The sequence below is a fragment of the Pseudoalteromonas sp. SG41-1 genome, assembly GCF_014164575.1.
In the GTDB taxonomy this organism is placed as follows: Bacteria; Pseudomonadota; Gammaproteobacteria; order Enterobacterales; family Alteromonadaceae; genus Pseudoalteromonas; species Pseudoalteromonas rhizosphaerae.
Genome location: NZ_JACJFL010000035.1, coordinates 1 through 47,803 on the forward strand (window position 1 = coordinate 1; position 47,803 = coordinate 47,803).

Genomic DNA, 47,803 nt, shown 5'->3' on the forward strand with positions numbered 1-47,803 from the left:
TTTGCGGATTAATATTTGTTCAAACTAGGGGCAATTTAATCGCGGCGCGAGGTTTGTAACCTAGTGGGCTAAGTAAAAACCGAGCAAAGCTTCCGCGTCCTGCTCACGCCCCTTACTTACATCCAAAGTAACAAAGAGTTAATTGCCCCTAGGCAGAACCCTTCGGGCAGCGCCTGTTTGGCATTGATGCTGCGTTATCACCTATTTATGGGGAATGACCACATCACATAGGTTCTGCCTTGCCTAAATACCAAACAGACTGCTGAAAATTCAACCTTGATAAGTCAACAGACCCTAGTAACTCACTAAGATAAAAACGCAAATTTGATCACAAACATCGCAGTCAATATCCACACACTGATGCTTACTTGTTCTCGTTTACCACACAATACTTTAACGACTGTATAAGAAATAAAGCCCAGTGCAATGCCATGAGCAATGGAGAATGTTAGCGGTGTCATCAGTAATACCACACTCACTGGAATGGCATCTGTCATGTCATCCCAATTTACAAACTTAAGGTTTTGTAGCATTAGCACCGACACATATAAAATAGCTCCCGCAGTTGCATAAGCTGGCACCATTTTCGCCAAGGGTGCAAAAAACATCATCAATAAAAAGCACATTCCTACAACCACAGCTGTAAGTCCGGTTCTGCCACCCACAGATACTCCTGCAACTGACTCTATATATGAGGTTGTGGTCGAAGTGCCCAATACTGAACCGGCAATGGTTGCGGCGCTATCAGCACTTAATGCTCGTCCTAAACGAGGCATATTACCTTGTTCATCAGCAAGACCTGCTTTTTGAGTTACCGCAACTAAGGTGCCTGATGTATCAAATAAATCAACGAACAACAATGCAAAAATGACGCTAAGCATTGACAACTCAAACGCCGCTGAAAAATCAAGTTGCATAAAAGTAGGCGCAATTGAAGGAGGCATAGATATCACGCCTTGATACTCTACCAAACCCAGACTTAGCGCGATCACAGTTACTAATAAAATGCTGATCAAAACACCACTTTTAAAATCACGATAAAGTAGCGCTGCAATAACAAAAAAGCTAAAAATAGCCAACAATGGACCGGCAGCCGTTATATCACCCAGTTGCACTAATGTTGCAGGGCTGGCCACAATGATCCCGGCATTTTTAAGCGCAATTAACGCTAAGAACGCTCCAATTCCTGTTGCAATGGCTTGCTTTAACACCAATGGAATAGCATTAATTATCCACTCCCTGACTTTGAACAAACTCAGGAACAAGAAAATACAGCCCGACATAAACACAGCCCCTAATGCTGCTTGCCAGGTATAGCCCATGCCTAACACAACACCATAAGTAAAAAAGGCATTAAGCCCCATACCAGGAGCCAAAGCTAACGGATAATTTGCCCAAAAGCCCATGATAAAACAGCCAATAGCCGCAGCAATACAAGTTGCCACAAACGCAGCACCTTGATCCATACCAGCTTCAGCCAACATAGCAGGGTTGACAAACACAATATAAACCATAGTAATAAAGGTAGTGAGGCCGGCAATACATTCGCGGCGCACAGTCGAGTTGTGGTCGCTAATTTTAAATAACGCGTCGAGCATAAGTGAGTTTCATTTTAGATGACAATAATTGCGTGATTTTATCATATATTTCAAGAATAACAGGACAATTAACCTGATATTAGACTAAACTGAGCAGGTAAATGACAACAATAATATGTGTGGCACTATGACAGATACCTCGCCAATTGGCTTAGATTTAGAACAACAGTTAGAAAACGTATTATCGTTTATCACCCAACCGAGCAAAGCCCCACACAGTGCGGTTAAAGCTGATACTCCTGATAACACTGTTAATAAAGCCCTGTATTATTTAAAAAATGATCAACCTCCTCTCGCTGCTAAATGGATGCGCTTAGCTGCAATGTCAGGTAATCAGCGAGCCCAATTTTATCTAGGATTATTTTTTATCAAAGGCCAGGGCGTACCTACTAGTGTTTTTCATGGCGCAGTATGGCTAAGTTTAGCCAGTAGCCAAGGCTATGAGCCTGCAACAACCGCCTTAACTGATTTACGTAAACATCTAGCCACCCGCCGCTTTAAAGATGCCCAGTGTTATGCTGCAACACTGTATGAACAAATACACCAACAGCAGTTTGCTCACCTGATCCCCAACTCACCTTGAAAAGGGACTAATCTACCCTTTTCGTTAAAATCAATTGCCACCTCAATTTAAATAATTAATACATTGTTTTGTATAGTATTATTTAATTTTCTGCACATTTTCAAAGCTGATGGTATCAAATATGTTCTTTCTCATTTATTCTTGGAATGAGGCATTATCTATAACGAGGTTTTGATAGGTGAATTTCTCATAGAAATTTGGAAAATTTCTCATTCACAACTGGAATCAGTCAAATTTATCATTGAAAGCTGGAATGAGGGAAATTAAAAGTACAACAGCTGTTATTTCAGTAAATTTGACACGAAAAAAACCGCTCTGTAAGAGCCAGCTTTGAAATTCATTTATTAATGATAGATTATTTTACGTAAAAATGAAAATAAACTTCTTTGATGCCATTTCTAATATGGTAATGGTGAAGGGTGTAAACTGATAGATACTGATATGACTGTAAGATCAGATATGATCGACTACAACTGACATGCTTGTTTAAATATATCGGATCCCTACTAGCATACTCTAAATGACTTACTTCCAATAAACAGAGTGTTTAACTGGCCACAAATATACAAGCTTAGTGCGTTTAGATATGATCTATTTCGGTTTAGTTTGATAAGTAATCACAATTTTAGATAAATCTAATTTGGGTTTTCCAAAGTATGTGAATCTAGACTCCAGCTTTCGCAAGCAGCAGTCGTTTAAACTTTCCTTTTTGTATACTACGAAATCAGTTAAATAGGCATTCATGTAAAGTAAGCAAACTGGTTCTGCTTTGCAGCAATCCCTAACTCGCTTCTCGCAATCACGTGACCTTTCAAAGTTTGCTGTTCTATTCAATACAAGATGATTGCTTACAAAGTGTCGGATAGAATCAGCATCAATTAATGCTTTATCTTTTGCAATAACTAGAAAACCATTATCAATTAAGTGAAGTAACGTTTTTTTATCCAGCTTAAGCATTTTAATTACACTTTCATGTGCCATGTCATTAAATGACTGCCATTTATTCTTTAGTACTTTTTTAATTCCGTTTTCGGATATCAGTAAATAGTTAACGTAACGCAATGAGCTATTCACTTTGAATTGAGATTCAATTTTTCCAGAAATTGCATAATCAACCAACTCATCAACGGTTAAATCAAATAAATTATAAATATCTTTAGGTATGTCGTCGATTTTATAAAATTGTTCTTGTGCTTCAATTTGAGTATTTTGCGCAAAGGACTTAGCTAATATGCTTCCAATAACTTCAATATCAAAGAATGACTTTTCAGCCTGACAGCCAAGATACACTGCTGGGAGAGTTCTATTATTAACGACATATATTAACGACTCCTTTTTTATGCCTAAAAAATTTGATAACATCAAACCATCAACTTGATAGCTTAATTGATTCAAATTAGCTCCATTATCGAAGCGGCGCTTAGAAGTGAATAATTTAGTGTCAATTTTGGCATTGTGGTATTTTAATAAGATATTCTTAGCTTCAGCTGATGATGTTAAGCCTTTTTTAATATTAAAAGATTCTATCTGAGCTTGAAGTTCATTAATGCCAAATCGAGCAACAAGTTGCCCCATCCCTTCTAGGTGTCTGCGATGCTTTAAAAGCAAGCCTTCCCACACATCACTCAGCTCTTCACAACATAATAGCTTGTATGCGTCTTCGAATAATAATCTCAAAAACTCGATATTTACTCTATCTAGCTTTAGCTTTGCAGTAATAAAATCCAGTGGTCGAAAAACCGACTCAGAGAGTTTCAACAAAGCGTTTTCAAATGAACGTCTTTTAACATCTTCTAAACTTAAAATATGCCTTTCAAATGAGTATAGGGCTTCTTTTGAATGAGGTTTATCCTCTTCTAAAGACAGCAAGTTTAAAACGTTAATTAATGGCGCCTGATGTTTGATACAAATAGTTGTTGAGACGTTTTGCCACTTAACATCATGTAAGCTATTTTCCTTAAAACATTTAGCACACACTTTTAATTGTTTAGAAAGAGAAGTCGTGCTGTGGAACGCCGAGACTTTAACTCTCTGTAGTAAATTATAATCTAAGACATCGTCTTTTATTTGCTTTATGCTACACAGCGAATCAACGTGCTCACTTTTATAAAAGTTCCAAGCGAAAGGCACTTTTATCTCATTAGATTTTAGCAATTTAGCGACACTTACAAAACCGTAAAAATGAGCTATCAGTGCGCAAGCTCCATATGGAGTGACATGAGTAATTGATGTATTACACTTCATAGTTCACTCCCAGCTTTTTTTTTAGAATTATGAATTTTTGAGTGTATGGGTTAGCTTGCAGGCGACCCTTTATTAAAGTTGGCGTGTATGTGCTAACTAAGTCAGACTTTAGCATTTCATCGCGATGTCGATTAGCTGCGTATAAAATCGCTTTGCTTAACGTTTGAGTAAGCTGTCGTAAATCTCCTTTCGTAGCTGCAAAGAGCGGTAGATTTATTGTAGGATCCGTAAAATCAATTTGTGTGAAATTCAAACTGTTGTTCAAGGTCAGTAAATAGCTCACGTAAATTCTGTAATTGTCTATGGTAGATACAGATAATAGTGATTTCTTAATTGTAAGTGAGTTTCTAGATGCGAACTGCTCATTAATTGACAGAAGGTTTTGAACTTTTGATGTACCTGCAAAAACTAAATAAACATTAAACTCATCAACGAGTTCTTTTAAATAATCAGCTATTTGACGGACCGACTTAATACCTACCTTTTCAACTACTTGCTGAAATTCATCGAATAATAATACCCGATATCGCTTGGTCTGCATTTGCTTAGCAATACGATTACGTAGTTGAACCTCAGTGCCTTCTATGAGACCCGGCTCACCAAACCCTTTAAGAATAGCTCTGTATAAATCTAATGGACTCATATTTGATGGAGAACGTATATAACAAGCCTGCTCTGAGCTCTCTATAGGTGCTGCGTTAGCGTACTGTTCATTAAAGTGAGTTTTAAACTTTTTTAATAACGTCGTTTTTCCTGAGCCCGAATCACCTACAATGAGTGTGCAGCAGCCGTTATTAAGCTCAATAACGTTAGTAGCCTCGGATAAAAGTTGCTCTAACTCTTCTCTATTTGTAGCACAGTCATAAGTCTTTTCTGTTAGCATTTTTGCTTTAGCCTTGAGCTTATTATCTTTGTGTGCGTTCATCGCCATACTCATATCTCCCCCCCCACCTTGAATTTATGCGTTGCTGAATTGTTAGATTCATCAACCTCGGTAGTACCTACTGCACTCATAATTTGCTCGCGGGCGTTAGAGTTATTCATGTTGATTGATTTAGTGTTATCAAATTTAGTACGCTTCGGGTTTTTTCGACCTGTTGCAAGCTCTTTCTCTTCAGCTTCCTTTGCTTTCGCCTTTTTGAAACTCCCTAGTCCCTTTTTATTTTTTTTACCCTCTTCACATTCAAAATGATTTCGCGGTGATCGGCCTATATCAGCAAAAAGACTAATGCGAGCCGCATCTAGTTCAACTTGCTGTGTTCCTGTTTCATAATGATGGTTTGCCGATCGAATAGGCACAATAAAAATCGTTCCATTTGCTACAACAACAATACTACTTGTATCTATATCACTGTAAAAACAATCAACCTTTTTCACCCCTGATATGCTAAGTTCATTCAGTTCAGAACTGACATATTTTTCATTTTTCAACTTAATAGAACCATTTTTGTATAAAGTGTGATTCCTACTGATACAGCCACGAAATTTATCAGGCAAAAACTGTGGATTAGGTTCACATATTAGCAATGGATTTTCGCTTACTTTCTTATGCCAAACGTCGATTGGACTACGATTATTTAACCCGCCATGTCCGTTCCTGTGGTATGTTTCTGTAATAAATCTTTGAAGCTCACTTTCAAACTTCTGCAATGTCATCCCCTTATGTGCCTTAGATGTTTCACCTTGCTCTAAGTGCGCATTATTAACACGGGTTTTGGAGCCTAAGTAACCGTAACAGGTCAGTTCATTTACAAACTCACGACGCAGTGTTCTAAAGAAGCTCTCAATGTAAGGCTTTTTCCATGGACTCCCAGATACAGTAGTAATTGGTATTACTCCAAGTTCTAGTGCCATTCTTTTGTATTCATTGCCGATCGCTGCGGTGGTAGCATCAGTTACAAGTTTGACTGGTACGCCATGACATGGCCAATCTATATTTTCTTTCGGGGTTACAACACTTTTTAAACATTCAATTGCTAGATCAGCTGACTCGGACACTTTTTTGCCCACCCTTATAGAGTAGCCAACAATGCAGCGAGTACATGTATCAATCGCAACCATGACAACAAGCGTACCAAGATAAACCCCTGTTTCATTTTTAATACCAAGATTAATATATATAGCATCCATTTCGATGCGCTCTAGTGGGTTTTCTCCAATGAACTCTTGACCAAGTTCATAGCGTAATAACTTTTTACTCTGCTTACTGAGTGTTTTATTAATAATGTGTTCACCCTGTAACGCTTCCAACCGTCTATATACACTTGCTTTTGAAGGGATTTTTGGGTACTTGTCAGGTTCTGCTTTATTTAGCTCTGTAACTTCAAGGCGTATTAAATCAGCAATCTTATTAACTGACTTTGCAGTTTTATCACTGCGTATAAGGTAATACTGAGTAAAATAATCACTAATTACATCTTCGGTCTCTTGAGTAAATCGTAGCTTGCCTTTGCGCGACAGTGCTCCCATATTTATTAAAGTTCTTGGGTCTTTGTTTGAATCTATGTATGCTTTCACCTTTGCTTGACATGTACTTCGACAAAAGTAACTTGAGCCATACTTATACCAGTCAAACAACTTTATGCTTTCATCAATGTTATCAACCTTTGTTAAATTCTTTGAATGTCTAGCAATGTGCTCTTCAACAAAATTGACCCACATTTCTTGATTGTTAATTTGCTCATTGCTTAAAAGTGACTCAACTGTTGGTTGATATGTATTACTGTCATAAAAGCTTGCCTCGTTATTTATAAGTTTCTTCATTAACTCAGAACGTGTAAGCACTTTTACATTAGCACGCGCTATTTTTGTTTGAGTTTCATCTAATGGAGAAAAAAATATTGAATTATTCAATGAGCTTTGTTGCAAAGCATCGATAATGTATAAGCTCTCATCTATTCTAAATTTCATCCCTTCGTTTAAATTAATACTGGCCATAACCCAACCTCACAAAAAATTACTTAATAACATGGTTTCACCATTTAAACTTGATGAAAGCTCCATTTTTACATAGTCATGAAAAACACAGTAAGAAATCATGTTCGTATTTATTTTTAAGCATTTGCAAATATCCAATGCTTTATCGAGTGAAACTGGTACTGATAGTATATTTAAAAGGTAATTTAAGGCGTCTTCATCAGGTCTCCCAAGAGCTATAGTATTTCTCTTAATCATCATCATGTTTGATAACGCTAATCGCGAAGGTAAATGATTTTCTGTCATAACTTGGAATTCAAACCCATGCTGCTTAAAAACTTTTTCAATTAGCTTATACTTACGATTTATCTTTTCATTAAGAGTAGCGTTCGCTTTAACTTCAATTATTTTAATAGAACCATTACAATAACTTAAAGAGAAGTCAGGTGTGTAATTGCGGTTGCTGCCATCGTCATAATATTGTATAGAAAATGGCTGGCTTTTAACTGAAACAATAGTTTGATCGAACTCAAACATCACAGCAAAATGTGACTCATTGAATGATTCAAAAAAAATGGGGGGATGAATCTTTTACTGTTGAAATTAGCCCTGAAAGATTAAATCGACTAAACCGCTCTAAATTACGCCTCATATCGCTTTTTCGATAAGCATTATCTATGTCTGCAAATTTATTTTTACGTTTCACACTGGCTTTCCTCATAAATGAAATTTAACTGTAGCTTCATTTATGATGGCGTCAAATATCATTATTGCAAGAAAAAACAGATTTATTTGAGCCCTTCAACCAAAAAACCAGAAGTAACCTACAAAAAAAGATAAATTAAAGGCTAAACCACTGATTTAAATGTGTATAAATACACACAAAATAAATAGTTGATATAATAACTTTATAGCGATTGGATATAATAAAAATAGGTTTAGAGGAATAAAATCTAACAACAGCATGCTAACGAGTCTAAAAAGTTAGTAAAGAAAAAACGCATTTAACCCATTTAAGGTACAGATCGATTTAAAACTAAGCTCCCAGTAAAGGCACATATACAAATGAAAAACAGCTGGCTTATGTGCAACAATTTCATATATAAGCCATGAATATAGGTATCCATCACAACATATAACTAGATATGACACGTTTAAATGTCAATTTTGAATCAACAGAATCAGCGCTGTTAGCTTTAAAGACGCTCTTTAGCATTATGAAGAAGTGGCGCGTTAGTGAAGGAGAGCAGCGTATTTTGCAGGGTAAGCCTGATGAATTTACCTTTGAGAGATGAAAAAGAGGTGGTGTAACAACGCTAACCAGTGATGTACTGGAACGCATTTCTTATGTGCTTGGTATTTATAAAAATTTAGGAATACTCTTTTCTGAGAAAACACAGGCTAATGAATGGCTTCACAAACCAAATAAAGCTTTTGATGGGGTTCAAGCTCTAGATTACACGTCGTTAGGGCAAACAGTGCATTTGCGCAAAGTAAGGCATTATTTAGATGCTCAGCTTTCATTTTAAACGCTACAAATATTTAAATTTGAAATATTTATATTCAATACCCCGTTTTCTTAGCCTATTAAATTCTAATAGACTAAGTAAACTATCCTTATTAACCTGATTAATACACGAGGATGTATAGCGCTTATCATAATTGGATTATTGCTGGATTCGACTATTACAGAAACATTTTACAAATCCGAAGCTGAACTAAAACCTATCTTTAGTAAGGTGCCAACCAGCTCCATACCCACATTTGTATGGTCGAAGGCTTATACCTTGCTCATCATAGATGATATCAGCACGTAATCGAGCTTCACGTTTAGATCTATACGCGTCTTTAACTGTCCCGTCACCACCAGTACAGCGCTCACATTTTTGACTTGGGGTTTGTCGACTTCTTAGCGATAAATGCCAATAATTACAATTCCGACATTGATATGGAGCTAAATCATTGCCGTAGTTTTCTTTTGCATAATCAGCAGCTTCCAGAGCTTCTTCTTCACATAAATATACAGATAGGGGTTGACCAGATACCTTCCCAAAACAAGTTTCACTTTTCATATCAGACCCTTAATTATTAATTACATCAATATCAATTTTGCGATATCTTGATAAAAATGTTTTAGGGCTAAACTTAATCTGAGTCAGCGCATCTTCAATACCGCAATTAATTATACTGTCGCTGTATTTATAACCTTTATTACCCGATGAATTCTGATAGAAGCGACCATGAGGATCTATCATCAAATAAGATTCTGTCATAGTTGAATTAGATTCCGGAAAAAGTGGTAATCCTAAGCCGCTATGTCTTTTTACAAATTGATGAAATTTATCTTTTGAAACCAATAATTCATTATTTTCAGAAGGCATGACATGTAGGACCTTCCATTTGTAAGGCTGTATTTCATCAATCAGATCTGAAAAATCCTCCTCCCAATTTAGACTGCTTACGACAGTGTTTATTTTAGTTTTTACTCCGTGTTGGCTATTAACTACGTTTTTAATAGATAGTTTTAAATCGTCGGCACTTAACGAATTCCCCTTTCTATCGATTCGACCAATTTTCTTTCGTGTATTTAAGTATTGGCTATCAAAACTAATACCTATCATATCTAACAAATTTTCAGGAAAGTCTATTTTGTTATTTATTAAATAATGACCATTAGTAATAATTGACGTTTTAAACCCCTTCTGCTTGGCTAGTTCTAAGGCGATATAAAAGGTACTTCCCAACATCATTGGCTCACCGCCTGCAAAATTCAGTCGAACGTCTTCGTATTGCAACTCACTCTTTAACATTGGTGAGCCTTTGATAAAGTAATTAGCTAAATGATCAAGAAGACTTTCGATATCTTCTAAAGAGCGGTGTAATTCTTTAGGACGCCCCCACTTTGCAAAGCAGTATTTGCAGCTGTAATTACAGACTTCAGTTATATGCCAATTAATCACTAGCTCTTTAATAGATGCATTTTGAGTATTAATTAATTCCATTGTTTAGCTCCTCCTAATTCATTAGAGAAAGAGCTGTTTCTTTTGAAATTTAGTTCATAGTTTTGTCTATTAAATAACTGAAAATTATATTTATCAGATGAGCGTATTAAAAGCAGTCGGTAGTTTCTTCCAATACGAAACCGTATAAGAGAGTTATTACACTTTATTTTTTGACCACCAAACCACGAATATGGCTTACCTGTTGCAATGGCATTAATTAAACTTTCAATTTTATTTTGTTGGTTAGCTGAAAGGCTTTGCCATAAGCGAGAGTTGAAACTATTAATAAATAGTTGAGGGATATTTTCTTTTTTTAACTCTTTTTCAAAGGTTAAAGGATGTTTTGATGACGACATATTTGAGCACCTTTTTGTTGTTGGTGCTCCTATACGCTAATGAAAGTATTTTTTTTCGCTTTTTATTTATGAAGGCAGTAAAACAATAGTCGCGACAGACTTTGCATCTCTTAACGCTAATTCAAGTTCATTACTTTTGCTATCAGCATCTAAAAAAGTAAGTAATACAGCGCCTTCATGTGGTAAAAAATCCCAAGCATCACTTGAGTTAATCCACCCCTCACCGCTGCTATAAGAATAATAAATGCTAATTAATACATCAGTACTAAATTTAATTTTTAGCTCTGACCCTACCTCGATAACTTGTTGAGTTCCCCACTCAACGGCAACTTCTAATGAACTACTCTCATTATTAACTTGAGCGTTACTTAAAGTGGCGCTAAATAAATCAGGGGGAGGGCTGAAAATACTTATAGAGGGAGAATCAAAGCTTTTTTTTGCAAAAGATTTCACTTTATTATAATTAGTCACCAAAGAAGGCCATCTAACGACAAAACGACAAAAAGCATCTAATTTTTCACGGCGCTTTACAGCATTACTCCAAAGCTGCTCAGCTTCAGGGTGACTCAATAACTCAGTCCATACTGAGTCCTCAGATTCTATACCTTGCACCATTTCATCCAAAGTTAGTTTATCAAGTTTCATCTTGTAACTCCTTGAGTGATGATGGTTTGGCTTTAAGCAGTTTTAACTTTTTCATACAAATTAGGCGTTCAGGGTCACTTTTGTTTATTTCATATACATCTAACAATGCACTTTTAGCAATCGATTTAAATAGTGAGCGCTCTAAAAAGTCGTGATCATCAATGCTAGATAATATTTCGTGAAATTGATGAATGATATTTTTAATTACTATTCTAACCTTATGTTTTTCCTGATGTGACTCAGTTTTATTCGCTACATATTGAGGCCGATTAAAACCTTTAATTAGATACTTTTTTTTATAGTAATCAAAGTTACCAAATCGACTATCTAAATTTAAAAACAAAGTTAAATACCTAAAAGACGCATCAGCTTTATAACGTGTTTTTTGAGTGTCTGAAACCTCATTTTCTATCTCACCTGAATCAATATAATCTTTTAGGCTCTTTGATGAAGCTAACTCCCTTAACAACTTTTTATTAGCAAGCAACCAATACCCAATGACATCAGGCGCTACACATTGATTTAATCTAATTAGATTACGCGCTAAATTTCTTATTTTTAAATCATTATCTACTAGCTGAGAGGATTGATATTTGTCTTCCTCTAATTGTTTTTTAACTCTATTGCCAGTATATACCTTTCCTGCTGTTTTATAATTAATCCAGAAAGCTAACTCGGTGAACAAGCGAATATCCTTGGGTATTCCAATAGGTAAATTAATAACCTCAAACTGCTCTGCACAAAATAAGTCAATAATTTTATTTTTAGCTTTATCTTGGCTCTGAAATGCCAAAGACACAGTCTGTTCGTCAGATTTTTCTAAAGTCTGCTCTATTGTTAATTCAATTATTACCCTATTAGATTCTATATATTCATTGCGCCCATTGAGGGACCAATCATGAATAGGAAGTAAGTCATCTTGCATGTTTTACAAAGCCTGATTTTAAATTCATTTGTGATAAAAGTGCATTTACTTGATGCTGTTCGTCAGATGATAAATTTACTTTTGGAATAAAAATGTTTGTCTGCTCATTTACACCGCAAAACCGCAACCCCGCCCAAGCAGAGGGGTGCTTAAAGTTATATTCTAAAAGACTAAAATCAATTTCACTTGAGTTCTTTCTTTTACCCGAAAGCACAGGCCCCATTAGAGCATCTAGTGATTGGTTTGTAGCATTACATCCAATTGAACACAAATAATCCTTTTCACCATTTAATTTGATTCTACCTAGTTCTTCATTCGCTCCCAGTTCGACCCACCACTGCTGAGCGCTAAGCAGAGCCTCTGAAGCCCCCATACCATTTATAACGAGGCTATCGTACTTTGACTTTATATACGCAGTAACAATTTCAGGAATTGGCCATAATGAACCTATGGCTGTTTTAGCGCCATATTCTAGCATTCTCATATCTAAGCCAAGAGCTTCATTCACTTGGCTCGGAAAAAAATTTAATGGTATACTCGCGCCGCTTTGGCAGGCCCATAACTCTATTCGCTCAGACCCTCTAACCGCATCACGCATTTCAACATCACGAAGCATATAATCGCGAAATAACAAAGATGGTCTCTCTGGATATTTATGCTCACAGTGACCGTAAAAGCTAAATATCTCTGATTGAGTTAATTGATTAACAACATCCTCAATAGTTTGAGTATCTTTAAAGATTATTTTATTTTGCACTGCGACATTTTCAAATAAAGTACCGCCTCCGCATACACTCGTATCACATGTTTTTTTATCAAAATAGTTAACTCGCTGATATAAATACATGAGTGAAGGCAACCAGTTAACTTCATTCACTAAATGATACAGTTTCTCACCAGCTTTACCTGTCGCGGACCAAGGTATGTGTGATGCAAAGAAAGAAGGGAGTAATGATACTTTTAGCAAATGGCTAGGAAGTATCGCTTTCCAATCGATAAAACTTAGATCCCACTCTATATTCGCATCTTTATTATTAGCTACAAATGCAGCAATATTATTAACAAGACCCTTCGGCATATTAAATGAGTAGCCCTTTGCTATAATTTCGTTATTTTGCAGATACGCAACAATAACCAACGCATCATCATAATGATCTTCAATATCTATCTTTACTAAAACTTGCTCAGGATGAGAATAGATAGCTTCAGTTAAATCGTCCAAAGTAATTTGATAGGTACGCTGTCTTGCTTTTAAATAATCAGGGTCTAACTCATCGGTTAGTTTTCCCAGTTTCTGGAAATCTGCTAAGCATATACTTGCTTTTTGTTTTAAATAATTTACAGGATCAGTCGCTTTGCTAGCAGACTCTACAATAGAGGCGTATGACCTTTCATCAAATAACGAAGGATTATCTATGTTGAATTGTTTTTTTTCTTGAGGCTTCATTGATAAGGCAGAATCAAACAGCCATTGTTTTAAATGTTTTTTTTCTGTCTTTTCCCCCATAAGCGCTAATTCATTTAAACCATAATATACACTACCTAACTGTCTCTTAGCATTCAGTAGTACTTGCGTTACTGGATTCTTTGAATAAAGCCAAAATGTACTCGCGCTCTCGCAAAAACGCATTCCGCTTGAGTTTTCTAATGTAATAAATGCGCGTAAAGCAGCATCTTTTTTTACTAATACTCTAGCTAAGCCTGAGCTTGCTTGCTGAATCAATACACTAACCCTATCAGACTCCTGATCGGTTTCAGTTGATTGTCGACTTTTCATTAATGATTGTAGTTTTGCAGATAATATTTTTATATCACTATCTGATTGGCTTTTGTTTGCATTCGCCACCAGCTGCATGATTTCAATCGTAGGGTTTGATATATCTAAATATGGATTAGCTGCCTTTAAATCTTTAGGATCAAGACCAAAACTTGGCGCAATTTCAAGAATTTCGTTGCATATAACTTTGTGGTGTTTTTCCTGAGAAAAGCAATGTAATCTTGCAAATGTATGCAATAAAGCTTGTTGGGGGTTCAAACTCATATAATTTTCAAACCCTTGAGTAGGAAAGTTAACTCGCAACCAGCTAAGTGCCTCCATAAAACATTGATATGATTTTAATTGGGCATCACAGGCTTCACTTTTTCTTTCTAAATCGTATAACGTGGCTGATAAATTTAGATAGATAACCGAAAGCTGGTTTAAACGAACAAAAGAAGGTAGAGGCTTTTCTAATATGCTAATAGCAGTCTTATGTAAACTCTCCGACTTCGTTAGACTTTCCTCACTACTAAGGTGCCATAAGTGTTCATTAGCGGCTCTTCGGTACGCAGCCCCTAACTGAGATAAACTTGATGCGTGTTTCTCTGGAAATTGCTTGCGCTGTTTACTTTCAATAGCGCGATTAAAATACACTTCAGCTTTTTTTAAGTTTGAGTGCGGTGCTCCTGCAATGTGTGCAAAATGAGTAAAGTAAAAAACACCTAAGTCATGACAGGCAGCAGCCTTTGCATATTCATTTTTTGCAGCTATTTTTATAGCTCTTAAGAAGCTTTGCTCAGCTTGTTTTAAATTGCTGGCTTCTGAGCTAGTACTAGATAATCGAACACCTTCATCAATACATTTATAATAGCTAGGCTTTACTTTTTTAGACTGTATTTTATGTTGCGCGCGTATGTAATTAACAAATTCCGTTTGACCTTTGAAGTCCATTTTAAGCCTTTTTAATTTTTAGATAGACCTGTATAGTCAAACCATTATAAGTATCATATTTAATTTACACTAATTATATGAGTTTTATTCTTTTTAATTATTTATTCACTACCTTGATTGCCCATACAATTTATCGGGCTAAACAAATACATATTTCATCTCTATATAGATAAGTGTGCATACTACAGTTTGGCTGTAGTGGTACAGGCTGACCTCACTCTTAGATACAGTTTTGAGAGCAAAGTTTTGGGTTAAGTGTAAATCAATTAAAGCTCATGCTTTCTAGGTCAGCTTTAGTTATATATCTAGAGCAAACTCCTCTTGTAAAAGAAGAGATAGTCGACACTCCCTCTTTAGAGGTTAGGAACTTTAAAAATTTCTTTTTAAGCTTGATGTCATTGAAACGGATTCGATATATACAATCTGAATAAAGGGTCGGAATTCCTTTATACTCTCTGCTTTTTCCAACCACTCTAGAGCCAACTCTACACATAATGATATCTCCGTAGGCAAGATGTTGCTCTCCTAAAACAGTAGATGCTATCTTCTCAGTAAAATCAGAATTGAAAGTAGTACTATGAATATAATTACAATTTAATATTTTCAGCTCTTTGTGAGTCTTAGCCCCTCTTGATATATGGGCACAATCCGACAATCGATACTGTTTTGTACTATTGGAGCATTCACGAACGTAATTGGAAAAATCCATTCGAGTGCGAGCGTCAGAAATAGATATTTCTATAGACTTCCCATCTTGACTATCAGCAGTAAGCCTTAAGATTTTCTTTGTTGGCTTAGACTTTTTTATATACAAAATATGAGTTTTAGCTTCTGTATACTCAAATGCAAAAGATGTCACTTCTTCTACTTCTATTACTTCAATCTTTTCAATTAACCTTTCACGAAATTTCGCTGAGCGATAGCCACTAATCAAGGTGTCTGGGACTACAATTGCCAATATTCCGTCATATCTCAACAGTTCAAGATATTGGCAGATAAAAACATATTCAGCCCTAGTCTTTGTTCCCAATTTAACATCATACCCAATGATTCTATTTAAGAGCTCTTGAAGATACTCGTTGACCACAACATTTCCTAGAAAAGGAGGATTGCCAAGAGCTATGTCAAACGTTCCTTTAGACAAAAAATCCAAACTTTTCATTGCATCAGCATGAAAAACATTCCAGTCTGGGTTTGATTTTTTTAGTAGGCAAACATTTTCATTATCGATATCTACAGCTGTGATTTGCGAAACCTTTACTTGCTGGCATAAAGCATTTAGCAAATTACCTTCTCCAGCAGCCAGTTCAACTACTTTTTGAGGTAGAGGGAATGATTTTATCACCTTAGAAATCATGTTTTTAGATATACAATCTGGTGTGTAAAATTGACCTAAGATATTCTTTTTATTCATAGTTGTTATTCACAGCTGTTATTTATGTATAATCATTCAAAACAAATGATATCGAATTGACGTCAACGGTACCAGCAATTTAGAGAGGTTAGGGTTTAAATTGGATAAATTAATGGATGAATTTGAATATAGAGCGGATCACATGACTCTTGATGAGCTCGAAGAGATCACCGCAGAGAGCCAGTTTTATAGCGGGGTAATCAAGAAGCTTTTATCTCGTGGTTCGAAGCTAATCGTTGGTCCGAGAGGAGTGGGTAAAACTCACCATATGAGGATTGCTTACAAGCAAGCTTTGTGTCAACGATCTAAACCGTTACCTATATACATGACTTTATCTAAGTATCTACGACTGGAACCCCTCAAAAATAGCTCATCTATAGCAATTCAGTACTTCCATTGCTGGGCTCTATCTAAGATATTGTTAGGCCTTAAAGAGACATTCGGACACCTTAAAAAAGATTCCAATGAAATTATAGCCCCTTACGCAATCCAATGGGATGACCTAAATCTCTTCTGTGATCAAATAGAGAAGCAACAAGTTAGGGATTGGCACAACTCTTTACTGGACAAGATATCAGTGAACATGGTTAGTAATATCGTTGATGAGGCGATTCTTCTGTGTAACCGAAAGCATGCGATCTTACTTTGCGATGATGCAGCTTTGGTACTTACGAAAGATTACATGATTGAATTTTTTGACGTATTCCGTGCTCTGAAATCAGCGAAAATTTCACCCAAAGCTTCAGTATATCCAAATACTGAATTTGGCCCTCGCTTTCATATTGGACAGGATGCGGAAAGTGTTCCTTGTTGGCCAAGTATTGCCGACGATGAATATGTAAAGCTTTTCGAGGAGATATACTCAAAACGCTACAGCACCGATATAAAGGACGATATAAAGAAATGCTTCATGTATGCCTCATTTGGAGTACCAAGAGCATTTATTAATCTTATCAACCAATTCCATGCATCTACTAAGACGACTATGCAGAGTAAACTGAACTCTGTTATTACTGAGCAAGCAGAAATAATACTAAAAGAGTTCAAAACTTTATCAACCAAACAGCCACAATATAAAAACTACGTAGCTGTTGGTCAAAAACTCATAAATAAAATTGTTTCTGATATATCCGTAGCAAACAAAATTTCGATTGCAGACAAAAAACAGCAATTCTTCCTTGGTGTTTTACAACAAGATGAGTATGGGAAAAAAGCTAAAGATATTCAGTTGGTGATTAGGTTGTTAGAAGAAACAGGTTTGCTGGTCAGGGTAAATCCGGTGAAGCATGGCAAAAATAGTTATGGTTTAAGAACATACGAAAGATTCATCCCTCACTTCACATTACTTCTCAATGAGGGGGCTTATCAAGTAAGTAAAGCAGGCTATGCATCTCACTTTGCTGAACTAATACAACTTCCAAAAGAGAAACACCCTTTAAGAAAGAATAGCTTTACAGAATTTCTTACTGAAGAAGATATTGATAGCCTATCACTAAACCTCCCTAGTTGTTCTAATTGCGGAAACCTTAGAAGTAGCGAAGAACAAAGGTTTTGTATGTTCTGTGGTACTGAGCTGTTAAATAAATCGACATTTGAAGAGCTCACTAGTAAAAAAATTGATGAGCTACCTTTAACTAGTTGGTTAAAAAACAAGATAGCAGAGGAAACAAGAATAGAGACTATTGCTGATATTTTATTCGAGGTAAATCCTGCTCAAGAATTGAGGAAAGCTAAAGGGGTGGGGGAAAAAAAAGCTACTCGTGTGATTCAAGAAGCAACTAGAATTATGGAGGAGTTTCTTTCCTAATGTCTAAAAACAAAAAAAACTTAAATATAAAAGTATCGGGTGAATCACCAACGGTGCAGTTAAATACTTCTGGCTTATTCAGGTCTCACTCAATTCAAAATGAATCCCCTATTGATATATACATAAAAAGAAATAAGGCTCTTTTAGTCAAATTGGGTTCTTTGGATAGAGATGGTCACATTGATGCAACAAGGGACAGCCATTTATATAATCTTTTTTTATTAGGTATGGTTTCAAATGTAGAGTCATTCTTTAGGTGCTTATTAAGAGAGTTAATTCTCATTGACAAGATTTCATATGAGCAGTGCTTAGAGCAGCAGCTTACATACGCAGCAGCAATGCATCACAATGCCAAGCTATTACCAGAAGCTCTACTTGAGCAATGTACATTCATTTCTTTAAAAAACATACGAGATACAACTAAGAGTTACCTAAATATTGCTATAACCGACTCTCCACTACATAAAGAGCTTGTTGAATGCATAAAAAGTTTTGAGCAACTATGTCAAATACGACACTGTATTGTTCACAGGGCAGGCCTATTGGGATCGAAAAACGCTATAAAATTAGGTATAGAACAGCACAAAAGCTTCTTTGAAAATCCTATCTATTTAGACCTAAGTTTTTTACAAGAATCAAACGCCATATGCCTTAACTGTGTACGCAACTATAACAACTTTATTTTTAACTCCGTTTTAGCTAGATACGTTGATTCCAATAAAAGCAATATCGCGTGGAATTACAATATCGATAGAAAATGGTTTAAGAAATATTACGATCAATTCAATTCTGAAGAGCTAAACCTTGATGCACAAAGGCGAGGAACAAAACATTACTCTGCAAAAGTCGCTTACGATGAGCTACGTAATCACTATGACATTGCTCATTATTGACTCATGAACGCCTCTAATTGCTCTCACGACTTTAATTCAAGTGGAGTAACTTTAACTCAACGAGGAGCTTGAACATAGAAATATTAATCTTAAGCTCACTTAGTAGAGTTAAAGTCCTAACTCGGAAATGTCCAATAACGAGTTTGTCTAACCGTGCGCTCCTCGCTCATAACCGCCTTAATACATTTTTATTGTAAGATAGCTTTGCTTTCAGGCCTCTCTTTTAATATAAGCTACAACATTCAACCGCAATGCATACCGTATTAAATCAAAAAAGATAAAGTATAAAATTTTCAATTGGAATTTCTGTTTGGTGTTTTAATTAGTTTAAGCCTAAAGACCAAATTCCAAACCTTATGAGAAAAACCCAAATAAGGAACGACAGCACCATCCCTACAAGCCTTGCCACGTAAGGCTCTTTATTCCAGATGTGTGACAAACCATTCCAAAACCGAATGAGAAAGAACAAATAAATTTAAAAATCGTTCAAAAAGATAGCAAAAAACACTTGCACACAAACACTGTATAAACTACTGTATATGAGTACTGTATAAACAACCAGTGAGTGAAACTTATGTTACAGCCAATTACCATCAGAACAGTTAAAAGCTATCAACAAGATAATTTAAGCGCATCAGTAAATTTGATTCAGATAGAAGATGAGATCTCTGCAACTTTTGAACTTCTAAAGGTGTTACACCATTACAATAATAAAAACGCATGGACGTTACTGATTGCACCGGATCACGTACCAAGTAAAGCTTTACTTGATTCATGTTCTATTGATACCAGTAAACTATTAGTGATTAGGCAAAAGCATCTGGTTAATTTAGAGTATGTACTAAATTCAGCACTACATAACGGTAACTTTGCAGCGGTGATCACCTGGACAGACATTGTGAAAGACAATCAAATAGCTAACCTGTCATTAAAGTTAGACCAAGCGAGTGCAAAACTATACTGTTTTACTAAAACCCAACAAGCTACAGAGATAGCATTAGCACAATAAGCTGTTAAAATGCCGTTTTTTAATAAAGCGTATTTTATTTATGACCTCACTCACTGACAGTCTTTGCTTATGTGGCAGCGAACAAAGCTATAGCGATTGCTGTGAAAAATTGCACTTAGGCAATATACAAGCAACAAGCCCAGAGCAACTAATGCGCTCTCGCTTTGTTGCTTATGCCTTAAAAAATGCTAAGTATATTTACCAAACTTATGCACAAAAAAAACAAGCAGCAAACCCAATCAAAGAAATTGCTGATTTTGCTAATAGTTGCCGCTTTATAAAATTAGCTGTGATCAGTGCAGACCAGCAAGAATACACTGGTTGTGTTGAATTTTGTGTTAGCTATTTTTATCAAAACTTGTTTTGCCAGCTGCATGAAAAATCAAGCTTCATAAAAGAAGATGGCCAGTGGCGTTATCTCGATGGTGAGATCTTCCCTGTTGCAGATATAAAAATTAGCCGCAATGATGAATGCCCGTGTGGTAGTGGTAAAAAATATAAAAAATGCCACAGCGTGTAACACTTTCTTAGAGTATAGTTTTTACCGTAAGTATTTATAAATAATCATAAATTCAAAAAACTCGCAAGCCAACGTGGTCTGTCTAAGTGCGATTAACTCTTTGTTGCTTAACCTAAATTTTGGTTCATGTGTTTTCTAACGCATTGATTTAAAGCACTAATATTACTTTTACTCTCCAGCCAAAATTTTCAGGGAAAATAAGGCGAATTTACGCGTCAATAGCATGCCTATTACAAATAAATTCAACGCAGTTAACATTGAAAAATAGCCGCTGGAGATAGATTTATTATCCGAAGCTCAGATTACTTCCGCCAGTAGAATAACGCGGTAGCAGTAGCGAGCCCACTAGGTTAAAAACCTCTTGTCATGATTAAATCACTCCTAGATTAAACAAATTTTAATTCTGAAAGGTCAACATGCTCTAGTACTTCACAACAACACCTATAAACAACTAACTCATCCATAAAACATATATATACTGCGTTAGAACCAGCCCCGTAGCATGCTAAGATCTAGTCATATCAAAAAACAATAAAGGAACAAATGTTAAATAAATTTCAAGTATCAAAAAAACACTATAATAAAAACTAGAAAATAAATCGTTATTATTTTTATATTTTTTTAAAATAATTAAAACAAAGCCTAACCTATTAATTTTAATTAAATATATTTATTTAAAACGCATAAAAACAAAACTAAATAATGAAATTAAAACTAATCAATCAGTAATTAGTATTGCAAAAAGTCATATTTAGCGCAATAATGCCACCGGTAGCACTGCAGTGCAAGCATAGACAGGACTTGATTGTGTTAACATTTTTAACAATTAATTTATTTGATTGTTTTGATCTGAACATACAATAATTAGGAACAACCAATGAATAAACGTACGTTATTTAAATATTCTTTGCATGCTTTGGCCATAACAACTGCTATATATGGAAACAGTGCACTTGCTAATGCGTCAGGCTTTGCCGCAACGAATGGTGGTACAACCGGTGGTGCTGGTGGCGATGTTGTTTATGCAACAACTGGAACCCAAATTCACCAGGCTTTATGTAACCGAGCATCAAGTGACACACCAATTATCATCCACGTTGAAGGCACCATAAATCATGACAACACCAGTAAAGTATCTGGAGATAGTTGCAATACTGGGCCAGATCTAATTGAACTAAAAGAAATTAGTAATGTTTCTATTATCGGTGTTGGTAGCGGTGCTCTTTTTGACCAATTAGGCATCCATATTCGTTCATCTTCAAATATCATTATTCAAAATGTTCACGTTAGAAACGTCAAAAAATCAGGCTCCCCCACCTCCAACGGCGGTGATGCGATTGGCATGGAGTCAAACGTCAGAAATATTTGGGTCGATCACGTTACACTTGAGGCCAGTGGTGGCGAAAGTTCAGGATATGATGCTTTGTTCGATATGAAGAGTAATACCAAATACGTGACATTATCTTACAGTATTTTGCGCAACTCTGGACGCGGTGGTCTCGTTGGCTCAAGTGATAGTGACAATACTAACGGCCCTGTTACTTTTCATCACAATTACTATGAAAATATTAATTCTCGCACGCCTTTACTAAGACACGCGACAGCGCATGCTTACAACAACTACTACTATGGACTCGTGTCATCGGGCATGAATCCACGAATTGGCGGTAAAATGCGCGCCGAAAACAACTACTTTAAAAATTCCAAAGATCCACTCGGTACTTTTTATACAAATGATATGGGTTACTGGCAAGTCAGTGGCAATGTTTGGGATAATATCGATTGGTCTGAACAAGAAAACAAGCTTCACCCAGCAGGCCCTAATCCGACCTCAACCACAACAATCAACATTCCTTATAACTATCAACTTGATAATGCACAGTGTATACCCAACATCATTGCAGCAACGGCTGGCGCGAACAAAGGCTTGCAAACATCGAATGGCCAATGTGGCTCGACTACCCCAACTGATCCAACACCGGATCCAGATCCAATACCTGAGCCAACGCCATCAGGGGAAAATCTTGCTATCAGTGCCGGTGTTGATGGCAGTTCTAAAGCCAGTGGCTCGAGTTATGGCAATGTGAACGACGGCGATATGTCAACTTACTGGTCACCGTCAGCTACCACGGGCACGATCAATATTAAAAACCTTAACACCACCATAAATGCGATTAAAATAATTGAAACCCCAGCCAGTAAAGGAAGCATTACAGCTTGGTCTTTAGTGAACTACGATACAGGTGTAACACTTACTAACGGTGGTGCTGTGCCAAATGTAATCACTTTTTCTAACACTAACTTATCCAAAGTAAGTTTTGTGATTCATTCCGCCAATGGCGTACCGCAAATTGCAGAGTTTGAAGTCTACAATGGTTATACCGACGGCAATAATGGCAACCCAACCAATACACAAGTCAATGGTACTTACCGCATTACCCCAAAACACAGTGGTGCATCATTAGATATTGCTAACTGTCAAAGTGAAGATGGGGCAAATGTTAGGCAGTGGTCTTGGCTTAATAATGATTGCCAAAAATTTAATATTTCAACAGTCGATGGGGTGTGGCATCGTATTTCACCAGTCAATGCTCCTTCTAAAGGGTTAGAGGTCTATACGCATTCAACTAAAGCGGGTGAAAATATCAATATCTGGACATACACAGGGAGCTATAACCAGCAGTTTCGTTTGCAAAGTGCCGGCTCTGGTAAGTGGCGTATCATCAACCGAAATAGTGAGTTGTGCTTAGACGTCGCAGGCAGCAAAACCGCCGATGATGCTAATATTCTGCAATGGACATGTACCTCAGGAGCAGAAAATCAAATGTTTGAGTTAACCAGACAATAACTAACATTTACTGTGAAGGGCTTTGTTAAGCTCTTCATTATTAACCGTGTTCAGTCAGCGCCTCACGGGTAAAGCGTTGTTTATGTAGTCTATAGATAGTCGATATATTAATAACAATTACAGTCGCTTCCAATAACACGCCGCCAATAGATCCAACAATTATATTATTTGCCAACCATAGGCACGATCCTGCAAACAGCAAAACACGCATTTTGATGCCCGTTAAGCAAAATAGTGCAAAACAACCCAAACAAGCGGCAACAATCGCAAGGTAATCCGTCCATTGCTGGGCTGTTAGATAACCGATAACCACGGTTAAAATAATAAAAATGGCTGCTATCCACACCGATTTTACCCGCATTGATACGGCTGTACGCCCCGCTGAAAATAAACAGCACAATGATGAAGTGATAGCATTGAGTAAATAAAAGTGCAGTGCATGATTTAGATTCATCACCACCATCATTATTTTTAAACGACGATCATCCTTTTGATAAAAGCACACCAATGCTAAAACAAAGCTGAGTAAACCAAACCCTTGGGCAATCCAACTATCAACCACCAGCACTACACCTCACTAAAATAAATATCTCAACCGCTATTGTGGTTAATATACAATCAAACATCTACACGCTATTACAGATTATTTTCAATCATGGTTTTAATGATCCGCGCTTTAACAAAGTGATCTAATTGGTGGGTTTGTATCCACCATGTCGCAGCTTCCATAAGTAATTCTGGATCATCATTTTTGTTGGCAAAAAAAGCATAAAACGACAGCCCAACATTATCTCCCTTCGCCGCTATTTTTTTGTCGCAAACTTGAATGATCTTAGTCCTTAATTCGTCGCGCATTACGGCGTTAACTCACTTCACTTTTTAAACTGCATTGCATTTCAATAAGTTGGTGTTCGCCAACTATTTCAACATCTTTAATATATTTAAAACCATAACTTTCGTAATAGCCTTGCAAATAGGCATGTGCATGAATTTCAATGATCTCAAGGCCAATTTTACCAGCATGTGATAACAAGGCATTAATAACCAATTTAGCAATGCCGGATCCTCGGTATTGCTTTAACACTGCAATCCTTGCCATAACGCCACACCGTCGATTACGTTTCACTAACCGCGCAGTAGCGACTAAAGCACCGCCATCTGTTACCACCACATGCACAGCTCGTTCGTCGAAACCGTCTAAATCTAACTGCTTAGGAATACTTTGTTCGATCACAAATACCTGCTGGCGAATAGCATGCGCTTGCGCAATCAGTTCAGGGCTAGTGCCTAGCGTAACATCCATTTATTGTGACCTCTTAAACATAATCAACGAGCTAATTTTACTGTAATTGTTGTAGTAGCTGAGCTATTTCAGCCTTCAGCGCTTTATCAGGAATTTTATTTGCGCTAACCTGCGCAGCTTGTAAACTTACGATAGCAGCTTCGGTTTGCCCTAGTTCAACATGCATAGTTGCCATCGCATAACCAATTGACGACATATAATCTTTCGCATTGATGGCGTTAGCTTTAGCTAATGCTTTTTCATAGATCAACAACGCATCGGCAAACTCATCGGTAAAATCAGCGAGCGTTTCCCACTGTACAGGATGATCTTTCTCAGTATTTTCATGCTCAATACACAGTGCTTTTAGCTGCCCATAGAGTGAATCGAACGTAACTTGATCTTGCTGCTGTGCAGCATTCATTAGCTCACCGGCTAAGTTCAATACTGATTTATACAGTTTTGTATTCATTATTCTTTCATTACCTTTTGTTAGAAATTACAGCCAAATTAACTATCTTGCATGGCTAAGAACAACAACTCAAAGCGAAACGAAAGAAAATACAAGGCCGAGAGCGTACTATTCTAATACACTCGAGACTAAAATGATTCATTCTAAAGCGTATCAAGCCTAAGGCAGGGAAAAAATCTCAGCTCAAATCAGGTGATAACCCCCCTGTTACAAGTTATCACCTCAGCCAAATTTTTATTGTTTCAAGGCTAACTCTCAGTTTTTGCTGTATCTTTACCACTTGCATGAATAAAATACAGCGCAATACCCAAACATATTACAGCGCCAATACGACTTGGCGAAAAAGCAATCACATCGTTACCAAGCCAACCAAAATTATCAATTAACATACTCATAAATAATTGACCGAATATTACCGCAACCGTTGCGACTGCGGTGCCAATTCGCTGCACAGCAAACATCATTATCACGATATAGGGTACTCCACACATTGCCCCTAATAATTGCCACTTTGGCACATCCAACAGGGTTAGCGCATGCCTAGGTTCAAAATAAAAGATAAGTAACCCGGTGATCAACGCACCCACCGAAAAGGTTAAAAATGCGCAGCGAAAAACACCTACTTTACTTCCTAATTGGCCATTAATGGCAGCCTGAATACTCAAGGTTGCACCACCAATCACCGCCAGAATTATCATAATTATAGTCATTAGCGTCCCCTAACCTTGTGCCATCAGAATTAATGCAATGACAATAAAAAATAGTGCCATAAGCCGTTTACGGTCAATCTGGCGATGTTGACTACCAAATAAACCATAATGATCTATCAGCAAACTTTTCGCTATTTGTCCCATCAAGATACTGATCATCGTTATAGCAATACCTATCACAGGTGCTGTGAACGTCAATATAACGACATAAACAGGCCCCAACACGCCACCTAACAATGTCCATGATGGTTGTTTGAAAAAAGATGGGCTATTCCGAGGACTAAAAAATAGCATCAACATAAAGGTAAGAGCAGCACCAACACCAAACACACTAAATGTGGCCCATAATTCTCCAACCTCACCACCTAAAGGGCCCAATAAGCCTGCTTCTACAGACAGCCCCATTCCTCCCATAACGACAATTAAAATCAAAATAAACTGCATGCAAATCTCCTATTAATAAGGAATAAATAATAACCTAGAGCTTTAACGCGAAAAATGGGATTATATAAGAAATACTTTTGCAGGATTTGCACAAATGAATGATTTCAGTTCGATCAATATCAGAGCGTTAAAATTTTTTATCGCCGTGTATAAATGTAAAAGCTTTTCTGTTGTTGCTCGACATGAAAATGTATCGCCTTCTATGGTCTCTAGAGTAATTTTGCAACTTGAAGATGCCCTTGGTCAGCAACTTTTTTACCGTAACACAAGAGCAATAATGCCAACCGAAGCGGGCCGAATTTTTCATGATTATGCGCGCTCAATGACCGAGCAACTCAACGAAGTACGTAACGAGCTGCAAGATAGAGCAACTCAACCCAAAGGGTTAATAAGAATTAATGCGCCGGTTTTTTTCGGACAAAAACACATAGCGCCTTGGCTTGGTGAGTTTTTAAATCGCTATCCGAAAATTCAAGTAGAGTTGACTCAAACCGATGATTTTATCGATCCGCATATTGATGCCGCTGACGTGATTTTTCGTATCGGATCTCTTGCAGATTCATCGTTACATGCTAAAATATTAGGACTGCAAACTTATCATTTAGCCGCATCCCCTGCTTATCTGAAAAAATATGGCACACCAAAAGTGCCGGCTGATCTTAGTCAGCATCAGGGCTTAATTTATCGCGGTTCATCGGGGCTTTGAACGACATGGGAATTGTATTATTCCCTGATTGGTTAATTGGTGAAAGCTTAAAAACAGGCGCTCTTGTTTCACTCTTAAGTGAATTTGCGCCAACAATAAAAACAGGACCACAAAACATTACTGCAATTTACCCTAATACACGACAACTACCGTTAAATGTTCGAGTATGTATTGATTACTTTAGTGAAGTTTATGGCAACCCACCGTACTGGAAATACCAAAATTAAGTATCTGCGTTATGCTCTAACGGGTGCAAACAGACCAATAGTGATACCTAAAAAAAACACACCCGCTCAGCACACAATTGCATGTAGCTAAGTGACGCAGTTACTCACTGATTTTTTGGTGAATAATTTAGTCTGAGGGTAGATTTATACACTACAACTAGGGGTATACTGGAAATAGGTTTTCAATTGTGGAAAATAGTATGCTCCCAACAACACACCCTATTTTTTGGCGCGACCCCGAGTTACCATTTGTAGAGCTGCGCCAAGTATTAGATGGCCGCAAAGTCACTTATGCTCCCCACTCCCACCAGCAATGGTCAATTGGCGCAATTTTAGCGGGGCAAAGTGAATTCATTTGTGAAGATCGTCTACATCAAGTAACACATGGTAATTTAGTATTAATGAACCCTGATGAAGTCCACGCCTGTAATCCAAAGCAAAACTCAGTGTGGGCTTATTACATGATGCATATAGATAAAAATTGGTTAGCAGCGTTATTGTTCGAGTCTGGCGTCACAAAGCAACAAAACTGGCAAGGAAGTCGCTTGGATACAGTGCTACTACCACAGCTTTATCAGGACTTTGTTATCTTGTGCCAAAACCTAATGACAAATACGTTTACCGCAGCACAAAAGCGCACGTTGCTAAGTAGTTACTTCGTGCAATTATTTACGTACCTTGATTGCGTTGAGCCATTACACGAGCAAACGTTATTACCTGCAAATAAGCTATATCAAGTAGCGAACTACCTGAATGAGCACTGTTTTGAAGACCAATCAATTAACGCAATCAGTAAACTTTTTGGCTTTAGCAGCAGTTATTTAGTGCGCGCTTTTAAACGTCATTTTAATATGACTCCGCACGCTTATCGGTTAAATCGTCGTATTCAATTAGGTCAGCAAGCACTAAAACAAGGCCAGCCAATAGCAAGTATCGCTCACAGTGCAGGCTTTAGTGATCAAGCGCATTTTCAGCGGGTCTTTAAACAACGCGTAGCGGCAACTCCCGAGCAATATCGCCGTACTTTATCACTGTAAATTAAAACCACTAAATCAATAATAAAAAGCAGCTGCCAGCCAGTAATAGTGCAAGAATTTTATTCATCACTCGCATTTTAGCTGGGCTTTGAAAATGCTGCCCGAGCCGTATACCTAGCCAAACCCAACAGCCAAGTGATAACCAACAAATAGGTAAATATAAACTTGCAAAAGTAACCAGTTCAAATCCTTGCGCCCCTGGACTATATGCTGCAATGCCTGATAAAGAAGCCAACCACGCTTTAGGGTTAAGCCATTGCATGATCACACCTGTCATAAAGGTAGGGGCATTTTGCTTAGCGTCAGCTGTGAGGCCGCCATCATCGATAAATAATTGATAACTGAGATAAAGTAAAAAAGCGATACCGAGCCACTGTAATACACCAGTGATCCAGACTAATTGCGCAATGAGATAATGCAAACTAAAACCAATAAACAAAAATAATGCAATGAAACCAAAGGTAGCACCAGTCACAAATATTAAGCCTCTTTTTGCCCCATATCGCGCACTACTACTTAACGAAACAAGGTTAACTGGCCCGGGTGATATAGACGCCGCCAAGGCAAATAGTGCCATTGAGATGCTCACTGATAAAGTCATAACGTATACTTAGGTTATTTAAAGTGGCGTTTATTATCTGTTGTTGCAATAAGCCATGTATTGAACAAAATTGACCTTGTTGTAAATAAAATAGCATCTGACAAATTACCCCTGCAAAAACACAGCTGCACTAAAAACAATCGGTGATACACTAGAATTAGTCCATCTTACAAATTAGCGAACCATGAAAGAATGTAATCAATGTGGTAAATGCTGTATTAAATACGGTGGTGGCGATCTGAGCGCCACGCAAGAAGAGATTGATCTATGGGAGATATTTAACCCCGAAATCTTTGAGTTCGTTAAAAATAACCAAATATGGCACGACCCACAATCGGGAGTAAAACTAAGCCAATGCCCTTTTCTTGAAATAGCCCCAAAAATAAATCCCCTCGCCGCAAATAAATATACCTGCAGTATTTATTTAGACCGCCCTGAAGATTGCCGCCACTATCCTAGCCTTATCACCGAAATGGTAAGAGACGAATGCGAAATGATTGAAGTAATCGATTTAGATAACTATAAAAAAGCACAAAGAAAACTAGATCTATTAATGCAAGACAGTCGCCCTGGCGGCTATACAGAATAAAACAGAGCTTAGCTTTGAGTGAGCTCCTAGCCATTAGACTAAAGACTTAGCACCCAGTAATTCATTAATGCATGCCGTATAACTGGCTTTTTCAAAGCAATAAACAACAAATATGAAAATAAGGTATTGATTATTAACAATAGAAATTAACTTTTGAATATTTTCTTCTCTGCTGGCTATACCTGCGCCAAGCTACTTTAATCCGTCATGCTCGACCTTTGCCTAATCGTAATTGATAAACCTCTACTTTATTCTATCGATTCAATATTCATTGCTTTATACAAGCTGTTTTTTTATTTTGAGTTAGCAACAATGTTGCAGGAGAATTCATGACAACCACGCCAAAAGATGACACGTCATCCCAAGCTGAGCAGGTAAGCGATACTCAAACCGTTTCCGATAGCTATAAAAATCTTCATAAACCAAGCTCTGAGTTTGCCAGTCGAGACGATTATCTCGAGCATGAACTGCAAATTATGCAACCAAAGCGCTGGCGTCCTAACTTGCCTTTTCGGGATTACCGCTTCGAATTTGAAGACACGATTCCCGCTATGGCAGGGACAATTGGTAAAGTTGTTATGGTAGGCGCTATTGCCGCCACCTTTGCCGCACCGCTTGGTTTAAGTGACGCCTTTGTGTTAGAAAACGTACGCTATGAGTTACTCATAGTGGCTATTTTTATCATCTTGTTTTCAGGTTTTATTTTACCCACTGCTAACTTAGCGGGAACCCACGGACCACTCATTCCATTAATTCCCATTGTTGTTGCAGCAGGCGGACACCCAATGGCATTCGGGCTACTCATTGGCGCCTTAGGGTTACTGCTTGCCATCAGTAAAGGCGGCAGCTTGTTGGCACGACTAACCAGTAAAGGGGTGTGCGGCGGATTATTACTTTACTTAGGATTCATAGGCACTATATCGCAAGTAAAGAAACTGTTTGCATGGGCTGAACAAATTCAAATGACCCACATTGCCTTCATCGTTATTTTGGCCACTATTTTACTGTACGCGCTACTCGAACATTTTAAAAAACGTTGGTTAGCTGTGCCGCTCAGCTGCCTTATTGGTGGTTTAACGGCCTTTACCTTAGGCGCGCCGTTTGAATTTAAAACCGCCCCCGGGTTACCAAATATGAACCCTATGTATTGGTGGGGTGAAAACACCGGTTGGATGTTAGGTTTGCCTACTCTTGAAAGCTTTGTAGTCGTATTGCCCTTTGCCATACTGGCAGTGGCCATGTGGTCGCCAGACTTTTTAGGCCATCAAGTATTCCAAAAGATCAGCTACCCAAAACGTACTGAAAAAGTGCAAATGAACATTGACGATACTATGCTCAGTGCATCAGTTAGACAAACCTTTGGCTCTATTTTAGGTGGGTCTAACTTCACCTCATCATGGGGCACGTATATTGTGCCTGCCGCGATTGCTAAGCGCCCTATTCCAGCGGGTGCAATTTTAACCGCACTTTTTTGTGTAATTGCAGGTATATGGGGTTATCCAATGGATCTCGCCATTTGGCAACCGGTACTGTGTGTGGCGTTAATAGTGGGTGTATTTATCCCTCTGCTTGAGGCGGGTATGGAAATGACTCGCGAAGGTAAAACCACGCAATCAGCAGCTATTGTGGTATTTGCTTCAACGTTAGTAAACCCAGCGTTTGGCTGGTCACTGACCATGCTGCTCGATAACTTAGGCTTAATTGGCTGTAAAGAGCGCAGCTCTGAGCTTACCCATATGAGTCGCTGGATCATTCCGCTGTTTATGTTTGTATTATTGACCAGTGTTATGGCCATGGTGGGCATGCTGCCAGGTATTCCAGCGTTGCTAGAAAACTTTAGGCACTAATACAAAAAGGGGGGAAGCCAGTACAGCGCTTCCCCCCTTTTTAATAACCGTGACTTAGTTTTATTCGTCTTGCAACGCCATAGCAGCAAGTTTCATGGTACTTACAAATGATTCTGCGCCTGCGATAAACAAGCCATTGTGGCAAAACATTGCGTCATCAATGCCCGTTTGCGCTTGAAATGCAGCATCTGATAAACCAGCCCATGCTTTTGGCAGTGACTTTCTGTCTTCAAATGAACCCGGTTCAACAGGCACCGTTTGCAAAATCCATTTGCCTGAATGCGATGGATAAACCATGTATAACGCTTCTTGCGATAAAGCATGCACGGTTTTTTTCCACGGCGTGTATTGCTCTAATACAATCACTCTTGCATCATCTGCGTTATCAATCGCTTTAGCGACGATTGCTTTAGCATTAATGCCGCCACTGGCTGCTGCAATAAAACGTGTTAAAACACGCGATGCAAATTCAACCGCCTCATCAAAACAACGATCAAAGTCACTTTCCTCTTGCCATGTTGGGTTAAACATTGAAATTGTTTGGCTAAGACTGATCCCTTTCGATACACCTTCAACATGACCGCAATCAATCGCATCAATGGTCGATACCAAACCGGCATCAACTGCATGCGCAACATCTGGGTCACCCTGACACAGCTCTAAACCATATTTTTGCCAAATTAAACCAAATGATGAGTATGGGATGCCATTTTCACGCTCACCGGCACCGCCACGTTGGTGATGATCAAAACGTCCAGCAGCTGGGTCATATTCGCCGCCAACATCAATCACTATGTCAGCTTGCGCGATTAATTCTAAATCACGGGTACGTATAAGTTTAAAAGTAGGAAGAATATGCCTAAGTGCGGCGATACTAAACACATCATCCGCATGAAAATTACCGTTATGAGTTGCTACTGTTATATCATTCATTTATTTAATATCATTTTAGAAAGGAGTAAGAAGACGGCGAAATTTAAACTGATCCGTTAGCACAAAATAGATAAGTCAAAATTACAAGCACAACAGTATACGCTATCGGCGAGCAGCCCACAAAAACAGTGAACCACTTTGTGGTAATTAATCGTCTAGAGGAAGATAAGCTACAGTAATAACAAAACAACAGTAGATTGATGGTAAAAACATAACCAATCCATACATGAACTGTCTTCAGTAAAACTTTCTCCTCGAGCGATACCTCAGTCTTTGCTAAATAAAATTGCCGAACCCACGGCCATTAAACTAAGTATATTATTTAAAGAGCAAGTTAAATAATATTGTTGCCTTGCTCAGGATCGCGAGAGCGCTCAGCTTGTTCACGAATTTCATCAGCATCACTGCTCACATCATCAATACCAGCATCCAGATGCGCAATCGGTTTGACTTTTTGATCTTGCGTAGTGGGTTGTTCCGGAGTCTTTTGTGCTTGCTCACTTGGTGCATTTAAAATAATCCGTTCACGAGCATCATCAGGCATACTAATACCATGCGCGTTAAAGCTATTAACCATTTCACGCATCAATTGCGACGCTACCTTAACCGGGCTGTTTTGCTCACTATTAACCCAAAAGTAAATACTGAGATTGATAGTGGCTGAGCCTAATTCATCAAGTAACACCTGTGGGGCCGGATCTTTTAGCACAGCAGCTTGTTTATCCATTAAACTCAGCGCTAACTGCTGAGTGTTACGTATATCGTTATCGTAACCTATGCCTATTTTATAGTGACCGCGCATTTTCGGATTAGCAGTAAGGTTTTTAATCACATTTTTATAAACAGTCGCATTAGGTATTTGAATATGATTACCATCAAAATCAACTAATGTGGTCGCCCGCGCAGTGACCTTTTTTACTACCCCTAAGCAGCTATCGACTTCAATAACATCATCAATACGAAAAGGACGTTGCACACTTAATAGCATGCTCGATATAAAGTTCTCTGCAATATCACGAAATGCAAAGCCTAAGATTAGCCCGACTAATCCAGTACCGCTCATTATCGCCACGGCAAATTCACTTAAGCCTGCTAAGCGTAAAAATAAATAAACTCCAAACAAAATGATCACAGTACTAATAAAGCGACGAGCAACAACATGCAATAACCGCCTTTCACTTACATAGCCAATAGGTTTCACTAATAAATAAGACACAGGCTTTGCTAAAAAATAGCACACGATTATTGCTGCTATACCTAAAGTGAGAGCGGGTAACATTTGCCAAGCACTTTGTAAAAAATGCGCAATTTGTGAGTTTATACCTTGCCAAGATACTGGCGCTAAAGGATCCGCGTTGGTACTCGTTGTTTGTATTTTTAATGCGCTAATAATTTGATTATTAATACTATTCATTATTTCCATATGTAACTCATGCGCTCTTTATTGATGAAACCATTAATTCTGTAGAAGCAAATTAAACGCCAACTTAAGCTGGCAAGCACCTTGCACCCTAACTTCTAATAAATAGTGACTAATAACCATCAGCAAGGAATAAAATATGGCACATAAACCACGTGGCTACACAGCAGATAAACCAACCGAGATCCCCTTGCTGGGCTGGTGGGATATCAGCAAGCGGGTATATCAAAGTATGTCGCAAGATAACTTATCCTTTGTTGCCGCTGGTGTCGCCTTTTACGCATTACTCGCTATTTTTCCAGCACTGGCAGCCTGTGTTTCGCTGTATGCTTATTTCGCCTCTACGGCGGATGTTAGTGAACAGATTAGTAAGTTTATTACTTTATTGCCACCAAGCAGCCGAGAAATCGTTCTACAACAGGTATCTGAAGTTACCCAACAATCACAAAAAGTGTTAAGTGTTAGTGCAATAAGCACGTTGTTATTAACCACATGGAGTAGCAGTAAGGGCTGCCAAGCACTGATCACAGCCTGCAATATTACCTACCATGAGCAAACCAAAAGGCAGTTTTTCAAAGCGCTTTTAGTGCGCTTTCTATTCTCTATTGGCGCTATATTGGTCGCAGTAATCGCATTATTAATCATTGGTATATTGCCTATCGCACTCAATATTGTTGGTCTAGAAAACAGTATCGATACGGTGATCAAATTACTCACTTGGCTATTACTAGCAGCGACTTTTCATTTTGCTTTAGCTTTTGTATATCGTTATGCACCCCATAGAAAAGCGGCAAAGTGGCGTTGGGTTACAACTGGTTCAGTAATGGCGACAGGACTTTGGATCATCGCATCATTAGGGTTTTCATATTATGTATCACAATTTGCCTCGTACAATGAAACGTATGGCTCACTTGGTGGTGTGGTGATCATGTTGATGTGGTTGTATATCAGCGCCTATATCATTATTTTTGGCGCTGCGATTAATGCCAGCACCGAACAACAAACCATGGTTGATAGCACCGTAGGACCTGCACATCAGTCTGGCAATCGCGGGGCTTTTGTAGCGGATAACCTAACGAAAAAACAAAAATCAGAACGTTCTGTTAAAACGAATGAATAGTGCTATTTTTACCCATGGTTGTTTAATTTTATTGTGTTTAAATAATACCATACAAGATTCGGAGCGGAGCAAAGCAATGAAAGTAATAAAACAACTCAATAGCCATGCAACCCAAGATGGTGATGGCGTAAATATTAGCCGGATACCAGGCTTTGATGGTAAGCATTTAGATCCTTTTTTAATGATCGACGAATTAAAATCCGACGATCACAGTGACTTTATGGGTGGGTTTCCTGCCCACCCGCATCGTGGTATCGAAACCTTTACCTACATTATTAAAGGCGGCTTTGAACACCAAGATCAAATGGGCAATAAAAAAGCTATTCGCGCAGGTGATGTGCAATGGATGAGTACCGGCTTTGGCGTTATCCATAGCGAAATGCCACTTGCCGATGCGATTGAGGGGATGCATGGCTTTCAAATTTGGCTCAATATGCCAAGCACTGAAAAGCTCAGAGCACCGAAATATCAAGATACTACTGAGCACCCTGCACCTGAACATAAAAATAGTCAAGGTGTTGAACTAAAAGCACTGGCTGGCAGTTGGCAATTTGACCAGCAAACTCAGGTTTCAAGCCTACAAGAACTAGCAGCCAATGGCATGCTAGCAGATGTAACATTACCTGTAGGCACTGAGTTTGCTCATCCACCACTGACACAAAGCAAGGTGATGATTTATATTCATACCGGCTCTATCAACACCGAACAAGGTGGTCCAGTAATGGCTGGCAGCCTACTTATTTTAGAGCCCGGTAGTGATATTAAATTTAGCTCGCAAAGCGGCGCTGGGGTACTTATTTTAGCCGGTGATCCGCTTAATGAACCTATTGCTCACATGGGCCCGTTTGTGATGAATACGCAAGATCAATTACGAGAAGCAATTAGTGATTACCAAAGCGGTAAATTTGGTAGCTTTTAAAACACGATATAGGAGTCAATTATGGGATTACTAGTCAACGGTAAATGGCAAGATAAATGGTACGACACCGATAAAAGCGATGGTGAGTTTAAACGCGAGTCTGCACAATTACGTAACTGGGTAACCAAAGATGGCAGCGCAGGCCCAACTGGTGAGGCGGGCTTTAAGGCACAGAAAGGCCGTTATCATTTATATGTTTCATTAGCCTGCCCATGGGCGCACCGCACCTTGATTTTTAGAAAATTAAAAGGCCTTGAAGACTATATTGATGTCTCTGTGGTTAGCCCAGATATGTTAAATAACGGTTGGACGTTTGATAAAAACAACCACAGCACTGGAGATGCACTTTTTGATAAACAATTTATGCATCAAATATACACCGAAAATAAAGCAGATTATTCCGGAAGAGTAACTGTGCCTGTGCTTTGGGATAAACAGCAAAATAAAATAGTCAGTAATGAATCTGCTGAAATCATTCGCATGTTTAACAGCGCCTTCAATGAGTTAACTGGCAATAAACTAGACTTTTACCCAAATAACTTGCACGCTGAAATCGATGCAATTAATGAGCTGGTGTACAACAACATTAATAATGGCGTGTATCGTACTGGGTTTGCGACCACTCAAAAAGCCTATGAAGAGGCATTTAATGACTTATTCACTGCATTAGACAAAGTCGAAAGTATTTTACTCAAGCAGCGTTATTTGGTGGGCAACACCCTAACCGAAGCAGATTGGCGATTATTCACCACTCTAATACGCTTTGACAGTGTGTATGTTGGGCATTTTAAATGTAATCTGCGTACTATCGAAAATTACCCGGCACTGAGTGAATACTTACGTGAGCTTTATCAAGTTGCTGGCGTTAAAGAAACCGTTGATTTTTATCATATCAAACGACATTATTATTTTAGTCATACCATGATCAACCCAACGCAAATCGTCCCTAAAGGGCCCAATATTGATTACGCTCGCGAGCATAATCGCGGTTAACCAATTTATACTACCCCTGCAAAATGGCAGGGGTAGTTTAGGCCTTTTTATAACCACCACAAATCACAATAATGCCTTTTAAAGCTTTGATCACCACTGTATTGTATTGATAATATAACCAAAATAACTTTTTTCACCGACCAGATTTACTCTTTTATTCTTGAGCGTTAATAATTCAGCTTTATCTAAATACCATCTTATTGAATGTATTTCTTCACTTGCTAAATCGGAAAACTTTAATTCTACGCAGTGCGGCTCATAGTCACTACTACATGTTGTTGCCTCAACTAATAAATATTCTTGCGACCAATACTCAGCCAATTGATAATTTGCCCATAACTGTATTGGGATATTAATGAATGTCCAAAAGTAAAAGTAAATAAACACTGGACTAAAAAGCAGCGTAAAATACTTAACTAAACGTCCCTCAGCAATAAAATGCTCATCTAAGCTTTCCTTCACTTGAGCAAAATTCTTATACTGACTAAAAAGGTAACCAATCGTCAGCACTGTCAGCGAGGGTAAAACCCATTGTAAAATAAAATTGTAATTAGCATTAGGGATAAATGCGGGATCCACACTTTCATACCAGATGAAAAAACCGCAAGGCATAAAACAGGTAATCAATAATATTAAAATAATCCAAAAAAGCTGAGGTTTTGCCATAGAAATTTAAAATCCTTATAAATTATGACCTGAGATAGCGTAACAAATGCCTATTATACAAACTGTTGCAGTTATAGTTTAATACTCTCAATATTAATATATTTATTATTTGAACAAACTCTTTAAATTTTTACTATAGGTACGACTGACTTTAAGTGTTTTACCACTTTGTAATACAGCCGTGTATTCAGAGTTTCTAAGTGGGTTAAGTTGCTTTATATGGCTTAAATTTACAATCGTTGATTTATGTATTCGCAGGAAATCTTCAGGCAAGGTGTTTTTTTCAAGCTCTTTTAAACGCGCCCGCATTACGTGTGTTTCAGCAGGTGTGTGTACACACATATAATCCCCCGCCGCATCAATCCATAAAATATCTTTAAACGGAATAATTTGAATTGGGTTTTTAGCATCTTGAATAACTAAATTCTCAGCTTCAAACTTATAGTCAGAATTACCCGCCACTTCAAGTGGTTGCGATTCATTGATCACCAGCGATTGGTGCACTTCAATAAGTTCGGTTTTTCTGTTTAGCTTTTGGGTTTTAATAACTCTTTCAATGGCTTCTGCAAGGCGAGCTAACTTAACGGGCTTAAGTAAATAATCCAGCGCCCTCACCTCAAAAGCTTTAACAGCATGTTGATGAAATGCCGTAACAAAGATAACCGCAGGGCAGCTCTCTGGTTGAAAATGTTTAATTAATTCAAAACCTGACTTTGTTGGCATTTCTATATCTAGAAACACTAAATCTACATCATATTCGTTAAGTACTTTAATTGCTTCATCAACACTTTGTGCACTGCCAATCACTTCAATTTCAGCAAAGGCTTCTAAGCGAATACGCAAACCTTCAATAGCACTGTATTCGTCATCAACGAGTAACGTTTTTAATTGAATCATGATTGCAAACCATTAATTGGAAGAGAGATACAAAACCACGCACCACCGGTAGTCGCATTGCCTTTTTCAATTCGGTGACTATTACCATATATTAATTTTAAGCGTTGCTCACAATTAGCCAAGCCGATGCCTCTTTTGGTTTTTTTATTATCATCAAAGCCTTTACCAGTATCAGCAACTTTAATGAGCAATGCGGATTTTGTTTTTTCAACATTAATTGTGATCACCATTTTTTGATCTGCTCGCATACCATGTTTTAACGCGTTTTCTACCAATGGTTGAATTAATAAAGAAGGTATTAATAAATCGTTGCATGGTTCATCAACGCTAATATTAACCTCTAGCTTGTCAGCAAATCGGCATTGCTCTATATCTAAGTAGGTTCTTAACATTGCGATTTCTTCTTTGATAGCTACTTTTTCAAGTGGGTCGGTATATAAACTATGGCGCAATAAGTCACATAGTTTTTCAAGCATGTTTACTGCCTGCAAGCTTTCTTTTTTCAATATTAACGTGCAAATGGCGTTAATACTATTGAACATAAAATGCGGGTTAAGCTGATATCGAAGCATTTTTAGCTGTGACTCTTTCGCTAAATGGGTAGCTTCTGCGGCCTTTTGAGTTTGCTCAAGATTATCTAAATAAATTTTGATCCCGTAATAAAAGGCAGTCCATGTTGAAAGCATGGTTAACGAGGCTGACGTCCATGTACCAAAGTCAAACCATGACATTGAAAGCCACCAGTTACCATATAACCACTGCAAGGAAATCCATTTAATTTGCGTCCAGAGTAATGTTGCAATTAGAAGCAGCATAATACGTAACGCGACTTTAACTTTGAGCTCTTGCTGACTAAAACAGTTGTAAAATCGTCTTAACGTTAAAGTGATCAAAAAGCCACACGCTACATCAATAATTAAATGCGGTATATGTATTGTCCATGGCTCTTCGCTTGGTATTTTTATCATTAATTCGGTCAGCATTGCATAGACAATCCAACCACAACTTTGGAATAACCAGAACAACTGACTTCTAGGGTTATTACTATTCACATTATTAAATCCAATGTTATAGGCTGTTGATTAATAAACGTTAATCAACAGCCATAGGGTATTACTTTGCACACGTTAATGATAATGAGTCATTACTCGGTTTTATAGTCAACGCCACATCAGCAATTGCTAAACTTAAATTTTGACTAGTAATGCGCAGCGCGTCTGTTATTTTTTGCTCAGCAAGTCCGCTATCATCACAGTGCAGAGGGATTGCTAGAGTATGCCAACTTTTGTCTGTCATTAATTGTGAAAACGATGAAAAATCAATATTCCTTAAGCAATGATTTTCTCTACACATGACTTGCAAGTTTGCTCCTTGTTCAGGAGCTTTATCTATGCGCATTTTTAATTCAAGGTAACCTGCACTAAATTTACTATCTAGCTGTTTAGGCTCTAGGTAACTCAAGCTAACAGCGGCTTGTGCGCGCCAATTAAAGCCACGGCCATCTTCTTGATAAGATAAATTGACTGATTGCATAAGTAAACTTTGTTTATCGCCACTGGTTGCTGATGCACCGCTGGCTAACACCTTTTCTGTGCTTGTATCTGCCAGTTGCCAAGTCATATTTTTGGCTAAGTTTCTTACAAACAGGGGATGTGAGTCACTATTAACCATTTTTTTAGGGCTGGTTTTCTCACTCAAAACAGGCACATTTATTTTGTCCTGATAAGTTAAGCCATAGCCATAAGCAAATAATGGATCATAGTCAGCATTTTTTAAGTTTAACGTAAATTGGTCATCATATTTAGGCCATGAAAAACTCAACTTACCGCTGAAATCAAACTGGGCTTTACCTTCGCTATTAGTTAATAGTACATCTGCAACGCCCTCACCTTCAGAGCCTGGTAGCCAAGCAGCAACAAAGGCATCCGATGCATTGAGCTCTTTATTAACCCACAACGGGCGGCCGCTTAAAAATACCGTTACTACAGGAATATTATCAGCTTTAAGCTGCTTTAATAACGCAAGTGCATGTTTAGTTTCATGCTGAAACTCAAGCATCTCGATGTCACCAAACCATTCTGCATAAGGTTCTTCACCAATAACAACAATGGCTACATCTGGCTTGGTTTTATACTCACCAGACTCGCTCAAAGTGATCTCACCACCCGCTTTTGTTACTTGCGACTGTAAACCCGCATAAATAGAGGTTGCATTTGGAAAGTCACTATTGGTATTGTCTGTGCCCTGCCAAGAAACACTCCAGCCTCCTGCTTGCATATTGATTGCATTTGCGCCTTTGCCGGCAACTAAGATGCGGCTACTCGCTTTGATTGGCAGCACGTTTTCGTTGTTTTTTAATAGAACGAGTGACTTACGAACCGCTTCTCTTGCCAAAGTGCGATGCTCATTAGCACCTAACCACTGCGGGTGTTGTGATTCAGGTCGCGCTGATGGTTTGCTCTTCGAAAACACACCCCAGCGGATTTTAGCCCTTAAAAAGCGCCTAACGGCATCGTTAATTCTTGATTCTGCGATTACACAGTCTTTCACTTGCTTAACAGTATTATGATAAAACGCTTCAAAATGCTCTGGTACCATGATCACATCAACGCCGGCGTTAATTGCTTGCGCACATTGCTCTAAATCGCAGCCTTCTACAAACTTGTGAGCATTCCAATCACTGACTACAAACCCATCAAAACCAAGTTGGTTTTTAAGTACATCCGTTAATAAATGTTTATCGCCATGTACACGTTTGCCATTCCAACTATTAAATGATGCCATCACTGATTGCACACCTTCATTAATAGCCGAAAAATAACCTGCGCTGTGAATATCTCTTAATCCTTTTTCATCGATAAGCGTATTTCCGCGATCAACGCCTCGCTCTGTACCACCATCGCCCACAAAATGTTTTGCGGTTGCAATACGGTTACTGCCTTTTAAAAAGTCAGCGTCTATATCACCTTGAATACCTGTCACCATACTACCTGCATACAGCCTAACTAATTCAGGGTCTTCTGAGTAACTTTCATAGGTTCTGCCCCAGCGATCATCTCTGACTACAGCGACAGTAGGAGCAAAACTCCATTCAATCCCAGTGGCTGAGACTTCTTTCGCTGTTGCTTGGCCTATGCGCTTAATTAAGTCGGCATCATGCGCAGCTCCTAAGCCAATATTGTGCGGAAATAACGTAGCGCCATACACATTGCTATGTCCATGCATGGCATCAGTACCCCAAATAGTCGGTATTGCAATACCGTCTTTCGTTGAGTCCATTGATGCTAGGTACATTTCATCGGCATATTTTAACCATGTGGCCTGATCAGCGCGTTTGTCGCCATAGGGCGCTGTATTACCGCCATTTAGGTATGAACCAAACCCATATTTGCGCATTTGTTCAACACTTAAATAACCAATTTCGGGCTGAATCATTTGCGCCACTTTTTGCTCTATGGTCATCTTTGCCAGTAGTTGTTCAATTTGCGCTTCTACAGCGGGATCGCGTTTAAGTTTAGTGTTTACATAAGGCCAGTTGACTTGCTCACGCTCTGCACTGAATGAATATTGACAAGTAAGCGCCCCAACTACGGGCAATAAGCAAAATAATAATTTAGAATATTTGATTTGAGACATTAAAAACCTTCGAGATTAAATTCTATTTATAGATACAAACTTCTTAATTTTATTGGGGAATGTACTCAATAAAATCATAGTACGCCCACGAAGGGCTGCCATAGTATTGACCAGGGAAGTAATAGCCTTCGGTTGAGTTATCACCATTCCATTGGTTAATCATTATTTTTGTATTATCCATCGGCCATGCATACGCGGGAATTTCATTTTCAGCTAAATGACCATCGCCATTGTCTTTGTATACCATCCTAATTGTTTGCTCATTTCCTTGAGCGTCGTAAAGGTACCAACGAATCGAGTTGCTAGACCAATCAAAGCCAATAGTTAATAAGTTTTCTCTGTAATCAAGCCCAAACTGACTTAAGTCGATGTCCTTTTCCCAGCTTTGATAAGTGCCGCCTTGCGGCTGGTAAATCACATTGGTATGAACAACGTTCCCAAGGGAGGGTAAAAGCTCAATATCTATCTCTTGCCATGCTCTGCCGGGTGAATCCCACCACGATGTGTAAGTAAAAATGGAAGACACAGTGCCTTGCGTATTCCCTGACTTAACACTGCCTTGCACCTTGCCAAAGCCATAGAAATTATTACTTTGCAGCTCAGCACATGCGCCTTGTGATAATGAAAGCGTGATCCCCTGTTGGCTTGGGTTAATCATTGCAGGGGCAAATTCACAGCCAAAAGGCGAGCCATTGTCGCCACTTCGCGCATTCCAAATGGTATTATCGTAACCCCATGAAAAATTATCTTTAAAATAATTGGCATATGTAAAAGGTGAGATAAACACACAACCTGCAACTAACGAGCTAATAAGCTTAGTTTTCATTATTGATCCTTATTTAAATTGTATACCTCCCACAGTGGTATATTGACTGTGGGAAGTTTAATTGTGGTTAGGTTATCTAGAATGAAAAACCAGCTCTTACACCGTAATACCTTGGCATACCAAAGCTGCCTTTTGGAATTCCTTTGCTAGTATTATTCCAATATTGAATAGTTTCATCAGAGGCATTATTAACGAATACTTCTGCGTACCAGCTTTGTCCTTGCGGCTCATATTTAATTGACGCATTATAGACTGCAAATGCATCTCGGCTATCGTCAATGTATTTTGTCGCCTCGTCCGACACGCTAAAGTCCATATCATCTAAGTGTTTATCAACATTCCATACTGTTGAGTACGATTCATCTTTCCAGCTCGCATTAAGCCAACTATGGATAAAACCATATTCACCTAAATCAAATGTATGTGTGTAGCTGATGTTTGCCGTGAACTTAGGCGTCATCGCTAGGTTATTGCCTTTAAGATTAGTTGATAGCAGTGTATTTTCAGGATTTTTTGATTCCTCATAAGAAATATCAAAAAGATACTCAGCATCGTAATCCCACTTAGTATTCCAATCGTCCGTCACTTTGGCATCGGTCCAGGTTACATAACCGGTGATACGCCCGCTTGGATATGGCTTCCAATCAAACTCAAGCTCAATACCTTTGATTGTTGAACTAGGAACATTTTGTGTGTAATAAGCAATCACAGGCTTGTTTTGAAAATCAAGTACAGGCTCGCCATTGCTATCTAAAACGGGAGAGCCATCTTCATCTTCTACCACAGATAAACGTTCTACGTTACCGATTGAGCCCACTGATGCGTATTGCATGTCGGTGTAATCTGTGTAGAAAAACGCGGCTTTTAAGTTTAATGAGTTATCAAAAAAGCTCGATTTAGCGCCAAGCTCCCATGTAAGTACTTCTTCTGGGTCGAACTTAGTTTCAAAGCGTGTTACGTCGCCGGTTCTATCATTTACGACTTCATATACATCACCAATTCCGCCGGCTTTAAAACCACTGGCAAGATAGGTATAAACCATCGTTTCAGGTGAAATGTCGTAGTCTAAACCAACACGAAAGTCATGATGCTGCCAACTTCCTTTATTATCGTTTGCAAAGTATGACGCATAAATTGAAGGATCTTCGTAGTAATCAACTGGTAAGTTATTTAGATCTGTTCTATTTAACCAACCAACAGCGCAACCATCGGCATTAGAGCAGCGGTATGTTTTGCCTCCTTTATCTTCTTTCGTTTCATCACTAAAACGATAACCAAGTGTTAGATGTAATTTTTCAGTTAAATTGTATGTACCTTGGCCAAACAAAGCGAATGCGTCTGTAGAGCGATCAGGTTGATCCCAAAAGGCTTTATCGTCCATTGGGTTATCGTAATAACCTAAGGTCGTGGTTTTTTCGTGGAAATAGTTAGCACCAACAATCCAAATAAAATCGCCGTATTCGTCAGATTGTAATTGCACTTCTGTAGAAAAAGATTCAGCACCAGTGCCATCTAAAAAGTACGTTGCCCCATCCCAAGGATCGAGGCCGACTTCGCTATCTTGTGCTGAAGAGCGTTCCATATCCTCATAGCCAAGTAGCCACACAAGCGAATATTCATCATTTATATCGTAGTTAAGGGTATTTCTAAGATAGGTGATATCTAAATTAAGCTTACCAGGCACATTCACAACAGCTTGATATGTATTATCACTGGGTAAAAAGTTTGTGCAATCGCCGCCCAGCTCTTCACTTCTACCGCGAATTTTATCGCAATTAACTAAATCGAGATTATTGTTGCTGTTATTAACGTACTTTTGAAAAACGGTATGATTTGAAAAGCCACCATCTAACGGCTCCCAAAGCGTACTAATTCTAAAAGAGTATTCATTAGCGTTGTTATAAAAGTCGTCTTTTTCTGCGGGGGTTAATTGGCGAACTTTTTGTGCCTCTGGATTTGTGCCTGCGCCATCAATCCACCAGTTTTCTCGCTGCGTGACTGTTTGACCAATACCCTGATAAGAATCCTCTGATATAACAGGAGCATTGAGTATATCGTCGCTTAATCGTCTTGAGTCGTATTGGTTAGGATCGTAGTAACCCTCAAGGTAAGAATCTCGTTTTAATCCTTTGCCAGAAAACCGTACTGCAAATTCGTCATTAATTGGAATATTAATTACGCCATCAATATTTTTGCTGTTGTATTTTCCTGCTTCAACGTTTACATTGCCATATAAATGAGTGAATTCAGGCTTTGCTGAAATAACATTAATGCTACCAACTGTAGAGTTTCGACCAAATAATGTGCCTTGTGGCCCCCTTAATGCCTCAACTCGTTCAATGTCATACATCAGAGCTAGCGCTCCTTGCATTCTTGGCGAATAAATACCGTCAAGGTGAACGCCAACAGCAGGGTCGCCAAGCTCAGTAATATTGGTAGAGCGTACGCCACGCATCGAGATAACAGGTGCTGATTGATCCGTCGCTGTGGAGATATCTAACCCTGGCACTAGATTAGCAATATCTTTAACACTATTTACGCCATTTTGCCTGAGCTCAGCCTCCGTTAATGCTGTAATAGCAACAGGGGTTTCCATTAACTTTGTTTTACGTTTGGTTGCTGTTACAGAGATAACCTCTAAGGAGGTACTTTGTTCTTGCGCAGTGTTGCTTTCATTAGTATTTGTTGGATTATTCGTAGCAGCTTGTTGGGCATGTAACGGGAATGAGCAAGCTAATACTACGGCAATTGATAATGCTTTTTTATTTATTGTGTGCATATTCGACCTTTTGATGTGTGTGTAAAACGTTAAGCTTTGTTACTTTTATTTAACAGTCTCACAGTATCCATAGGGTCTTTTTTGATTACTAGTCAAATACGCTAAGGCGAGTTAGATATAATACAAGCCGAAATTAAATCTTGGACAATAAATAAACTGACTCATTGATTTAGTATCAACAGTCAAAAAACTTAAAAATTTATTGCATGAAAGTAAAACTGACCACCGATGCCATAAACACAAATAAAGCAGATATAATCAGTGAGCGATGAAAAATACCATGGCATAACTTTATATACCCAAAAACGCAGGTCAATACATTAGGTAAGTTATCAAGGCTCACTCATTGTCACATGCTAAGGCGTGATTAAAGCCATGCTTAACATGCTAAGCTCGATATAAAATACGTGGCTTTAAACACTGCCCCTATATACCCAAACCACCTTAAGATGCGAGTTTCAGTTGGAATTAAAAGCGATTTAGGCAAGGCATTGATTGCAAATAATAGTGGTTCTATTGTTAAAATCAATAACGCAGTATAAATCGCTTTTAAACCAACCCTTTGGGCGTTTCACAGGCACTTACTCTCAGCGTTGTTACTTCTTAAAAGGGACGGCCATTCTTGCAAAGTAACGCCTTGATATTAAGCACCTGTGAAACGCTGAATTCTGCATCTTGAGGTGGTTTGGGTATATTATTAACCAATCGTTTTATACACATCAATATTACTGTGAATAAGTAGATCACCAGCCTGCTCACCAAACATTTTAAAATGCGGCGCTAACTTATGCTCTTCAAAGTGCTCATTTGTAGCCCATTGTTCAGTTACAATGTAATCTGTTTGCGTGTCATTATTTTTCACAGCCAGCTCGTAGCGCAAACACCCTACTTCTTTGCGCGATAACTTTTGTAAGTTATCAAGTGCACTAAGTAACGTAGCTGCATCAGCGTTTTTACATGACAGCATTGCTATAACGGTTAACATAGTTATTCCTTTGCATTAAAAAGTGCAGACTCACTGCACTTTATATTGAACACGCTTAAAACGTGTCTTGATCCCACTGCGGTGCAAAACTTGGGGTTGCTTGACGGTCGCCGCAATCGAGAGCATCAATACGCGCAATGTCTTCTTCATCAAGTTTTACGGCTTTATCATTAAAGTTATCTTCAAGATTTTTACGCTTAGTTGATGACGGAATGGTCGTCATACCCTTGGCGTTTACCCATGCAATAACCACTTGTGCAGGGCTTGCATCATGCTTTTTAGCAATATCAATAATGGTATGATCGTTTAACACTTTACCTACCACAAATGGCATATAGGCGGTGACATGAATGTCATGCTGCTGACAAAAAGCACGTAACTTGGTATTGGTTAAATAAGGGTGTACTTCTATTTGGTTGGTGAATATTTCACGTGAGTCCAGTGTTTGCATGGCTTCTTTTAAATTCGCAATAGTGAAGTTCGATACACCAATATGCTTAGTTAATCCAAGCTGCTTTGCCGTTAATAACTCAGTTAAATACTCGCTCATTGGTTCATCGTTTGATGGCGCAGGCCAATGGATCAACAATAAATCGACAGAATCGAGTTGCAGCTTGTTAAGAGACTCTTTCACACTGGCGATAAAATCGCTTTTATTCAGTTTGTTATTCCACACTTTGGTGGTAATAAATAGCTCGTTTCTAGGGATATTGCTGTCTTTTATCGCTTGGCCAACTTGCTCTTCATTGCCATAAATCTGTGCGGTATCAATATGGCGAAAGCCAACTTCTAATGCCATTTTTACAGATTCATAAGCTGTTTTTCCTTCTAAGCGGAATGTCCCCATGCCTAAGTCTGGCATTTCAATTACACGTTGTGTCATAACTTTATCCTTATAAAAATAATCGGTTTAAATACAAACTTATTAGATTTCTAACCTAAGTTTTTCGAAATACACCTGTTACTTTGTTCATTTAAAATTTTTGACCTCGTAAAAGGTATGAGGCCATTAACCTTAGTTTCAAGGGCTAGAGCCTGTTTATCTTTCACAGTTACTTTTACATCCGTATGTTTGGTTTTTAGATAAGCCAGTATTAATGTAGCTAGAGAGCCAGAATACAGGGCAAGATCACGAACTTTACCTTGACTTAAAAGTATGATCTTATACTCCTTTTTAAGGAGCCCCCATGCCTGATATTCAACTATTTAAATATTTCGAATCAATTGCCGACCCTCGCCAGCAG

Annotated in this window: 44 protein-coding genes; 15 read left to right on the forward strand and 29 right to left on the reverse strand. The window is 38.2% G+C overall.

Annotated features, from left to right (window positions below):
* Window positions 1–305: 305 nt before the first annotated feature.
* Window positions 306–1,598 (reverse strand): NCS2 family permease, encoded by a 1,293-nt coding sequence (locus H5203_RS16380; protein ID WP_145241051.1) that lies wholly within the window; start codon window positions 1,596–1,598, stop codon window positions 306–308.
* A gap of 127 nt (window positions 1,599–1,725) precedes the next feature.
* Between H5203_RS16380 and H5203_RS16385 the strand changes: the two genes are divergently transcribed.
* Window positions 1,726–2,181, forward strand: coding sequence for a sel1 repeat family protein (locus H5203_RS16385; RefSeq protein WP_145241053.1), 456 nt, complete (start codon window positions 1,726–1,728; stop codon window positions 2,179–2,181).
* Between the two features lie 591 nt (window positions 2,182–2,772).
* Here the strand turns inward: H5203_RS16385 and H5203_RS16390 are convergent.
* The 4 genes from H5203_RS16390 to H5203_RS16405 are packed head-to-tail and all read right to left on the reverse strand — an operon-like array spanning window position 2,773 to window position 7,878.
* Window positions 2,773–4,425, reverse strand: a complete 1,653-nt coding sequence (locus H5203_RS16390; protein WP_182819981.1) for a hypothetical protein — start codon at window positions 4,423–4,425, stop codon at window positions 2,773–2,775.
* The gene (locus H5203_RS16395) at window positions 4,415–5,356 is read right to left on the reverse strand and encodes a TniB family NTP-binding protein (protein WP_182819982.1); all 942 of its coding nucleotides are present in this window, start codon (window positions 5,354–5,356) and stop codon (window positions 4,415–4,417) included. Before H5203_RS16395 ends, H5203_RS16390 begins: the two co-directional genes overlap by 11 nt.
* A 2-nt stretch (window positions 5,357–5,358) precedes the next feature.
* Window positions 5,359–7,362 (reverse strand): DDE-type integrase/transposase/recombinase, encoded by a 2,004-nt coding sequence (locus H5203_RS16400; protein WP_182819983.1) that lies wholly within the window; start codon window positions 7,360–7,362, stop codon window positions 5,359–5,361.
* 9 nt (window positions 7,363–7,371) lie between these two features.
* A complete protein-coding gene (locus H5203_RS16405) occupies window positions 7,372–7,878 on the reverse strand; it encodes a Tn7 transposase TnsA N-terminal domain-containing protein (RefSeq protein WP_259401964.1) in 507 nt (168 codons plus the stop codon).
* A gap of 812 nt (window positions 7,879–8,690) precedes the next feature.
* On the opposite strand from H5203_RS16405, the gene H5203_RS22965 reads away from it, so the two are divergent.
* Window positions 8,691–8,870, forward strand: a complete 180-nt coding sequence (locus H5203_RS22965) for an MbcA/ParS/Xre antitoxin family protein (protein WP_310736563.1) — start codon at window positions 8,691–8,693, stop codon at window positions 8,868–8,870.
* Window positions 8,871–9,059: 189 nt separating this feature from the next.
* On the opposite strand, the gene H5203_RS16415 is transcribed toward H5203_RS22965, so the two are convergent.
* From H5203_RS16415 to H5203_RS16445, 7 genes are all read right to left on the reverse strand, one after another.
* Window positions 9,060–9,413, reverse strand: coding sequence for a hypothetical protein (locus tag H5203_RS16415; RefSeq protein ID WP_182819985.1), 354 nt, complete (start codon window positions 9,411–9,413; stop codon window positions 9,060–9,062).
* A 9-nt stretch (window positions 9,414–9,422) separates the two neighbouring features.
* Window positions 9,423–10,343: a viperin family antiviral radical SAM protein gene (locus tag H5203_RS16420; protein ID WP_182819986.1), complete on the reverse strand. Its 921-nt coding sequence runs from the start codon at window positions 10,341–10,343 to the stop codon at window positions 9,423–9,425.
* Entirely contained in the window at window positions 10,334–10,699 is a 366-nt protein-coding gene (locus H5203_RS16425; protein ID WP_182819987.1) for a hypothetical protein, read from the reverse strand. Before H5203_RS16425 ends, H5203_RS16420 begins: the two co-directional genes overlap by 10 nt.
* Window positions 10,700–10,765: 66 nt before the next feature.
* On the reverse strand, window positions 10,766–11,344 hold the full coding sequence (locus tag H5203_RS16430; RefSeq protein WP_182819988.1) for a hypothetical protein: 579 nt from the start codon (window positions 11,342–11,344) through the stop codon (window positions 10,766–10,768).
* On the reverse strand, window positions 11,334–12,269 hold the full coding sequence (locus H5203_RS16435; protein ID WP_182819989.1) for a hypothetical protein: 936 nt from the start codon (window positions 12,267–12,269) through the stop codon (window positions 11,334–11,336). Before H5203_RS16435 ends, H5203_RS16430 begins: the two co-directional genes overlap by 11 nt.
* Window positions 12,259–14,979: a CHAT domain-containing protein gene (locus tag H5203_RS16440; protein ID WP_182819990.1), complete on the reverse strand. Its 2,721-nt coding sequence runs from the start codon at window positions 14,977–14,979 to the stop codon at window positions 12,259–12,261. Before H5203_RS16440 ends, H5203_RS16435 begins: the two co-directional genes overlap by 11 nt.
* Before the next feature lie 262 nt (window positions 14,980–15,241).
* Window positions 15,242–16,393: an N-6 DNA methylase gene (locus H5203_RS16445; protein ID WP_182819991.1), complete on the reverse strand. Its 1,152-nt coding sequence runs from the start codon at window positions 16,391–16,393 to the stop codon at window positions 15,242–15,244.
* A gap of 100 nt (window positions 16,394–16,493) precedes the next feature.
* On the opposite strand from H5203_RS16445, the gene H5203_RS16450 reads away from it, so the two are divergent.
* From H5203_RS16450 to H5203_RS16470, 5 genes are all read left to right on the forward strand, one after another.
* Window positions 16,494–18,200 (forward strand): zinc ribbon domain-containing protein, encoded by a 1,707-nt coding sequence (locus H5203_RS16450; RefSeq protein WP_182819992.1) that lies wholly within the window; start codon window positions 16,494–16,496, stop codon window positions 18,198–18,200.
* Window positions 18,200–19,093 (forward strand): hypothetical protein, encoded by an 894-nt coding sequence (locus H5203_RS16455; RefSeq protein ID WP_182819993.1) that lies wholly within the window; start codon window positions 18,200–18,202, stop codon window positions 19,091–19,093. Before H5203_RS16450 ends, H5203_RS16455 begins: the two co-directional genes overlap by 1 nt.
* A gap of 574 nt (window positions 19,094–19,667) precedes the next feature.
* Complete coding sequence (locus H5203_RS16460; RefSeq protein WP_145241055.1) at window positions 19,668–20,102, forward strand: SulA-like leucine-rich domain-containing protein; 435 nt, start codon at window positions 19,668–19,670, stop codon at window positions 20,100–20,102.
* Between the two features lie 40 nt (window positions 20,103–20,142).
* The gene (locus tag H5203_RS16465; protein WP_182732198.1) at window positions 20,143–20,622 is read left to right on the forward strand and encodes a YchJ family protein; all 480 of its coding nucleotides are present in this window, start codon (window positions 20,143–20,145) and stop codon (window positions 20,620–20,622) included.
* 877 nt (window positions 20,623–21,499) lie between these two features.
* Window positions 21,500–23,470 (forward strand): RICIN domain-containing protein, encoded by a 1,971-nt coding sequence (locus tag H5203_RS16470; RefSeq protein ID WP_182819994.1) that lies wholly within the window; start codon window positions 21,500–21,502, stop codon window positions 23,468–23,470.
* Window positions 23,471–23,510: 40 nt separating this feature from the next.
* On the opposite strand, the gene H5203_RS16475 is transcribed toward H5203_RS16470, so the two are convergent.
* From H5203_RS16475 to H5203_RS16500, 6 genes are all read right to left on the reverse strand, one after another.
* Window positions 23,511–24,032 (reverse strand): YgjV family protein, encoded by a 522-nt coding sequence (locus tag H5203_RS16475; protein WP_182732200.1) that lies wholly within the window; start codon window positions 24,030–24,032, stop codon window positions 23,511–23,513.
* Between the two features lie 74 nt (window positions 24,033–24,106).
* On the reverse strand, window positions 24,107–24,325 hold the full coding sequence (locus H5203_RS16480; RefSeq protein WP_145241061.1) for a DUF6500 family protein: 219 nt from the start codon (window positions 24,323–24,325) through the stop codon (window positions 24,107–24,109).
* Between the two features lie 7 nt (window positions 24,326–24,332).
* A complete protein-coding gene (locus H5203_RS16485; protein ID WP_182819995.1) occupies window positions 24,333–24,773 on the reverse strand; it encodes a GNAT family N-acetyltransferase in 441 nt (146 codons plus the stop codon).
* A gap of 37 nt (window positions 24,774–24,810) precedes the next feature.
* The gene (locus H5203_RS16490) at window positions 24,811–25,227 is read right to left on the reverse strand and encodes a tetratricopeptide repeat protein (RefSeq protein WP_182734977.1); all 417 of its coding nucleotides are present in this window, start codon (window positions 25,225–25,227) and stop codon (window positions 24,811–24,813) included.
* 245 nt (window positions 25,228–25,472) lie between these two features.
* A complete protein-coding gene (locus H5203_RS16495; RefSeq protein ID WP_182819996.1) occupies window positions 25,473–25,934 on the reverse strand; it encodes a DMT family transporter in 462 nt (153 codons plus the stop codon).
* Between the two features lie 9 nt (window positions 25,935–25,943).
* Window positions 25,944–26,378, reverse strand: a complete 435-nt coding sequence (locus H5203_RS16500; protein ID WP_182819997.1) for a DMT family transporter — start codon at window positions 26,376–26,378, stop codon at window positions 25,944–25,946.
* A 94-nt stretch (window positions 26,379–26,472) separates the two neighbouring features.
* Between H5203_RS16500 and H5203_RS16505 the strand changes: the two genes are divergently transcribed.
* The 3 genes from H5203_RS16505 (at window position 26,473) to H5203_RS16510 (ending at window position 28,348) form a co-directional block, all read left to right on the forward strand.
* Window positions 26,473–27,084 (forward strand): LysR family transcriptional regulator, encoded by a 612-nt coding sequence (locus H5203_RS16505; protein WP_259401962.1) that lies wholly within the window; start codon window positions 26,473–26,475, stop codon window positions 27,082–27,084.
* Between the two features lie 5 nt (window positions 27,085–27,089).
* Window positions 27,090–27,311, forward strand: a complete 222-nt coding sequence (locus H5203_RS22970) for a hypothetical protein (protein ID WP_259401963.1) — start codon at window positions 27,090–27,092, stop codon at window positions 27,309–27,311.
* 200 nt (window positions 27,312–27,511) lie between these two features.
* A complete protein-coding gene (locus tag H5203_RS16510) occupies window positions 27,512–28,348 on the forward strand; it encodes an AraC family transcriptional regulator (RefSeq protein WP_145241073.1) in 837 nt (278 codons plus the stop codon).
* A 10-nt stretch (window positions 28,349–28,358) separates the two neighbouring features.
* Here H5203_RS16510 and H5203_RS16515 read toward each other — a convergent pair whose 3' ends face one another.
* Window positions 28,359–28,949, reverse strand: a complete 591-nt coding sequence (locus tag H5203_RS16515) for a LysE family translocator (RefSeq protein ID WP_182819998.1) — start codon at window positions 28,947–28,949, stop codon at window positions 28,359–28,361.
* A gap of 184 nt (window positions 28,950–29,133) precedes the next feature.
* On the opposite strand from H5203_RS16515, the gene H5203_RS16520 reads away from it, so the two are divergent.
* Window positions 29,134–29,538 carry a YkgJ family cysteine cluster protein gene (locus H5203_RS16520; protein WP_145241077.1) on the forward strand — a complete coding sequence of 135 codons (405 nt, stop codon included), beginning with the start codon at window positions 29,134–29,136 and terminating at the stop codon, window positions 29,536–29,538.
* A gap of 329 nt (window positions 29,539–29,867) precedes the next feature.
* On the forward strand, window positions 29,868–31,385 hold the full coding sequence (locus tag H5203_RS16525) for a DUF3360 family protein (RefSeq protein ID WP_182819999.1): 1,518 nt from the start codon (window positions 29,868–29,870) through the stop codon (window positions 31,383–31,385).
* A 60-nt stretch (window positions 31,386–31,445) separates the two neighbouring features.
* On the opposite strand, the gene H5203_RS16530 is transcribed toward H5203_RS16525, so the two are convergent.
* Together H5203_RS16530 and H5203_RS16535 are read right to left on the reverse strand one after the other, a co-directional pair.
* Window positions 31,446–32,318, reverse strand: a complete 873-nt coding sequence (locus H5203_RS16530) for an MYG1 family protein (protein WP_182820000.1) — start codon at window positions 32,316–32,318, stop codon at window positions 31,446–31,448.
* A 334-nt stretch (window positions 32,319–32,652) separates the two neighbouring features.
* Window positions 32,653–33,723, reverse strand: a complete 1,071-nt coding sequence (locus H5203_RS16535) for a mechanosensitive ion channel family protein (RefSeq protein WP_404936453.1) — start codon at window positions 33,721–33,723, stop codon at window positions 32,653–32,655.
* Window positions 33,724–33,877: 154 nt separating this feature from the next.
* On the opposite strand from H5203_RS16535, the gene H5203_RS16540 reads away from it, so the two are divergent.
* From H5203_RS16540 to H5203_RS16550, 3 genes are all read left to right on the forward strand, one after another.
* Window positions 33,878–34,858: a YihY/virulence factor BrkB family protein gene (locus tag H5203_RS16540; protein ID WP_145241085.1), complete on the forward strand. Its 981-nt coding sequence runs from the start codon at window positions 33,878–33,880 to the stop codon at window positions 34,856–34,858.
* Between the two features lie 76 nt (window positions 34,859–34,934).
* Window positions 34,935–35,777, forward strand: a complete 843-nt coding sequence (locus H5203_RS16545) for a pirin family protein (RefSeq protein ID WP_182732207.1) — start codon at window positions 34,935–34,937, stop codon at window positions 35,775–35,777.
* A 21-nt stretch (window positions 35,778–35,798) separates the two neighbouring features.
* Window positions 35,799–36,770 carry a glutathione S-transferase family protein gene (locus H5203_RS16550; protein WP_145241089.1) on the forward strand — a complete coding sequence of 324 codons (972 nt, stop codon included), beginning with the start codon at window positions 35,799–35,801 and terminating at the stop codon, window positions 36,768–36,770.
* Window positions 36,771–36,860: 90 nt separating this feature from the next.
* On the opposite strand, the gene H5203_RS16555 is transcribed toward H5203_RS16550, so the two are convergent.
* From H5203_RS16555 to dkgB, 8 genes are all read right to left on the reverse strand, one after another.
* On the reverse strand, window positions 36,861–37,436 hold the full coding sequence (locus H5203_RS16555; RefSeq protein WP_145241091.1) for a hypothetical protein: 576 nt from the start codon (window positions 37,434–37,436) through the stop codon (window positions 36,861–36,863).
* A 105-nt stretch (window positions 37,437–37,541) separates the two neighbouring features.
* Window positions 37,542–38,333, reverse strand: coding sequence for a LytTR family DNA-binding domain-containing protein (locus tag H5203_RS16560; RefSeq protein WP_182740493.1), 792 nt, complete (start codon window positions 38,331–38,333; stop codon window positions 37,542–37,544).
* Entirely contained in the window at window positions 38,330–39,385 is a 1,056-nt protein-coding gene (locus tag H5203_RS16565; protein ID WP_246175609.1) for a sensor histidine kinase, read from the reverse strand. The genes H5203_RS16560 and H5203_RS16565 overlap by 4 nt, the downstream gene beginning before the upstream one ends.
* Window positions 39,386–39,446: 61 nt before the next feature.
* Window positions 39,447–41,969 (reverse strand): glycoside hydrolase family 3 protein, encoded by a 2,523-nt coding sequence (locus tag H5203_RS16570; protein ID WP_182820002.1) that lies wholly within the window; start codon window positions 41,967–41,969, stop codon window positions 39,447–39,449.
* Window positions 41,970–42,018: 49 nt separating this feature from the next.
* On the reverse strand, window positions 42,019–42,795 hold the full coding sequence (locus tag H5203_RS16575) for a family 16 glycosylhydrolase (RefSeq protein WP_182820003.1): 777 nt from the start codon (window positions 42,793–42,795) through the stop codon (window positions 42,019–42,021).
* A gap of 76 nt (window positions 42,796–42,871) precedes the next feature.
* Entirely contained in the window at window positions 42,872–45,574 is a 2,703-nt protein-coding gene (locus H5203_RS16580) for a TonB-dependent receptor (RefSeq protein ID WP_182820004.1), read from the reverse strand.
* A gap of 697 nt (window positions 45,575–46,271) precedes the next feature.
* Window positions 46,272–46,559: a putative quinol monooxygenase gene (locus H5203_RS16585; RefSeq protein WP_182718953.1), complete on the reverse strand. Its 288-nt coding sequence runs from the start codon at window positions 46,557–46,559 to the stop codon at window positions 46,272–46,274.
* Window positions 46,560–46,614: 55 nt separating this feature from the next.
* On the reverse strand, window positions 46,615–47,442 hold the full coding sequence (dkgB, locus tag H5203_RS16590; RefSeq protein ID WP_182820005.1) for a 2,5-didehydrogluconate reductase DkgB: 828 nt from the start codon (window positions 47,440–47,442) through the stop codon (window positions 46,615–46,617).
* Window positions 47,443–47,803 lie beyond the last annotated feature (361 nt).

Coding starts and splice junctions, on each gene's coding strand:
- H5203_RS16545 (WP_182732207.1), top strand. CDS start 34,935: ATGAAAGTAATAAAACAACTCAATAGCCATGCAACCCAAGATGGTGAT.
- H5203_RS16510 (WP_145241073.1), top strand. CDS start 27,512: ATGCTCCCAACAACACACCCTATTTTTTGGCGCGACCCCGAGTTACCA.
- H5203_RS16585 (WP_182718953.1), bottom strand. CDS start 46,559: ATGTTAACCGTTATAGCAATGCTGTCATGTAAAAACGCTGATGCAGCT.
- H5203_RS16485 (WP_182819995.1), bottom strand. CDS start 24,773: ATGGATGTTACGCTAGGCACTAGCCCTGAACTGATTGCGCAAGCGCAT.
- H5203_RS16440 (WP_182819990.1), bottom strand. CDS start 14,979: ATGGACTTCAAAGGTCAAACGGAATTTGTTAATTACATACGCGCGCAA.
- H5203_RS16580 (WP_182820004.1), bottom strand. CDS start 45,574: ATGCACACAATAAATAAAAAAGCATTATCAATTGCCGTAGTATTAGCT.
- H5203_RS16550 (WP_145241089.1), top strand. CDS start 35,799: ATGGGATTACTAGTCAACGGTAAATGGCAAGATAAATGGTACGACACC.
- H5203_RS16555 (WP_145241091.1), bottom strand. CDS start 37,436: ATGGCAAAACCTCAGCTTTTTTGGATTATTTTAATATTATTGATTACC.
- H5203_RS16415 (WP_182819985.1), bottom strand. CDS start 9,413: ATGAAAAGTGAAACTTGTTTTGGGAAGGTATCTGGTCAACCCCTATCT.
- H5203_RS16385 (WP_145241053.1), top strand. CDS start 1,726: ATGACAGATACCTCGCCAATTGGCTTAGATTTAGAACAACAGTTAGAA.
- H5203_RS16530 (WP_182820000.1), bottom strand. CDS start 32,318: ATGAATGATATAACAGTAGCAACTCATAACGGTAATTTTCATGCGGAT.
- H5203_RS16400 (WP_182819983.1), bottom strand. CDS start 7,362: ATGGCCAGTATTAATTTAAACGAAGGGATGAAATTTAGAATAGATGAG.
- H5203_RS16460 (WP_145241055.1), top strand. CDS start 19,668: ATGTTACAGCCAATTACCATCAGAACAGTTAAAAGCTATCAACAAGAT.
- H5203_RS16495 (WP_182819996.1), bottom strand. CDS start 25,934: ATGACTATAATTATGATAATTCTGGCGGTGATTGGTGGTGCAACCTTG.
- H5203_RS16465 (WP_182732198.1), top strand. CDS start 20,143: ATGACCTCACTCACTGACAGTCTTTGCTTATGTGGCAGCGAACAAAGC.
- H5203_RS16570 (WP_182820002.1), bottom strand. CDS start 41,969: ATGTCTCAAATCAAATATTCTAAATTATTATTTTGCTTATTGCCCGTA.
- H5203_RS16445 (WP_182819991.1), bottom strand. CDS start 16,393: ATGAATAAAAAGAATATCTTAGGTCAATTTTACACACCAGATTGTATA.
- H5203_RS16380 (WP_145241051.1), bottom strand. CDS start 1,598: ATGCTCGACGCGTTATTTAAAATTAGCGACCACAACTCGACTGTGCGC.
- H5203_RS16575 (WP_182820003.1), bottom strand. CDS start 42,795: ATGAAAACTAAGCTTATTAGCTCGTTAGTTGCAGGTTGTGTGTTTATC.
- H5203_RS16540 (WP_145241085.1), top strand. CDS start 33,878: ATGGCACATAAACCACGTGGCTACACAGCAGATAAACCAACCGAGATC.
- H5203_RS16515 (WP_182819998.1), bottom strand. CDS start 28,949: ATGACTTTATCAGTGAGCATCTCAATGGCACTATTTGCCTTGGCGGCG.
- dkgB (WP_182820005.1), bottom strand. CDS start 47,442: ATGACACAACGTGTAATTGAAATGCCAGACTTAGGCATGGGGACATTC.
- H5203_RS16470 (WP_182819994.1), top strand. CDS start 21,500: ATGAATAAACGTACGTTATTTAAATATTCTTTGCATGCTTTGGCCATA.
- H5203_RS22970 (WP_259401963.1), top strand. CDS start 27,090: ATGGGAATTGTATTATTCCCTGATTGGTTAATTGGTGAAAGCTTAAAA.
- H5203_RS16500 (WP_182819997.1), bottom strand. CDS start 26,378: ATGCAGTTTATTTTGATTTTAATTGTCGTTATGGGAGGAATGGGGCTG.
- H5203_RS16480 (WP_145241061.1), bottom strand. CDS start 24,325: ATGCGCGACGAATTAAGGACTAAGATCATTCAAGTTTGCGACAAAAAA.
- H5203_RS16430 (WP_182819988.1), bottom strand. CDS start 11,344: ATGAAACTTGATAAACTAACTTTGGATGAAATGGTGCAAGGTATAGAA.
- H5203_RS16395 (WP_182819982.1), bottom strand. CDS start 5,356: ATGGCGATGAACGCACACAAAGATAATAAGCTCAAGGCTAAAGCAAAA.
- H5203_RS16455 (WP_182819993.1), top strand. CDS start 18,200: ATGTCTAAAAACAAAAAAAACTTAAATATAAAAGTATCGGGTGAATCA.
- H5203_RS16420 (WP_182819986.1), bottom strand. CDS start 10,343: ATGGAATTAATTAATACTCAAAATGCATCTATTAAAGAGCTAGTGATT.
- H5203_RS16520 (WP_145241077.1), top strand. CDS start 29,134: ATGAAAGAATGTAATCAATGTGGTAAATGCTGTATTAAATACGGTGGT.
- H5203_RS16525 (WP_182819999.1), top strand. CDS start 29,868: ATGACAACCACGCCAAAAGATGACACGTCATCCCAAGCTGAGCAGGTA.
- H5203_RS16405 (WP_259401964.1), bottom strand. CDS start 7,878: ATGTTTGAGTTCGATCAAACTATTGTTTCAGTTAAAAGCCAGCCATTT.
- H5203_RS16560 (WP_182740493.1), bottom strand. CDS start 38,333: ATGATTCAATTAAAAACGTTACTCGTTGATGACGAATACAGTGCTATT.
- H5203_RS16390 (WP_182819981.1), bottom strand. CDS start 4,425: ATGAAGTGTAATACATCAATTACTCATGTCACTCCATATGGAGCTTGC.
- H5203_RS16425 (WP_182819987.1), bottom strand. CDS start 10,699: ATGTCGTCATCAAAACATCCTTTAACCTTTGAAAAAGAGTTAAAAAAA.
- H5203_RS16435 (WP_182819989.1), bottom strand. CDS start 12,269: ATGCAAGATGACTTACTTCCTATTCATGATTGGTCCCTCAATGGGCGC.
- H5203_RS16505 (WP_259401962.1), top strand. CDS start 26,473: ATGAATGATTTCAGTTCGATCAATATCAGAGCGTTAAAATTTTTTATC.